Annotated in this window: 48 protein-coding genes (1 of these 48 cut by a window edge); 35 read left to right on the top strand and 13 right to left on the bottom strand. The window is 66.8% G+C overall.

Translation table 11 applies throughout. The features are described from left to right. From LZ005_RS12270 to tatC, 18 genes are all read left to right on the top strand, one after another. Positions 1–862: the 3' portion of an ABC transporter ATP-binding protein gene (locus LZ005_RS12270; RefSeq protein ID WP_237808366.1), read on the top strand. 50 nt of this gene lie to the left of the window's left edge; 862 of the gene's 912 nt are visible here — the last part of the coding sequence; the start codon falls outside the window, past its left edge; its stop codon occupies positions 860–862. After that, positions 859–1,620, top strand: coding sequence for an ABC transporter permease (locus LZ005_RS12265; protein ID WP_237808365.1), 762 nt, complete (start codon positions 859–861; stop codon positions 1,618–1,620). Before LZ005_RS12270 ends, LZ005_RS12265 begins: the two co-directional genes overlap by 4 nt. A 17-nt stretch (positions 1,621–1,637) precedes the next feature. Next, entirely contained in the window at positions 1,638–1,874 is a 237-nt protein-coding gene (locus tag LZ005_RS12260; RefSeq protein ID WP_237808364.1) for a BolA family protein, read from the top strand. Positions 1,875–1,880: 6 nt separating this feature from the next. After that, complete coding sequence (murA, locus tag LZ005_RS12255) at positions 1,881–3,131, top strand: UDP-N-acetylglucosamine 1-carboxyvinyltransferase (RefSeq protein WP_237808363.1); 1,251 nt, start codon at positions 1,881–1,883, stop codon at positions 3,129–3,131. Between the two features lie 8 nt (positions 3,132–3,139). Continuing rightward, positions 3,140–3,793 carry an ATP phosphoribosyltransferase gene (gene hisG / locus LZ005_RS12250; RefSeq protein WP_237808362.1) on the top strand — a complete coding sequence of 218 codons (654 nt, stop codon included), beginning with the start codon at positions 3,140–3,142 and terminating at the stop codon, positions 3,791–3,793. A 7-nt stretch (positions 3,794–3,800) separates the two neighbouring features. Further along, positions 3,801–5,111: a histidinol dehydrogenase gene (hisD, locus tag LZ005_RS12245; protein ID WP_237808361.1), complete on the top strand. Its 1,311-nt coding sequence runs from the start codon at positions 3,801–3,803 to the stop codon at positions 5,109–5,111. Further along, positions 5,108–5,902, top strand: coding sequence for a site-specific DNA-methyltransferase (locus LZ005_RS12240; RefSeq protein ID WP_237808360.1), 795 nt, complete (start codon positions 5,108–5,110; stop codon positions 5,900–5,902). Before hisD ends, LZ005_RS12240 begins: the two co-directional genes overlap by 4 nt. Before the next feature lie 27 nt (positions 5,903–5,929). Next, entirely contained in the window at positions 5,930–7,018 is a 1,089-nt protein-coding gene (hisC, locus tag LZ005_RS12235; RefSeq protein WP_269106675.1) for a histidinol-phosphate transaminase, read from the top strand. 2 nt (positions 7,019–7,020) lie between these two features. Further along, positions 7,021–7,611 carry an imidazoleglycerol-phosphate dehydratase HisB gene (gene hisB, locus LZ005_RS12230; RefSeq protein ID WP_237808359.1) on the top strand — a complete coding sequence of 197 codons (591 nt, stop codon included), beginning with the start codon at positions 7,021–7,023 and terminating at the stop codon, positions 7,609–7,611. A gap of 27 nt (positions 7,612–7,638) precedes the next feature. Beyond that, positions 7,639–8,277, top strand: a complete 639-nt coding sequence (gene hisH, locus LZ005_RS12225) for an imidazole glycerol phosphate synthase subunit HisH (protein WP_237808358.1) — start codon at positions 7,639–7,641, stop codon at positions 8,275–8,277. 15 nt (positions 8,278–8,292) lie between these two features. Beyond that, a complete protein-coding gene (gene hisA, locus LZ005_RS12220) occupies positions 8,293–9,063 on the top strand; it encodes a 1-(5-phosphoribosyl)-5-[(5-phosphoribosylamino)methylideneamino]imidazole-4-carboxamide isomerase (protein WP_237808357.1) in 771 nt (256 codons plus the stop codon). An 8-nt stretch (positions 9,064–9,071) separates the two neighbouring features. Then, positions 9,072–9,833 (top strand): imidazole glycerol phosphate synthase subunit HisF, encoded by a 762-nt coding sequence (gene hisF, locus LZ005_RS12215; protein ID WP_237808356.1) that lies wholly within the window; start codon positions 9,072–9,074, stop codon positions 9,831–9,833. Positions 9,834–9,842: 9 nt separating this feature from the next. Then, positions 9,843–10,250 (top strand): phosphoribosyl-AMP cyclohydrolase, encoded by a 408-nt coding sequence (gene hisI / locus LZ005_RS12210; protein ID WP_237808355.1) that lies wholly within the window; start codon positions 9,843–9,845, stop codon positions 10,248–10,250. Next, positions 10,243–10,560, top strand: coding sequence for a phosphoribosyl-ATP diphosphatase (locus tag LZ005_RS12205; protein ID WP_237808354.1), 318 nt, complete (start codon positions 10,243–10,245; stop codon positions 10,558–10,560). The genes hisI and LZ005_RS12205 overlap by 8 nt, the downstream gene beginning before the upstream one ends. Before the next feature lie 9 nt (positions 10,561–10,569). Beyond that, positions 10,570–10,947, top strand: coding sequence for a histidine triad nucleotide-binding protein (locus LZ005_RS12200; protein WP_237808353.1), 378 nt, complete (start codon positions 10,570–10,572; stop codon positions 10,945–10,947). Positions 10,948–11,055: 108 nt separating this feature from the next. Beyond that, positions 11,056–11,250, top strand: coding sequence for a twin-arginine translocase TatA/TatE family subunit (locus LZ005_RS12195; RefSeq protein WP_237808352.1), 195 nt, complete (start codon positions 11,056–11,058; stop codon positions 11,248–11,250). A gap of 9 nt (positions 11,251–11,259) precedes the next feature. Then, positions 11,260–11,751: a Sec-independent protein translocase protein TatB gene (gene tatB, locus LZ005_RS12190; RefSeq protein WP_237808351.1), complete on the top strand. Its 492-nt coding sequence runs from the start codon at positions 11,260–11,262 to the stop codon at positions 11,749–11,751. Continuing rightward, positions 11,748–12,494 carry a twin-arginine translocase subunit TatC gene (gene tatC / locus LZ005_RS12185; protein ID WP_237808350.1) on the top strand — a complete coding sequence of 249 codons (747 nt, stop codon included), beginning with the start codon at positions 11,748–11,750 and terminating at the stop codon, positions 12,492–12,494. Before tatB ends, tatC begins: the two co-directional genes overlap by 4 nt. Before the next feature lie 7 nt (positions 12,495–12,501). On the opposite strand, the gene LZ005_RS12180 is transcribed toward tatC, so the two are convergent. The 3 genes from LZ005_RS12180 to LZ005_RS12170 form a co-directional block, all read right to left on the bottom strand. Then, positions 12,502–14,394, bottom strand: a complete 1,893-nt coding sequence (locus LZ005_RS12180; RefSeq protein ID WP_237808349.1) for a DUF885 domain-containing protein — start codon at positions 14,392–14,394, stop codon at positions 12,502–12,504. A gap of 104 nt (positions 14,395–14,498) precedes the next feature. Then, positions 14,499–18,608, bottom strand: a complete 4,110-nt coding sequence (locus LZ005_RS12175; protein ID WP_237808348.1) for a DEAD/DEAH box helicase — start codon at positions 18,606–18,608, stop codon at positions 14,499–14,501. Continuing rightward, positions 18,605–20,536, bottom strand: a complete 1,932-nt coding sequence (locus LZ005_RS12170) for a prolyl oligopeptidase family serine peptidase (RefSeq protein WP_237808347.1) — start codon at positions 20,534–20,536, stop codon at positions 18,605–18,607. Before LZ005_RS12170 ends, LZ005_RS12175 begins: the two co-directional genes overlap by 4 nt. Before the next feature lie 65 nt (positions 20,537–20,601). Here LZ005_RS12170 and hemE point away from each other — a divergent pair, with 65 nt between their 5' ends. Further along, positions 20,602–21,684, top strand: coding sequence for a uroporphyrinogen decarboxylase (gene hemE / locus LZ005_RS12165; RefSeq protein WP_237808346.1), 1,083 nt, complete (start codon positions 20,602–20,604; stop codon positions 21,682–21,684). Positions 21,685–22,254: 570 nt separating this feature from the next. Further along, on the top strand, positions 22,255–24,258 hold the full coding sequence (locus LZ005_RS12160) for a primosomal protein N' (RefSeq protein ID WP_237808345.1): 2,004 nt from the start codon (positions 22,255–22,257) through the stop codon (positions 24,256–24,258). 100 nt (positions 24,259–24,358) lie between these two features. On the opposite strand, the gene LZ005_RS12155 is transcribed toward LZ005_RS12160, so the two are convergent. Further along, positions 24,359–25,246: an ArgP/LysG family DNA-binding transcriptional regulator gene (locus LZ005_RS12155; protein ID WP_237808344.1), complete on the bottom strand. Its 888-nt coding sequence runs from the start codon at positions 25,244–25,246 to the stop codon at positions 24,359–24,361. Between the two features lie 396 nt (positions 25,247–25,642). On the opposite strand from LZ005_RS12155, the gene LZ005_RS12150 reads away from it, so the two are divergent. Further along, complete coding sequence (locus LZ005_RS12150; protein WP_237808343.1) at positions 25,643–26,755, top strand: HD-GYP domain-containing protein; 1,113 nt, start codon at positions 25,643–25,645, stop codon at positions 26,753–26,755. Here the strand turns inward: LZ005_RS12150 and LZ005_RS12145 are convergent, their stop codons facing one another. After that, the gene (locus LZ005_RS12145) at positions 26,756–27,241 is read right to left on the bottom strand and encodes an SRPBCC family protein (RefSeq protein ID WP_237808342.1); all 486 of its coding nucleotides are present in this window, start codon (positions 27,239–27,241) and stop codon (positions 26,756–26,758) included. It lies immediately after the preceding gene. Positions 27,242–27,393: 152 nt separating this feature from the next. On the opposite strand from LZ005_RS12145, the gene LZ005_RS12140 reads away from it, so the two are divergent. From LZ005_RS12140 to LZ005_RS12095, 10 genes are all read left to right on the top strand, one after another. Further along, the gene (locus LZ005_RS12140; RefSeq protein WP_237808341.1) at positions 27,394–28,281 is read left to right on the top strand and encodes a hypothetical protein; all 888 of its coding nucleotides are present in this window, start codon (positions 27,394–27,396) and stop codon (positions 28,279–28,281) included. Between the two features lie 41 nt (positions 28,282–28,322). Further along, on the top strand, positions 28,323–30,392 hold the full coding sequence (locus tag LZ005_RS12135) for a UvrD-helicase domain-containing protein (protein WP_237808340.1): 2,070 nt from the start codon (positions 28,323–28,325) through the stop codon (positions 30,390–30,392). A 73-nt stretch (positions 30,393–30,465) separates the two neighbouring features. Continuing rightward, positions 30,466–32,640 carry a DUF4214 domain-containing protein gene (locus tag LZ005_RS12130; protein WP_237808339.1) on the top strand — a complete coding sequence of 725 codons (2,175 nt, stop codon included), beginning with the start codon at positions 30,466–30,468 and terminating at the stop codon, positions 32,638–32,640. Positions 32,641–32,667: 27 nt separating this feature from the next. Further along, a complete protein-coding gene (locus tag LZ005_RS12125) occupies positions 32,668–32,880 on the top strand; it encodes a SlyX family protein (RefSeq protein WP_237808338.1) in 213 nt (70 codons plus the stop codon). Positions 32,881–32,893: 13 nt separating this feature from the next. Continuing rightward, positions 32,894–33,460, top strand: coding sequence for a TMEM175 family protein (locus tag LZ005_RS12120; protein WP_237808337.1), 567 nt, complete (start codon positions 32,894–32,896; stop codon positions 33,458–33,460). An 80-nt stretch (positions 33,461–33,540) separates the two neighbouring features. Further along, positions 33,541–35,643 (top strand): M3 family metallopeptidase, encoded by a 2,103-nt coding sequence (locus tag LZ005_RS12115; RefSeq protein ID WP_237808336.1) that lies wholly within the window; start codon positions 33,541–33,543, stop codon positions 35,641–35,643. A 22-nt stretch (positions 35,644–35,665) separates the two neighbouring features. After that, positions 35,666–37,780, top strand: a complete 2,115-nt coding sequence (locus LZ005_RS12110; protein WP_237808335.1) for a M3 family metallopeptidase — start codon at positions 35,666–35,668, stop codon at positions 37,778–37,780. An 88-nt stretch (positions 37,781–37,868) separates the two neighbouring features. Then, entirely contained in the window at positions 37,869–38,222 is a 354-nt protein-coding gene (locus tag LZ005_RS12105) for a hypothetical protein (protein ID WP_237808334.1), read from the top strand. Next, on the top strand, positions 38,219–38,743 hold the full coding sequence (locus tag LZ005_RS12100) for a MerR family transcriptional regulator (RefSeq protein ID WP_237808333.1): 525 nt from the start codon (positions 38,219–38,221) through the stop codon (positions 38,741–38,743). The genes LZ005_RS12105 and LZ005_RS12100 overlap by 4 nt, the downstream gene beginning before the upstream one ends. A 27-nt stretch (positions 38,744–38,770) precedes the next feature. Continuing rightward, on the top strand, positions 38,771–39,046 hold the full coding sequence (locus LZ005_RS12095; protein ID WP_237808332.1) for a DUF4404 family protein: 276 nt from the start codon (positions 38,771–38,773) through the stop codon (positions 39,044–39,046). Here the strand turns inward: LZ005_RS12095 and LZ005_RS12090 are convergent. Continuing rightward, on the bottom strand, positions 39,043–39,555 hold the full coding sequence (locus LZ005_RS12090; protein WP_237808331.1) for a DUF1269 domain-containing protein: 513 nt from the start codon (positions 39,553–39,555) through the stop codon (positions 39,043–39,045). The genes LZ005_RS12095 and LZ005_RS12090 overlap by 4 nt on opposite strands. A 232-nt stretch (positions 39,556–39,787) precedes the next feature. On the opposite strand from LZ005_RS12090, the gene LZ005_RS12085 reads away from it, so the two are divergent. Continuing rightward, complete coding sequence (locus LZ005_RS12085; RefSeq protein ID WP_237808330.1) at positions 39,788–42,055, top strand: YgiQ family radical SAM protein; 2,268 nt, start codon at positions 39,788–39,790, stop codon at positions 42,053–42,055. Here the strand turns inward: LZ005_RS12085 and LZ005_RS12080 are convergent. Then, the gene (locus LZ005_RS12080) at positions 42,052–43,323 is read right to left on the bottom strand and encodes an NRAMP family divalent metal transporter (protein WP_237808329.1); all 1,272 of its coding nucleotides are present in this window, start codon (positions 43,321–43,323) and stop codon (positions 42,052–42,054) included. The two genes, LZ005_RS12085 and LZ005_RS12080, sit on opposite strands and share 4 nt — an antisense overlap. 139 nt (positions 43,324–43,462) lie before the next feature. Between LZ005_RS12080 and LZ005_RS12075 the strand changes: the two genes are divergently transcribed. Beyond that, entirely contained in the window at positions 43,463–44,899 is a 1,437-nt protein-coding gene (locus tag LZ005_RS12075) for an Ig-like domain-containing protein (protein WP_237808328.1), read from the top strand. A gap of 158 nt (positions 44,900–45,057) precedes the next feature. Further along, positions 45,058–47,868 carry an EAL domain-containing protein gene (locus tag LZ005_RS12070; RefSeq protein ID WP_237808327.1) on the top strand — a complete coding sequence of 937 codons (2,811 nt, stop codon included), beginning with the start codon at positions 45,058–45,060 and terminating at the stop codon, positions 47,866–47,868. A gap of 51 nt (positions 47,869–47,919) precedes the next feature. Here the strand turns inward: LZ005_RS12070 and LZ005_RS12065 are convergent, their stop codons facing one another. Genes LZ005_RS12065 through LZ005_RS12040 form a run of 6 tightly spaced genes read right to left on the bottom strand, consistent with a single transcriptional unit; the run spans position 47,920 to position 51,627 of the window. Continuing rightward, positions 47,920–49,038: an AI-2E family transporter gene (locus tag LZ005_RS12065; RefSeq protein WP_237808326.1), complete on the bottom strand. Its 1,119-nt coding sequence runs from the start codon at positions 49,036–49,038 to the stop codon at positions 47,920–47,922. Further along, complete coding sequence (locus LZ005_RS12060; RefSeq protein WP_237808325.1) at positions 49,035–49,517, bottom strand: cyclic nucleotide-binding domain-containing protein; 483 nt, start codon at positions 49,515–49,517, stop codon at positions 49,035–49,037. The genes LZ005_RS12065 and LZ005_RS12060 overlap by 4 nt, the downstream gene beginning before the upstream one ends. Positions 49,518–49,522: 5 nt before the next feature. Next, positions 49,523–50,035, bottom strand: coding sequence for an N-acetyltransferase (locus LZ005_RS12055; RefSeq protein ID WP_237808324.1), 513 nt, complete (start codon positions 50,033–50,035; stop codon positions 49,523–49,525). Further along, a complete protein-coding gene (locus LZ005_RS12050) occupies positions 50,035–50,586 on the bottom strand; it encodes a phage tail protein (protein ID WP_237808323.1) in 552 nt (183 codons plus the stop codon). Before LZ005_RS12050 ends, LZ005_RS12055 begins: the two co-directional genes overlap by 1 nt. Before the next feature lie 9 nt (positions 50,587–50,595). Beyond that, positions 50,596–51,102, bottom strand: coding sequence for a phage tail protein (locus LZ005_RS12045; protein ID WP_237808322.1), 507 nt, complete (start codon positions 51,100–51,102; stop codon positions 50,596–50,598). Positions 51,103–51,123: 21 nt separating this feature from the next. Beyond that, a complete protein-coding gene (locus LZ005_RS12040; protein WP_237808321.1) occupies positions 51,124–51,627 on the bottom strand; it encodes a phage tail protein in 504 nt (167 codons plus the stop codon). A gap of 178 nt (positions 51,628–51,805) precedes the next feature. Between LZ005_RS12040 and LZ005_RS12035 the strand changes: the two genes are divergently transcribed. Continuing rightward, the coding region (locus LZ005_RS12035) for an Ig-like domain-containing protein (RefSeq protein ID WP_237808320.1) at positions 51,806–57,340 on the top strand (5,535 nt) is incomplete at its 3' end.

Below are 57,340 nucleotides of genomic sequence, written 5' to 3'. Positions count from 1 at the left end.
GGCCCTGGGCGGCGTCTCGCTCACGATTGAAGAGGGCGAGTTCTTCGGCTTGCTCGGCCCTAACGGGGCCGGCAAGACCACGCTGATTTCCTGTATCGCCGGCCTGATCCGGCCGGATGCGGGCCAGATCACCATCCACGGCCACGACGTCGTCAGCGACTACCGCCAGGCGCGCATGAAGCTCGGCGTGGTGCCGCAGGAGCTGGTGTTCGACCCCTTCTTCACGGTGCGCGAGACCCTGCGTCTGCAGTCCGGCTATTTCGGCCTGAAGAACAACGACAAGTGGATCGACGAGGTGATGGACAACCTCGACCTGAGCAACAAGGCCGACACCAATATGCGCGCCCTGTCGGGCGGCATGAAGCGGCGCGTGCTGGTGGCCCAGGCCCTGGTGCACAAGCCGCCCGTGATCGTGCTCGACGAGCCGACCGCCGGGGTCGACGTCGAACTGCGCCAGACCCTGTGGAAGTTCATCGCGCGCCTGAACAAGGAAGGCCACACCGTGGTGCTGACCACCCACTATCTGGAGGAAGCCCAGGCCATGTGCCAGCGCGTGGCCATGCTCAAGCTGGGCAAGGTGGTCGCGCTCGACACCATGTCGGCCCTGATCCGGCGCATCTCCGGTTCGACCCTGAATGTCCATCTGCGCCAGGGCAGCCTGCCCGAGAGCCTGCGCCACCTGGTCTCGCACGACGCCAGCAATGGCGGCCAGGGCTACAACCTGCGCGTCAACGAGTACGCCGAAGTCGAAGGCATCCTGGCCGCCCTGCGCGCGGCCGGCTGCGAGATCGACGAAATGCAGCTGCAGCAGGCCGACCTCGAGGACATCTTCATCCAGATCATGGAGGGCCGCCACGTATGATCACGCAAGGCTTCAAGACCCTGTTCTACAAGGAGACCCTGCGCTTCTGGAAGGTCGCCACCCAGACCATCACGGCGCCGATCCTGACCGCCCTGCTGTACCTGCTGGTGTTCGGCCATGTGCTCGAAGGCCGGGTCGAGGTCTACCCGGGCGTCAGCTACACGGCCTTCCTGATCCCCGGCCTGGTGATGATGTCGGTGCTGCAGAACGCCTTTGCCAACGCCTCGTCTTCGCTGATCCAGTCGAAGATCACCGGCAATCTGGTGTTCATCCTGCTGCCGCCGCTGTCGCACTGGGAGATCATGGGCGCCTATGTGCTGGCCTCGGTCGTGCGCGGCCTGGCCGTCGGCTGCGGCGTGTTCATCGTCACCGCCTGGTTCGCCCACCTGAGCTTCGCCGCGCCCCTGTGGATTCTGGTGTTCGCCGTGATGGGCGCGGCCATCCTCGGCACGCTCGGCGTCATCTGCGGCATCTGGGCCGAGAAGTTCGACCAGCTGGCCGCTTTCCAGAACTTCTTCATCATGCCGGCCACCTTCCTGTCCGGCGTGTTCTACTCGATTCACTCGCTGCCCGCGTTCTGGCTCGCGGTCTCGCATGCGAATCCCTTCTTCTACATGATCGACGGCTTCCGCTATGGATTCTTCGGTCATTCGGACGTGTCGCCCTGGATCAGCCTCGCGATTGTCGCGGCCTTCTTCGTGGTGCTGTCCGGCGTAACGATCAACCTGCTCAAGCGCGGCTACAAGCTGCGTCACTGAACGACAAAGGACTTCCCGTGGCGACCACTCCCGAACTGATTCACAGCTATATCTCGGCCGGCCTGACCTGCACCCACCTCGAGGTGGAAGGCGACGGCCACCACTTCTCGGCCATCATCGTTTCGCCCGCCTTCGAGGGCAAGCGCATGGTGCAGCGCCACCAGCTGGTGTACGCTGCCCTGGGCGACCGCATGCGCGAGGAGATCCACGCGCTGTCGATGAAGACCCTGACCCCGTCCGAATACCAAGGCTAAGCATCCATGGATAAACTGAAGATCGTAGGCGGCAAGCGCCTCGCTGGCGAGATCACCATCTCCGGCGCCAAGAACGCGGCCCTGCCGATTCTGTGCGCCGGCCTGCTCACCAGCGGCGACCTGGCCCTGGCCAATGTGCCGCACCTGCACGATGTGCGCACCATGCTCAAGCTGCTCCAGCAGACCGGCCTGAAGGTCAGCCAGGACGGCGAGCAGGTGACCCTCAACGGCGCCGCCATCGACAAGCTGGAAGCGCCGTATGAGCTGGTCAAGACCATGCGCGCCTCGATCCTCGTGCTCGGCCCGCTGCTGGCGCGCTTCGGCGAAGCCAAGGTCTCGCTGCCGGGCGGCTGCGCGATCGGTTCGCGTCCGGTCGACCAGCACATCAAGGGCCTGGAGGCGCTCGGCGCCGAGATCCGCCTCGAGGGCGGCTACATCTATGCGCGCGCCAAGAAGCTCAAGGGCGCGCGCGTGGTCACCGACATGATCACCGTGACCGGCACCGAGAACCTGCTGATGGCCGCCACCCTGGCCGACGGCGAAACGGTGCTGGAAAACGCCGCGCGCGAACCGGAAGTGACCGACCTGGCCAATCTGCTGGTGGCGATGGGCGCGCGCATCGAAGGCATCGGCACCGACCGCCTGGTGATCCAGGGCGTCGAGGCCCTGCACGGGGCGCGCCACGAGGTCATCTCGGACCGCATCGAGGCCGGCACCTTCCTGTGCGCGGTGGCGGCGACCGGCGGCGACATCGTGCTGAAGAACACCCGCTCGGACATCCTCGACGCCGCCCTCGACAAGCTGCGCGAGATGGGCGTGATCCTGACCACCGGCCCGGACTGGATCCGCGCCCAGATGGCCAGCCGGCCCAAGGCGGTGTCCTTCCGCACCACCGAATACCCGGGCTTCCCGACCGATATGCAGGCCCAGTTCATGGCCGTCAACTGCATCGCCAGCGGCGCCAGCAAGGTCACCGAAACCATCTTCGAAAACCGCTTCATGCACGTGCAGGAGCTCAACCGCCTGGGCGCGCGCATCACCATCGAGGGCAATACCGCCTTCATCGAAGGGGTCGAGCAGCTGGTCGGCGCGCCCGTGATGGCGACCGATCTGCGCGCCTCGGCCTCGCTGGTCATCGCCGGCATGGCCGCGCGCGGCGAGACCCTGGTCGACCGCATCTACCACCTCGACCGCGGCTACGACCAGATGGAAGTCAAGCTGTCGCAGGTGGGCGCCGACATCGTGCGCATCAAGTAAGGAAAGCGATGAACGACCACCTGATCCTGGCGCTGTCGAAGGGCCGCATTTTCGAAGACACCCTGCCGCTGCTGGCCGCGGCCGGCATCACGGTGCTCGAGAACCCGGAGACCTCGCGCAAACTGATCCTGCCGACCAGCGATCCGGCCGTGCGCGTGCTGATCGTGCGCGCCACCGACGTGCCGACCTATGTCCAGCATGGCGCCGCCGATTTCGGCGTGGCCGGCAAGGACGTGCTGCTCGAGCATGGCGGCGAAGGCCTGTACCAGCCGATCGACCTGAACATCGCGCGCTGCCGCATGTCGGTCGCCACAAAGGCCGGCTTCGACTACGAGAACGCGGTGCGCCAGGGCGCGCGCCTGCGCGTGGCCACCAAGTTCGTGCACACGGCGCGCCAGCACTTCGCCAGCAAGGGCGTGCACGTCGACCTGATCAAGCTGTACGGCTCGATGGAGCTGGCCCCGCTGGTCGGCCTGTCGGACGCCATCGTCGACCTGGTCTCGACCGGCTCGACGCTGCGCGCGAATAATCTGGTCGAAGTCGAACAGATCATGGAAATCTCCTCGCGCCTGGTGGTCAACCAGGCCGCGCTGAAACTCAAACGGGCGCGCCTGCAGCCCATCCTCGACGCCTTCGAACGGGCGTCCGCACAAGGAAAGTAATCGCATCATGTCGCTCGCCATCCGCCACCTCGATTCCAGCGCACCGGACTTCAGCCAGCAGCTGCACGCCCTGCTGGCCTTTGAAGCGGCCACCGACGCCGCCATCGAGCAGGCCGTGGCCGCCATCCTGGCCGACGTGAAGGCGCGCGGCGACGCCGCCGTGCTCGAATACACCAACAAGTTCGACCGCATGCAGGCGGCCAGCATCGGCGCCCTCGAGATCGGCCAGGCCGAACTCGAGGCCGCCCTGGCCAGCCTGGCGCCGGCGCGCCGCGCCGCGCTCGAAACGGCGGCCGCGCGCATCCGTGTGTTCCACGCGCGCCAGAAGGAAGAACTGCGCGGCTTCAGCTATACCGAGGCCGATGGCACCCTGCTCGGCCAGCGCGTCACCCCGCTCGACCGCGTCGGCATCTATGTCCCCGGCGGCAAGGCGGCCTACCCGTCCTCGGTGCTGATGAACGCCGTGCCGGCCCAGGTGGCCGGGGTGCAGGACATCGTGATGGTGGTGCCGACCCCGGACGGGGTGAAGAACCCGATGGTGCTGGCCGCCGCCGCCATTGCCGGCGTCACGCGCGTGATCGGCATCGGCGGCGCCCAGGCCGTGGCGGCGCTCGCCTACGGCACCGCGACCATCCCCGCGGTCGACAAGATCGTCGGCCCCGGCAATGCCTATGTGGCCGCGGCCAAGCGCCGTGTATTCGGCACGGTCGGCATCGACATGATCGCCGGCCCCTCCGAAATCCTGGTCCTGTGCGACGGCACGACCGATCCCGACTGGGTGGCGATGGACCTGTTCTCCCAGGCCGAGCACGACGAGCTGGCCCAGTCGATCCTGCTGTGCCCGGACGCCGACTACATCGCGCGCGTCCACGCCAGCATCGACAAGCTGCTGCCGACCATGCCGCGCGCGGCCACGATCCGCACCTCGCTGAGCGAGCGCGGCGCCCTGATCAAGGTGCGCGACATGGCCGAAGCCTGCGCCATCGCGAATGCCATCGCGGCCGAGCACCTGGAAATCAGCGCCGAAGACCCGCTCCACTGGGCCGAGCAGATCCGCCATGCGGGCGCCCTGTTCCTCGGCCGCTTCTCGTCCGAGTCGCTGGGCGACTACTGCTGCGGCCCGAACCACGTGCTGCCGACCAGCCGCACGGCGCGCTTCTCCTCGCCGCTGGGCGTGTACGACTTCCAGAAACGCTCGTCGCTGCTGATGGTCAGCGAGGCCGGCGCCCAGACCCTGGGCAAGGTGGCGGCCGAACTGGCCTATGGCGAGGGCCTGCCGGCCCACGCGCGCAGCGCCGAGCTGCGTCTCAAGCCATGAGCTGGCGCGACCAGATTTTTTGCGAAGACGCCCTGACGGGCCTGGCCCGCGTGCCGGACGGGTCGGTCGACCTCATCCTGACCGATCCGCCCTATAACCTGGGCAAGGACTACGGCAATGGCTCCGACCAGCAGAGCGTGGATGACTACCTGGCCTGGACCGAGCAGTGGATCGACGCCGCCCTGCCCAAGCTCAAGGACAACGGCAGCCTTTACATCTTTCTGACCTGGCGCTTCTCGCCCGAGATCTTCGTCATGCTCAAGCGGCGCATGCTGCACATCAACGAGATCATCTGGGACCGGCGCGTGCCCTCGATGGGCGGCAGCACCCGCAGCTTCAGCTCGGTGCACGACACGATCGGCTTCTTCGCCAAGCGCAAGGACTATTATTTCGACCTCGACGCCGTGCGTATCCCCTACGACGCCGAGACCAAGAAGGCCAGGTCGCGCGCCCTGTTTGCCGGCGCCAAATGGCTGGAAGTGGGCTACAACCCCAAAGATCTGTGGAGCGTATCGCGCCTGCATCGCGAGCATCCGGAGCGGGCCGACCACCCGACCCAGAAGCCGCTGGAAATCATCAGCCGCATGCTGAAGGCCTCGTGCCCGCCCGGCGGCGTGGTGCTCGACCCCTTCATGGGCAGCGGCACCACGGCCGTGGCGGCGCGCCTGCATGGCCGACATTACGTGGGCTTCGAGCTCAATCCCGCGTATTGCGAGATCATCGCCCGGCGCCTGGCCGAGCCCGAAGTCCCGACCAAAAAACAGCGCAAGATCACCGCCGAACAATGTTAATCGCCGGCTCAGCCCGGCCCCACGATCATGGCTCTCGATACTCTGATTGCAAACACGATCCGCGCCGATGTGCGTGCGATCGCCTCCTACCACGTGCCCGACGCGTCCGGCTACATCAAGCTCGACGCGATGGAAAACCCGTATGCCCTGCCGGACGCCCTGCGCGCCGAACTCGGCCAGCGCCTGGCCGCGGCCGTCCTGAACCGCTACCCGGTGCCCAGCTACGCCAGCCTCAAGCAGCGCATCGTCGCCCGCCTCGGGGTGCCGGCCGGCTATGACGTCCTGCTCGGCAACGGCTCGGACGAGATCATCTCGCTGCTGTGCATGGCCACGGCGCGCCAGGACCGGCGCGCCACCGTGCTGGCCCCGGTGCCGACCTTCGTGATGTTCCAGCGCTCGGCCACGATGGCCGGCCAGGACTTCGTCGGCGTGCCGCTGCGCGCCGACTTCTCGCTCGACATGCCGGCCATGCTGGCGGCCATCGCCGCGCACCGGCCGGCGCTGGTCTTCCTCGCCTACCCGAACAACCCGACCGGCAATCTGCACAGCGCGGCGGATGTGGCCGCCCTGGCGGCTGCTCTGGGCGAGCACGGCATTCTGGTGGTCGACGAGGCCTATGAGCCCTTCGCCCGCACCAGCTTCATGGGTGAGCTGCCGGCCTACCCGAACATGGTCGTGATGCGCACCCTGTCCAAGCTCGGGCTGGCCGGCATCCGCCTCGGCTATATGTCGGCGGCGCCCGCTTTGTTGGCCGAAATCGAAAAAGTGCGGCCTCCTTACAACATCAATGTGCTGACCCAGGTGGCTGCCGAATTCGCGCTCGACCACCTCGAGGTGCTCGACGCCCAGGCCGCCCTGCTCAATGCCGAACGCCCGCGCCTGGCCGCTGCCCTGGCCGCTTTGCCCGGGGTCACGGTGTTCCCCTCGGCCGCCAATTTCCTGCTGTTCCGCGTGCCCGATGCCGACGCCGTCCAGGCCAAACTCGTCGCGGACAAGGTCCTGGCCAAAAATATGAGTAAAATGCATGCATTGCTGGCCAATTGCCTGCGCGTGACTGTCAGCACGCCAGACGAGAACGCGGCCTTCCTGCAGGCCCTTACCGCCGCACTCAAGTGATCATGAACCGCACCGCAGACATTACGCGCAACACCAGCGAGACCCAGGTCCGCGTCGCCCTCAACCTCGATGGCAGCGGCGTCCAGAAACTCAATACGGGCGTGTCCTTCCTCGACCACATGCTCGACCAGATCGCCCGCCATGGCCTGGTCGACCTCGAGGTCGTCGCCAGCGGCGACCTGCACATCGACGCCCACCACACGGTCGAGGACGTCGGCATCACGCTCGGCATGGCCGTGGCCAAGGCCATCGGCGACAAGAAAGGCATCCGCCGCTACGGCCACGCCTATGTGCCGCTCGACGAAGCCCTGTCGCGCGTGGTGATCGACTTTTCCGGCCGTCCCGGCCTCGAATGGCATGTGCCGTTTACCCGCGCGACCATCGGCAGCTTCGACGTCGACCTGACCATCGAATTCTTCCGCGGCTTCGTCAACCATGCGGGCGTCACCCTGCATGTCGACAATCTGCGCGGGGTCAACGCCCACCACCAGTGCGAAACCGTGTTCAAGGCTTTCGGCCGCGCCCTGCGCATGGCCAGCGAGCTGGACGCGCGTGCCGCCGGCACCATCCCTTCGACCAAAGGCAGCCTCTGACCTGACACGCACGCTGCGAGTACAACCATGAACAAAATAGTAGTGGTCGACTACGGCATGGGGAACCTGCGCTCGGTAGCGCAGGCCCTGCGTGCCGTAGCGCCCGAGGCCGATGTCCGCATTTCCGGCGAGGTCCCCGAGATCCTGGCCGCCGACCGCCTGGTCCTGCCGGGCCAGGGCGCCATGCGCGACTGTATGAAATCCCTGCGCGAATCCGGCGTCGAGGACGCCCTGCGCAGCGTGGCCGCCAGCCGCCCCGTGCTCGGGGTCTGCGTCGGCGAGCAGATGCTGTTCTCCCATAGCGAGGAAGGCGATACGCCGGGCCTGGGCCTGTTGCCCGGCAATGTCGTGCGCTTCCAGCTCGAGGGCCGCCTGCAGGCCGACGGCTCGCGCTTCAAGGTCCCGCAGATGGGCTGGAACCGGGTGCGCCAGACGCGCCCGCATCCGCTCTGGCAGGGCATCGAGGACGCGGCCTGGTTCTACTTCGTGCACAGCTTCTATGCCGTGCCCGAGGACGAGACGGACACGATCGGCACCACCGACTACGGCGCCCCCTTCTGTTGCGCCGTTGCGCGCGGCAATGTCGTGGCAACGCAATTCCACCCGGAAAAGAGCGGCGCCGCCGGCTTGCAGCTGTACCATAACTTCACCACCTGGAACCCCTGACTCCCACACGCCATCATGTTGCTCATTCCTGCTATCGACCTCAAGGACGGTCACTGCGTTCGCCTCAAGCAAGGCGATATGGAACTCGCCACCGTGTTCTCCGAAGATCCGGCCGAGATGGCCCTGCACTGGCTCAAGCAGGGGGCGCGCCGCCTGCACCTGGTGGACCTGAACGGCGCCTTCGCCGGCAAGCCGAAGAACGAAGCGGCCGTCAAGTCCATCCTCCAGGTCGTGCAGGACTTTGCCGAGGACAACGGGATCGATGAGATCCCCGTCCAGCTCGGCGGCGGCATCCGCGACCTCGACACCATCGAGCGCTATCTCGACGACGGCATCAGCTACATCATCATCGGCACCGCCGCCGTGAAGAGCCCCGGCTTCCTGCACGATGCCTGCGGCGCCTTCCCCGGCCACATCATCGTCGGCCTCGACGCCAAGGACGGCAAGGTCGCCACCGACGGCTGGTCCAAGCTGTCCGGCCACGAGGTGATCGACCTGGCCCAGAAGTTCGAGCAGTACGGCGTCGAATCGATCATCTACACCGACATCGGCCGCGACGGCATGATGGGCGGCGTGAACATCGAGGCGACCGTCAAGCTGGCCCAGGCCGTGCGCGTGCCGATCATCGCGTCGGGCGGCGTGCACAACATCCGCGACGTGGAACAACTGTGCGCCGTGCAGGACGAAGGCATTGAAGGCGTCATCTGCGGCCGCTCGATCTATGAAGGCACGCTCAACCTGGCCGAAGCCCAGGCGCGTGCCGATGCACTGACGGAAGGCGACTAAGCCGCACCATGCTAGCCAAACGCATCATCCCCTGCCTCGACGTGACCAATGGGCGCGTGGTCAAGGGCGTCAATTTCGTCGCCCTGCGCGACGCCGGCGATCCGGTCGAGATCGCGCGCCGCTACTATGAGCAGGGCGCCGACGAACTGACCTTCCTCGACATCACGGCCTCGTCCGACGGGCGCGACCTGATCCTGCACATCATCGAGGACGTCGCCTCCCAGGTCTTCATTCCGCTGACCGTCGGCGGCGGCGTGCGCCAGGTGGCCGATGTGCGCCGCCTGCTCAATGCCGGCGCCGACAAGGTATCGATGAACACCTCGGCCGTGCAGAACCCGCAGCTGGTGTTCGAGGCTTCGCAGAAGCACGGCGCCCAGTGCATCGTGGTGGCGATCGACGCCAAGCAGGTGGCCCCGGGCCGCTGGGAAGTGTTCACCCACGGCGGGCGTACCCCGACCGGGCTGGACGCCGTGGCCTGGGCCAAGCAGGTCGAAAGCCTGGGCGCCGGCGAAATCCTGCTGACCAGCATGGACCGCGACGGCACCAAGGTCGGCTTCGACCTCGGTCTGACGCGCGCCGTCTCGGACGCCGTGCACATTCCGGTGATCGCCTCGGGCGGCGTGGGCGGCCTGCAGGACCTGGCCGACGGCATCAAGCAGGGCCACGCTGACGCCGTGCTGGCGGCCAGCATCTTTCACTACGGCCAGCACACGGTGCACGAAGCCAAGGCCTTCATGGCGGCGCAGGGCATCCCGATGCGCCTGGACTGAGAGGAGCGCATGAGCCCGACCGTACCGAAATGGCTGAAGAAGGTGAAATGGGACGAGCACGGCCTGGTGCCGGTGATCGCCCAGGAAGCCGCCAGCGGCGACATCCTGATGTTCGCCTGGATGAACCGCGACGCCCTGGCCCGCACGGTCGAGCTGGGCGAAGCCGTCTACTGGAGCCGCTCGCGCAAGAAGCTGTGGCACAAGGGCGAGGAGAGCGGCCACACCCAGAAGGTGCTCGAAATCCGCCTCGACTGCGACGAGGACGTGGTGCTGCTCAAGGTCGAGCAGGCCGGCGGCATCGCCTGCCACACGGGGCGGCACAGCTGCTTCTTCCAGAAATACGACAATGGCGACTGGCACGACAGCGAACCCGTGCTGAAGGACCCGTCTGCCATCTACAAGGCCCAACATGAGTGAGATTCTGCAGCGCGTGGCGGCCACGATCGAGAGCCGCAAGGGCGCCGACCCGGCCAGTTCCTACGTGGCCAAGCTGTTCAGCAAAGGCAATGACGCCATCCTGAAAAAAATCGGCGAGGAAGCGACCGAGCTGGTCATGGCCGCCAAGGATGGCGAGGCCGACAAGGTGCGCTATGAATGCGCCGACCTGTGGTTCCACAGCATGGTGCTGCTGGCCCAGTTCGGCCTGACGCCGGACGACATCATCGCCGAGCTGGGGCGCCGCGAAGGCGTGTCCGGCCTGGTCGAAAAAGCCGCGCGCACGGAGTAAGGAGAGGACGTGGACAACTGCATTTTCTGCAAAATCGCTGCCAAGCAAATTCCCGCAAGCACCGTCTATGAAGACGAGGAGATGCTGGTCTTCAAGGACATCCAGCCGCATGCGCCCGTGCATCTGCTGGTCATTCCCAAGGCCCACATCGGCACCCTGAGCGACACCACGCCGGCGCAGGCCGGCCTGCTGGGCCGCATGCTGGCGCTGGCCCCGCGCCTGGCGGCCGAGCAAGGCATCGCCCCGCACTACGACGCGGCCGGCAAGGCCGTCGGCGGCGGCTACAAGACCCTGATCAACACCGGCCCCGACGGCGGCCAGGAGGTCTACCACCTGCACCTGCATCTGATCGGCGGCCCGCACCCGTGGCGCCACGAGCGCAACTGAGTGCAGCCCAGAAAAATGGGGTCAGACCCCATTTTTCCATGCAGATGCAGTCGTCACCGTGAAGTCATGGCGATGGCGTATACTTGGCGTTTTTAGGAGGGTTTGTGTATGGGTTCGATGAGTATTTGGCACTGGCTGATTGTGCTGGTCGTGATCGTGCTGCTGTTCGGTAAAAAACTGCCGGACCTGGGCGGCGACCTGGCCAAGTCGATCAAGGGCTTCAAGGAAGGCATGAAGACCGACGACGAGAAAGCCGCCGAGACCAAGAAGGCAATCGACGTCGACGCCAAAGAGAAGCACTAAGCCCGCGCCATGATCGACCTGGGTTTGACCAAGCTCGCCGTCATCGGCGTGGTGGCGCTGGTGGTGATCGGGCCGGAGAAGCTGCCCAAGGTGGCGCGCATGGCCGGCACCCTGTATGGCCGCGCCCAGCGCTATCTGTCCCAGGTGAAGTCGGAAGTGTCGCGCGAAATCGAGCTCGAGGAGCTGCGCAATCTGCACAAGGAAATGCAGGATGCGGCCAGCTCGGTGCAGAGCGGCGTCCAGCAGACGATTGCCCAGCATGTCGATGATGTCGAGGCGGCCTGGAAAGACCATCCGGCCCTCGACAGCCTGAGTGCGCCGCCGTCGCTCAGCGAGCTCGAACGCAAGGCGCGCGATTTCCGCCGCAAGAAAGTCCAGCGTAACGCCGCCGTGCCCGGCTGGTACAAGCAGCGCCATGGCGGGCGCACCCACATCATCTCGGCCGCCGCCCGCGTCAAGAAATTCCGCCCGGGCAGCACCCGTTCCCCGTTCTTCCAATGACCGACACCACTGCGGGCGAAGAGACCTTTATCTCTCACCTGATCGAACTGCGCGACCGCATCATCAAGGCCGTGTACGGCATCCTGGCCGCCTGCGCCGTCCTGCTGGCCTGGCCCGGTCCCTCGCGCATCTATGATTTTATTGCCGCACCGATGATCGCCGCCTTGCCGGCCGGGGCCAAGATGATCGCCACCGGCGTGATCGCGCCCTTCCTGGTGCCGATGAAGCTGACCCTGATGCTGGCCATCATCGTCTCCCTGCCCTGGGTGTTCTACCAGCTGTGGGCTTTCGTCGCGCCCGGCCTGTACGACAACGAGAAGCGCCTCGTGCTGCCGCTCGTGATGTCGTCCTCGCTGCTGTTCGTGCTCGGCGTGGCCTTCTGCTATTTCTTCGTGTTCGGGCGCGTGTTCCACTTCATCGGCGACTTTTCGCCGAAGTCGATCGCTGTGGCGCCCGATATCGAAAACTACCTCGACTTCGTGATGTCGATGTGTCTGGCCTTCGGCGCCACCTTCGAGGTGCCCGTGGTGGTCGTGATCCTGGTGCGCCTGGGCATCGTCAGCATCGAGAAATTCAAGGAGATCCGCCGCTACGCGATCGTCGGCTCCTTCATCATCTCGGCCATCGTGACGCCGCCGGACGCGGTGTCGATGCTGGCCCTGGCCGTGCCGATGTGCCTGCTGTACGAGCTGGGCATCCTGCTGGCCCCCCTGTTCGTGAAGGCCACCAGCGCGCGCGACTGAGGCCCGCTCAGGGCATCAGCTCGCGGATCATCTTCACCGGGGCGCTGCCGAAACTGAGGAACTTCTCGTGGAAGTCCTTCAGATTGAAGGCCGCGCCCAGCTGCTTCTTCTTGGCCTCGCGCAGTTCCATGATCTCGCTGTAGCCGCTGAAATAGGCGCACAGCTGCACCGAGCTGACCTGCACGCGGTGCCACTTCTCGCGCGCTTCGGCCTCGGTCTGGAAGGACTGGCGCATCAGCAGGTCGAGCGCGGCCGCCTGGTCCATGCCGAGCACGTGCACGCTGTAGTCGAGGATGGTGTTGGTCACCACGCGCAGATGCCATTTGGCGTACATCAGCTGCATTTCGGGCGTGTTGTCGCCATAGCCGGCTTCCATCATCATGCGCTCGGCATACACGGCCCAGCCCTCGATCATCGCCGCATTGCCAAACAGGCTCTTGACCAGCGAGGGCGAGCGGTTCGCATACACGAGCTGGGCATAGTGGCCCGGCACCGCCTCGTGAATATTCAGAATCTGCAGGATCCAGCGGTTGTATTCGCGCAGGCTGGATTCGGCTTCCTGCGCGCTCAGGCCGTCGAGCGGGGTGACGTTGTACCAGGTGCGGTCCTGCGGGCGGTAGGGCCCGGGCGCGTCGATCGAGGCGCCGGCCACGCCGCGCTGGTACAGCGGCGTCGGGCGCACCTCGAGCGGCTTGCTGGGGTCGAGGGTGAGCAGCTTGCGCTGACCGACCCAGTCCTGCAGGGCCGCCACCTGGCGCCGGATCTCGGGCAGGAAGTCCTCGCGGCTGACGTGCTGGTCGGACAGCTTGTCGATCACCATGCCGATCTTGCGCAGCCGGTCCTCGGGACGCGGCAGATCGCCCATGGTGCGCGCCCACAGTTCGTCGGCCAGGCCGTTCATGCGCGTCAGCAGTTCCTCGCGCGCGGCCTGGGCCTTCTGGAAGGTCTGTTCGGCCGTGCTGGCCGCCTGGATCTCGTGGGCGAACTTGGCCTCGTACAGCTCCTTGCCCAGGCGGAAAGGACGCGGGCTGGCATTGACCGTGTCGAGCGCCTTCAGATAGGTGACATAGCCGTCCACGGCACGCCGCGCGGCCGTCAGGCGCGTCGCGTACAGCTCCTTTTCGGCCGGCGTCAGGATCGAGGCCTTGACCGCCTTCTCGAGCGCGTCCAGCACGATCAGATTGCCGGGCGCCTGGGCGATCGCCAGCTGGGTGTGTTCGTGGGTCGGCGTGGTCAGGCTGTTCTGGGCAGCCTGGAAGTAGGCCGGCACATTCGCCAGGCGCTTGAGCAGGGTGCGCAGGCGCTGCTCGTTGGACGCGTACTCGGTGTGCAGCACCAGGTCGATCGGCTCGGCGATGTTGTACAGGGCCGGGTTCCATTCGTGCTCGCGCAGGGTCTGCAGGCGCCAGCGGTCGCCGTTGAGCTTGGCGATCAAGAGGGCCAGATCGCTCTTCTGCTTGCTGCCGAGCTGACGCGTGTCGACCGCACTGAATTTCTCCAGCCACTCGTCGATGAAGGCCAGTTCGCGCTGGCGCCCGGCGTTATCGGGAATCGAGAGCATGGCCGCGGTGTCGTATTTGCCGACGCTGATGGCCAGCTCCGGCTCGATGCGCCACAGCTCATTCAGGAACTGGGTGGCCAGATTGTCGAACACGCGGTCGCGCCAGCTGAGCGGGGCCAGCGGCACGGCCGGTTTCAGGACGGGTTTGGCGCTGCTTTTGGCGCCGGCTTTCGCGCCCTTGTCGGTCTTGGCGCTTTTGGCCGCGCTCTTGCCGCCCTTGGCGGCTGCGCCCTTCTTGACGCTGGCGGCGGCTTTCTTCTTCGGTGCGGCGGCCTGCGCGGGCTGGCAGGCGAGGGCGCCGGCCAGCAGGGCCAGCGCGAGCTGGGTTCGTGTTTTCATGCTGTCTTACTTCGGTGGACACGGCGCCGCTGCAGCGGCGAGCGCGTCAGATTACCATCATTCCCCGCGGGCGAGCGGGTCTGTTACAAACGGAAGCAGGCGCCTCAGCGCACGCGCCCGGCCAGGCCTTCCTGCAGCATGCGCAGCATGTCGGCCGCCGTCATGCGGGCGGCGCGGTCGCTCTCGGCCAGCAGGCTGTCGGCCAGGTCGCGCTTGTGCTTGTGCAGCTCGACGATGCCCTCCTCGATCGTATTGCGCGCCACCAGGCGGTAGATCGTCACCGGGCGCTGCTGGCCCATGCGGTGGGCGCGGTCCGAGGCCTGGTCCTCGACGGCCGGATTCCACCACGGGTCCATGTGGATCACGTAGTCGGCCGCCGTCAGATTGATGCCGACCCCGCCCGCCTTCAGGCTGATCAGGAACACATCGCCATCGCCAGCCTGGAAGGCGTCGACGCGCGCCTTGCGCTCCTTCATCGGGGTGGCGCCGTCGAGGTACTGGTAGCGCAGGCCGCGCGCGTCGAGGCGCGCGCGCAGCAGGGCCAGGTGGTCGACGAACTGGCTGAACACCAGCACCTTGTGGCGGTTCTCGAGCAGTTCCTCGAGCAGGCGCTCGAACACCATCATCTTGCTGCTGGCCAGCTGCAGCTCGGGCGCGACCAGGGCCGGATTGCAGCAGGCGCGGCGCAGCTTCATCATCTCGGCCAGAATCGCGATCGACTTCTGGCTCTCCGGCCCTTCGAGCGTGGCCAGCTTTTCCAGGGCGGCGCGGCGCAGGCCTTCGTAGAGGGCCGCTTCGTCCGCGGTCTGCTCGACCGGCAGCAGGATCTCGGTGCGCGCCGGCAGCTCGGCCAGCACCTGGGCCTTGGTCCGGCGCAGCACGAAGGGCTGGATCAGCTTGCGCAGGCGCGCGCGCGCCCCGGCTGCGGCCTTCTGGTCCTGGGCCTTTTCGATCGGCACCGCATAGCGCACATGGAACTGGTCCTGGGAGCCGAGCAGGCCCGGATTGATGAAGCGGAACAGGTTCCACAATTCGCCCAGATGGTTTTCCAGCGGGGTGCCGGTGCAGGCCATGCGGAACTCGCCGTGCAGGCCCATCACGGCCTGCGAGCGCTTGGTGGCGGTGTTCTTGATGGCCTGGGCCTCGTCGAGCACGATGGTGTGCCAGCCGCGCCGCGCGAACAGGGCCGCCTCCTGCTGCAGCAGGCCATAGCTGGTGATGATCAGGTCGAAGGGGCCGGCGCCGTCCACCATCGCGGCCCGGTCGCCGTCGCCGAATAGCTGCACGTTCAGGGTCGGGGCGAAGCGGCGCGCCTCCGCCTGCCAGTTCGGGCAGACCGAGGTCGGCGCCACCACCAGGGTCGGGCCCTGCGGCGCGCGGGTCAGGATCAGGGCCAGGGCCTGCACGGTTTTGCCCAGGCCCATATCGTCGGCCAGGCAGGCGCCCACGCCCCAGTGGGCCAGGCGCGCCAGCCAGTCGAAGCCTTCGCGCTGGTAGTCGCGCAGCTCGGCCTGCAGGGTCGAGGGCAGCTGCGGCACGAAGCGCGCCTGCGCCTCGATGCGCTGCAGGTGGGCGCGCCAGGCCTTGTCGCTCTTGGCGCCGCCGGCCGCGTTGGCGATGTCCTCGAGCGCGAAGCTGGCCAGCGGATGCACGCGCAGGCGGCTGCCGTCGTCTTCGCTGAAATCGGCCAGGTCTTCCAGGCGCCGGTGCAGTTCCTCGGTCAGTTCGAGGAAGTGCTGGTCGCCGAGGGCGATGAAGCGGCTCTGGCTGCCGCGCAGCATGGCCAGCAGGGTGCGCAGGTCGAGGATCTTGTCTTCGCTGATCTGCAGCTCGCCGCTGACAGCGAACCAGTCCTTGTCGCGCTCGATCGCCAGGCGCAGGCTGTTGCTGTCGGTGCGCCGGCTCAGGCGGAAGGACTCGCCCTCGGGCCAGGCCAGCAGCACCTGCTGCGGGTCCTGGCGCTGCAGCTGGGCCACCAGTTCGAGGCAGGCGGCCGGGTGGGCCAGCAGCCATTCGCCGTGCGCGCATTCGGCCGCGTCGAGCGCATGGCAGGCCGCCACCAGGCGCCGTTCGGCGTCGCGCTCGGCGTTCAGGTCGCGCCGCGCCTCGGTGCGCACGCCGTGGATTTCGGCGATCACCGATTCGGCCCCGCTGCCGGGCGCGTACCAGGCGCCGGCGTCGCGGAAGGGGCGCACCAGGATCTGCATTTTCAGGCCGGTCTGGTAGGGCAGCAGGTGCACGTGCAGGCGGCGGTCGGCCTCCACCTGGACCAGGTCGGCCGCGCTGGCGCCGATGTCGGAATGGACGGTGACCAGGGCGGACACGGCGCCGATGGCTTTCAGCACGCGCTGTTCGGCATGCAGCGGCACCAGCAGGCCCTCGCCGACGATGGCGGCAACGCGCCGGTGCTCGTCCTTCACCTCGAGCACGCGCAGGCGGTTCGGGGTTTCGGCGATGACGACCACGTCTTCGCTCAGGCGCGGCAGCGGCGGCTGCATGCTGATCGTGACCTGGCCGGCCTTGGCCTTGACCAGCAGCTCGGGCGCGCCGGGCAGCAGCTCGACCCGGGTGCCGGGCGCGTCGGCCCAGAACAGCAGTGGGTGGCCGACCAGGGCCGCGGTGGCCTTGTCGAGATCGAGCTCGTAGCGCGCGCCGCTGTAGTAGCCGCGCACGCTGCCGATGGCGGCCAGCACCTGCAGGTCCTGGGCGCTCAGGTAGTCGAGCTGGGCGCCCTCGTCGGCCAGGCGCTTGAGGCCCACGGCGCGGCCCTTGCTCCAGCCGCCCTTGTCGTCGCGCTTCTGCTCGCGCGGCTCGATCTCCTGGATGCCGTAGTGCGGATCGTAGCGCAGCAGCCAGACCAGGCGCGTCTCGCGCACGGCGCTCTGGTTGAGGGCCGGCTGCAGATTGATCAGGGCATTGAGCTGGCGCTCCCAGGCTTCCTCGCGCGTGAACCAGCTGCACAGATCGGCGAAGCGGTGCGCGCGCCGCAGTTCGGCCGCCTGCAGCCCATGCTGCGCGCTGCCCAGGTGCCCGAGGATGGCCGCCAATTGGGCGGCGATCCAGTCGTAGCCGGCCGTGGTGGCCAGTGCGCACATCTCGGCCAGCTGGGCGCGCTTTGCCTCAAGCTGGGGCAGGCCGAGCCAGTAGTGGATCAGGGCGCGGAACAGGAAGGGCTGGAGCAGGGTCTCCCAGCTGCGCGAGCCGAACACCGCCATGTCGGCCAGGCCGGCGCGGATCTGCTGCAGCATGTGCAGCTGCTGGTAGACGGCGGTGTCGGGGCCGGCGCTGGCCTTGAGGGCCGTCTCGAGCAGGGTCTCGGCCAGTGTCAGCGCGGCTGGCTGGCCATCGCGCAGCAGGGCCAGCACATGCAGGTGGGCGCCGATGCCGGCAAACGCCGCCTTGCGTTTGCCGCTCGCTTTGCGCAGGGCCTTGAGGGCGGCCGCCTGGCCGGCCAGACCGGCTTCCTGCTGGTCGCGCAGCAGGGCCACGCTGGCGGCCAGGTGCTGGGCGGCCGGGGTGTCGGGCGGCACCAGGGCCAGGGCCTCGTCGAAGCGGCCGCGCAGCAGCGCATGCTGGGCCAGGGCCTCGCGCAGGGCCGGCGGCGGGTTCGGATAGCGCTCGGCCTCGGCGCGCACGGCGGGCGCGGCCTGCACTTCGCGCTGCACCTGCTCGAGCAGCACGGCCAGCACCTCGGCGCGCAGCAGCGGATGGATGCGCGCGATCAGGCCGGGGTCGAACGGGCGCGCGCAGGTCTCCACCAGCGGGTGCAGATAGCTGGCCTCGTGGCAGGCCAGGCAGGCCTGCAGGATCGGCTGCACCTGCTCCGGCCCGTCGCCGTCGATCAGGGCCATGCGCAGCAGGGCCACGCCCTGGCGGTAGGAGCGCAGCAGCACCTGGCCTTCCCAGCCCAGGCGCAGCGGCAGCACGGTCAGATAGGCCTTGCGCAGCGGCCCCAGCTGGCGCGCCTCGAGCGCGGCGCGCATCGCCGGCCAGGCCGCCTCGGGCGCATGCACGAAGCCGCGCCCCGTCACATCGCGCACCAGGCCGTGTTCGAGCAGTTCGACCAGGGCCTGGCCGACCTCCTCCACCTTCAGGCCCTGGCCGGCCTTGGCCAGCAGCTCGGCGATGCGGCTGCGGCCGACCGGCTCGCCCAGCAGGGCGAGGGCGGCCAGCACCAGGCGCGCACCGCTGGTCAGGCTGTCGATAGTGATCATGCGAGGTTGTCGATGGCCACCGGCGGCGCGCCGGGCGGCAGCGGCAGAGCGAGCACGCGCTGGTAGAAGTACAGCTCGGCCTCGAGCGTACGCACGATGCTCTCGGCCTTGCGGAAGCCGTGGCCTTCGCCTTCCAGTGCGACATAGGCGACCGGCAGGCCGCGCGCGCGCAGGGCCGCGGCCATGGCCTCGGACTGCTGGGGCGGCACCACCTTGTCGTCCAGGCCCTGGAAGAAGATCATCGGGCGCGCCAGCAGTTCGGTGTGGTGGATCGGCGAGCGCAGGCGGTACAGGCCGGCCGCTTCGGGCGGCGGCGCGATCAGGTAGGCGTTGTAGTGCGATTCGAATTTGTGCGAGTCGTCGTCCAGGCCCTGCAGGTCGGACACGCCGTAGTAGCTGGCGCCGGCCTTGAACACGTCGTGGAAGGTGAGCGCGCACAGGGTCGTCAGGCCGCCCGCGCTGGAGCCGCGGATGATCAGGCGCTCGGGGTCGGCCAGACCGCGCGTGGCCAGGTAGCGCGCGCCGGCCACGCAGTCCTCGACGTCGACCACGCCCCACTGGCCGCGCAGCAGGTCGCGGTAGGCGCGTCCGAAACCGGTGCTGCCGCCGTAGTTCACGTCGAGCACGGCGAAGCCGCGGTTGGTCCAGTACTGGGTGGCCAGCTTCAGGGTGCTGGTGGCCATGCCGGTCGGGCCGCCGTGGCCGATCACGATCAGTGGCGGCTTGCTGCCCGGCGCGGCGCAGTAGCGCGCATTGGCCGGCGGGTAGTAGAAGGCATGCGCGATGCGGCCGTTCACGCTTGGGTAGCTGAGCGGCTCGGGCACCGACAGGTCGGCCAGATCGGGCAGGGCGCTGATCGAGCGCACCAGCACCTGGGCGGCCGGCGCGGCGGCGGCCAGATCGAGCGTGGCCAGTTCGGCCGCGATGGTCGGCGCGCCGGCCAGCAGCACGGCCTGGTCGCCGTGCACGCGCAGCTCGCGGATCTCCTGATACGGATTGGCGAGCGCGCGCAGCTGGCCGTCGCGCAGGGCGGCCAGGCGGCTCACGCCCTTTTCGATGTAGGTGCAGACGATCTCGCCGTTGGCGCGAAAGCCGTACATGCTGTTGCCGAAGGTCCAGTGCGGCGTGGCGAATTCCGCCGTGCGCGGGCAGACGGGCTCGCACTGGCCGCCGTGCAGGCGGTACAGATTCCACCAGCCGCTGCGGTCCGAGACGAAGTGCAGCACCCCGGCCGGCGACCATTCGGGCTGGCAGATCGACTCCTGGCCGGCCCCGGCCACCAGGCGCGGCGCGCCCAGGCTGCCGTCCGGCTTGACCTCGGCCAGCCACAGTTCGCTGCCTTCCCAGGGCATGCGCGGGTGGTCCCAGGACAGCCAGGCCAGCTGGCGCCCGTCGGGCGACAGGCGCGCCGAGGAGAAGAAGTCATGGCCCTCGACCAGGGTGGTTTCGCGCCCGTCGTCGCCGATGGCCACGATGCGGTTCTGGCAGGGGCCGGGCGCGCCGTGGTCTTCGCAGATGGCGATCAGGCGGCTGCGTTGCGCGTCGCGCACCAGGTCGGCGAAGCGGCGCGCGCTGTCCGGCGCGCTCACGGGGCGCGGCGCGGCGCCCGGCTCGATCAGGTACAGACGGTTGTCGGCGCCGTGCGAGAACCACACGCGCCCGCCCTGGGCCACATAGGCGCCGCCGCCATACTCGTGCACGCGCGAGCGCACATTGAACGGGGCCGGTGTCAGTTCCTCGGTGTGGCCTGCGCGGCGGCGCAGCAGGGTAGTGCGCCCGCCTTCCTGGGCGCGCCCTTCGAGCCAGAGCAGGTCGGCGCCATCGAGGCTGGCGGCCGACAGCGGAATGGCGCCGGCGGCCACCATGGCGGCGGAGATCGCGGCCGGCCAGGCGCCGCACACGGCGCCGGTTTTGCTTGCGGTAGTCATCCCGCGATGATAGCGGATCGGCCCATGCGATAATAGCGCCTTTGGACTCCACGCATCCGGCTCCCATGTCCCAATTTGCCCCGCTCCAGAACGATACCTTCCTGCGCGCCCTGCTGCGCCAGCCGACCGAGTACACGCCCGTCTGGCTGATGCGCCAGGCCGGCCGCTACCTGCCCGAATACCGCGCCACGCGCGCCAAGGCCGGTTCCTTCATGGGCCTGGCCACCAATCCGGACTACGCGACCGAGGTCACGCTGCAGCCGATCGACCGCTATGCGCTCGACGCCGCCATCCTGTTCTCGGACATCCTGACGGTGCCCGACGCGATGGGCCTGGGCCTGAAATTCCTCGAAGGCGAGGGCCCGGTGTTCGACAAGGCGATCCGCAGCGAAGCCGACGTGGCGGCCCTGGCCGTGCCCGACATGGCCAAGCTCGACTACGTGTTCCAGGCCGTGACCAGCATCCGCAAGGCGCTCAACGGGCGCGTGCCGCTGATTGGCTTTTCCGGCAGCCCCTGGACCCTGGCCTGCTACATGGTCGAGGGCGGCGGCTCCAAGGAATTCCACACGATCAAGGCCATGCTCTACAAGCGGCCCGACCTGATGCACCGCATCCTGGAGATCAATGCCCAGTCGGTGGCGGCCTATCTGAACCGCCAGATCGAGGCCGGCGCCCAGGCCGTGATGGTGTTCGACAGCTGGGGCGGGGCCCTGGCCGACGGCGCCTACCAGGCCTTCTCGCTCAAGTACATGAGCGAGGTCGTGCGCCAGCTGAAGAAGGAACACGATGGCCAGCGCATTCCGGCCATTGTGTTCACCAAGGGCGGCGGCCTGTGGATCGAGGAAATCGCCAACAGCGGCGCCGACGCGATCGGCCTCGACTGGACCATCAACCTCGGCAAGGCGCGCGCCGCCGTCGGCGACAAGGTGGCCCTGCAGGGCAATCTCGACCCGGCCATCCTGTTCGCCGAGCCGGCGCAGATCCGCGCCGAAGTCGAGCGCTCGCTGACGGCCTATGGCAAGCCCGCGGCCGGCCACGGCCATGTATTCAACCTCGGCCACGGCATCTCGCAGTTCACGCCGCCCGAGTCGGTGACGGCCATGGTCGAGGCCGTGCACAGCTTCAGCCGGGCCCAGCGCGCAGCCTGACTTATTCACAAAAAATCAAGGGCGGCCCCATCTGGGGCCGTTTTTTTTGCCCTCTGGGAGGGCCTGCGCAAGTCCTTGATTTTTAATATGAAAAAAAATTCTATCCACAGATCATTTTTGCAACGCCGCACAAGACTGGTGCAGCGGCCCGCACTTCTCCCTGGCTTTGTTCACAAAGTTATCCACAGAAAATGTGAATAATCGGAAAAAGGCCTTGTGGAACGGAGGCTTAGCGGATTTTCTCAAGTTTTACATGAGGTGTGTGCTGCGCTGCACGATGCCATTTCCGCTCGGGTTTTGCTGCCGGCGGCAGGACTTATGCACAAATGGCATCGGAGCATGATAAAAATGCTCTTATCCGGGAAATTTTGGCTAAGTCATTGAAAGTCAAGAGGAAAAATCAGACATCTTGAATGGCGGATATGCAGGTATTGTTTAAAAGAAAATTTTTTGATCCATACGGCAAGACCTTGTCAACAAAGTTATCCACAGCCGTATCGCGCTTGTGGAAAGCCCGGGAAACCGCTACTGTCACGCCTCGCCCCGCTTACTGAGCCGTCTTTTTTCCCCATGTCCGTCTGCTACCTGCGCATTGCCCTCGACACGCCGCTCGACGCCGTGTTCGATTACCGCTGGCAGGGCGAACGGCCGGCGGTCGGCCAGCTGGCGCTGGTGCCCTTCGGCACGCGCGAAGTGGTCGGCCTGATCCTTGCCGTGGCCGAGAGCAGCGCGGTGGCGCCCGACAAGCTCAAGGACGCGCTGGCCGTGCGCAGCCAGCTGGCGCCGCTTTCGGACGAATGGCTGGCCCTGGTCGGTTTCGCGGCCGACTACTACCAGCGCCCGCTGGGCGAAGTGGCCCTGCCCGGGCTGCCGCGCAATCTGCGCCTGGCCAGCACCGTCGCGCTCGATCGCGGCCTGAAGAAGCTGGCCGCCGCCGCCGTCGCACAGGACCCGCGCCCGGCCGCCATGCCGCAGCTGAATCCGGCCCAGCAGGAGGCGGCCGACGCCATCGGCCAGGCCAGCGGTTTCAGCCCGATGCTGCTGTTCGGCGTGACCGGCAGCGGCAAGACCGAGGTCTATCTGCAGGCCTGCGCCCAGCTGCTGGCGCGCGAGCCCGATGCCCAGATCCTGATCCTGGTGCCGGAGATCAATCTCACGCCCCAGCTCGAAGGCAATATCCGCACCCGTTTCCCCGGCCTGCAGCTGGCCACCCTGCACAGCAGCCTGGCCGAGGGCGAGCGCCTGCGCAACTGGCTGGCCGTGCACAGCGGCGCCGCCCGCATCGTGCTCGGCACCCGCCTGGCCGTGCTGGCCTCGCTGCCGCGCCTGCGCCTGATCGTCATCGACGAAGAGCACGACCCGTCCTACAAGCAGCAGGAAGGCCTGCGCTATTCGGCGCGCGATCTGGCCGTGTGGCGCGCGCGCCAGCTCGGCATACCGATCGTGCTCGGCTCGGCCACGCCGGCGCTCGAGAGCTGGCAGCACGCCCATGCCGGCCGCTACCGCAAGCTGGTGCTGCGCGAGCGCGCCGTCAAGGACGCCGTGCTGCCCAAGGTCAAGCTGATCGACATGGAGCGCGAGCGCCCGCGCGACGGCCTGACCGCGCCCCTGCTCGAGGCGATCCGGGCGCGCCTGGCGCGCGGCGAGCAGTCGCTGCTGTTCCTGAACCGGCGCGGCTATGCGCCCGTGATCTGCTGCGAGTCCTGCGGCTGGATTTCCAACTGCAGCCGCTGCACCGCCTACATGGTGCTGCACAAGTCCGAGCACCGGCTGCGCTGCCACCACTGCAGCCTCGAGATGCGCATCCCGCGCCACTGCCCGACCTGCGGCAATGTCGATCTGCAGCCGCTCGGGCGCGGCACCCAGCGCGTCGAGGAGCATCTGGCGGCCCTGTTTCCGCAGGCGCGGATCCTGCGCATCGACGCCGATTCCACGCGCCGCAAGGGCAGCGCCCAGGCCGCGTTCGACAGCGTGCACCGGGGCGAGGTCGACATCCTGATCGGCACCCAGATGGTGGCCAAGGGGCACGACTTCAAAAACCTCACCCTGGTCGGGATTCTGAACCCCGACACCGCCCTGTTCTCCCAGGACTACCGCGCCAGCGAGCGCCTGTTCGCCCAGCTGATGCAGGTGGCCGGGCGGGCCGGGCGCGCGGGCGGCGACGTGCCGGCCGAGGTGCTGATCCAGACGCGCTATGTGCAGCATCCCCTGTATGCGGCCGTGCTGCGCCACGACTACGAGCGTTTTGCCGCCGTCATCCTGACCGAGCGCCGCCAGGCCGGGCTGCCGCCCTTCATCTACCAGGCCCTGCTGCGGGCCGAAGCGCGCGCGGTCGAGGATGCGATCGCGTTTCTCGAGGCCGCGCGTGACGGCATGGAGCATGCGGGCATCACGATCAACGATCCGATCCCGATGACGATGACGCGGGTGGCGAACGTCGAGCGGGCGCAGCTGCTGGTGGAATCGGCCTCGCGGCCCCAGCTGCAGGCCTGGCTCAAGGCCTGGGTCGCCTACCTGCGCAGCCTGAAGACCCGCGTCAAATGGTCGCTCGAAGTCGACCCGATCGATATCTGATTCTGAACGGTGTCAGGTCCGGCAATCGGACATGGGGGAACTTTTCGCGCGGCGAAAAGTTCCCCCATGTCCGATTGCCGGACCTGACACCGTTTGGTTTCTAGGTGATTGGGCGCAGGTAGCGGGCGGCGGTGTCGAGGACTTGCTCGCTCAGGCTGCGTGTGAACGGGGTGTCGATGTTCCAGGCGTGCCAGCTCAGCGCGACGTCGACCCAGCGGCCGGGCGTCAGGTCGACCAGCTGGCCCGCTTCGATCGCGGGGAAGGCCACCATCTCGGCCACCAGGCCGTAGGCGCTGCCGCGCGCGATCGCGCCATCGAGACTCTCGGGCAGGGGCAGCACGTGCAGCGGCAAGTCGGCCCGCAGTCCGTACTCGCGCGCGAGGAACTGGGCCAGCAGGCCCTGCGGTCCGTCGACGCCGGGCGCCAGCCGGATCGCTTCGGCCTGCATGCCGTCGCCGAACCAGTGGCCGGCAAAGGCGGGCGTGGCCACGCACAGATAGCGCAGTACGCCCAGCGGCAGCACGCTGGTGCCCTGGGCCGGGGTGTCGCTGGCCGCCACCGCGGCGAACACGGCGCCTTCGCGCACCAGGGCCAGGGCCTGGGCGGTATCGGCCAGCTGCAGATCGAGTCGCGCTCGTGGCGGACTGAGCAAAGGGGGCAGGGCCTGGCCGAACCAGGTCGACAGGCTGTCGGCGTCGACCGCCACGGCCACGGCCGGATACACGGCGGGCCGCCCGAGGTCGATATCCAGGGCCTGCTCCATCAGCTTGACGTGGCGGAAATGGGTGACCAGGCGCTGGCCGAGGCCGGTCGGAACCGAGGGCAGGCCGCGCACGATCAGCAGCCGCCCGCAGGCGTCTTCGAGCGCCTTGATGCGCTGGGACACGGCCGACTGGCTGATCCCCAGATGCAGGGCGGCCTTGTCGAAGCTGCCCGTCTCCACCACCGCATCGAGCACGCTCAGGGCTTTGTAGTCGAGGTTGGCCATAAGTTTCTCTAATAAGAGGAGCCTGTTATCAGCCATCCTAATGCAAAAATTCTAACGGTGCAACTTTACATCTTGATAACGGAACCGGTTTAACAAAACTGCGAAAAAACTCTCCAAAACTCACGCAAAATGCGTGACACGGTGCATCGCGTGTGTAGAATACCCCTTCACTTTTCACCTATCTGCGGTTATCCACCCATAAACGCATGGTATGGACTGGGCGGTAGCGGTGAGATTCTCACCCGGCCGCGCGCGGATGGGACCAGAGGCATCTTAATGCCCGGCAATCGTAGTTGATTTACAACAATAATTCGCCCTTACATCGGGCGCAGAATCAAGGGAAAGCGCCCGGGCCAGAAGCCGGGGCGGTGCTGTGTGGAGGGAAGCGTAGTGGATATGCGTGCAATAGCGCCCGGCGAGCTGGCCGTCGGCCAGGCCCTGCCCTGGGATGTGTATGGCGATGGCGGCAATCTTCTGGCCCGCAAGGGCTACCATATTTCGAATGACGCCCAGATCGAGGTCCTGCTCAAGCGCGGCCGCGTGCCCGCCGTCGAGCAGGCCCGGGCGTCGGAGGAGCCGCCTTCGGTGCTGCGCATGATCAATGCGGTGAACCGGCGCCTGGCCCTGATCCTCGCTGAAATCGCCCTCGGCCGCTGCGCCGACGCCGAAACCAAACTGGCCGAGACCGGCCGCTACCTGATCTCGGCCATCGACCTGCATCCGGATGTGGCCCTGGCCTGCATCATGCACAACCAGGACGCCGGCCCGTATGCGATCCGCCACAGCATCGACACGGCCATTCTCTCGCTGCTGGTGGCGCGCGCGCTCAAGAAGTCGGACGCCGAGCAGCTGTGCATCGTGGTCGGCGCGCTGTGCATGAATGTCGGCATGCTCGAACATCAGGAACGCATGCAGTACACGCAGGAGCCGCTCGACGCGCGCGACCGCGCCCTGATCAAGGAGCATCCCGAGGCCGGCGCCTTCCTGCTGCGCAAGGCCGGTATCCAGAACGAAGACTGGCTCGAGTGCGTGCTGTATCACCACGAGAACGAGAACGGCAGCGGCTATCCGTTCGGCCGCCTCGGCCACCAGCTGCCGCTGTCGGCCAAGATCGTCTCGCTGGCCGACCGCTACTGCGCCCGTGTGTCTTCGCGCGCCTACCGCAAGTCGATGCTGCCGAACGCGGCCCTGCGCGACATCCTGCTCGAAGGGAAGTCCACCATCGATCCCCAGCTCGCGGCCGTGTTCATCCGTGAACTCGGGATCTACCCGGTCGGCACCTATGTGCGTCTGATCAATGGCGAAATCGGGGTCGTCACGCGCAAGGGCGTGAACACGGCCACGCCGATCGTCGACGCCCTGGTCGGCCCGCGCGGCGCCCCGCTCGACCATGCGATCAAGCGCGACACCAAGAACGAGCTGCATGCGATCCGCGAAGTGCTGCACGCGGCCCAGGCGGCCATCGGCTTCAATCTCGACCAGCTGTGGGGCCGCGTCGCCGCGGTCTGATCAGTTGAGGGTGTCGCCGTCCAGCTTGCCCGCGGCGGCCAGCTCGCGCAGGATGCGGATGGTGTCGATGTCGGCCTCCTGATAGGCCGAGCGCTTGAAATCCTCGTACATGGCGGTGGCGCCGTCGGCCGCCGCCGCCTGCCCATCGTCATAGCGGAAGCGCACGAACAGGCGGCCCGCGGCCGGCATTTCGATCGCCATCGTCATGTGCGAGGCCGGAATCTCGCCCTGGGCCGGCACTTCGTAGCGCACTTCCTCGAGCGGGCGCAGATAGACGGTGTCTTCGATCACCAGCTCGCCGAAATGCAGGCGGCGCCCGAAGCTGCCCTCGGCGCGCGCGCCGATCTCGCAGCGGTCCAGGTGCGGCATGAACAGGGTCGGCTGGTCGGCGCGCAGCACCAGGCCGCGCCACAGCTGCTCGCGCGTGATGGTGTCCATCAGGGGATTGAGCGGGTCGTTGATTTCAATCAGGTGTTCAAACTTCATTATTTCTGCTCATTCGGGGGCTAAGCTGCATGGTAGCGCAGGCCCGCCCCCCCTGCCAGCACGCGACGGATACAAGTGCTTACAAGGATGAAGCAATTTGCCACACGTCAAGCTATTACAATACAGAATTATTGCAAAAATTGTAAATACTTATGTTGACCCAGCGCACCACCAGCCTTCTGCGCGCCGTCTCCGACGTGCGCGACTGGGTGGTGGCGAGCCTGCCCATGACATCCAGCATGGTCGGCTACGATTTGTTTCTCAAGCTGGGTGAAGCCTTCCTGGCCGGCCGCGCCGTCGCGCTGCCCGGCCTGTACGCGTCCTTGCGCTATTCGCCCAAGACGATCCGCCGCCAGCTCGACAAATTCGCCGCTGCGGAGCTGGTCAGTTTCGACTGGCCGGCCGGCCTGCACCACCCGCGCGCCGTCCAGCCGACGCCGCGCTTTCAGGTGCTGCTGGACGAATACCGGCGCAAATTCGACAGCCTGTTCATCGTCCGCGCCCCGCTGCGCCAGCAGCAGTTCGGTGTGGCCGTCGACGACCCGGCGCTCGGCCAGCTGGCCGCCGACCTGTACGACCATTTTTATGACCTCGGCTGGCTGTACGCCGACACCTACGGCAGCATGTGCTTCCTGATCAGCATGCTGGCCGAGCGCGCCGCCCAGGCGCACGGCCATGCGGCCCGCCTGCTGTCCTGCTATGTCGACATCAACGCGGCCGGCCGCCGCTTCCTGCTCGGCGGCCAGGGCTTCGCCGCGCCGGGCCAGATCGAGGGCCATGCCGTCTGTCTGGTCGATGAGCACATGCTGCTCGACTTTGGCCTCGGCAATGCGCGGCGCGGCTACCGGCGCGACTTCCCCTGGGCCCTGGCGGCCCACTACCAGCCGGCCGGCAGCGTGGCCGGCGGGGTCACGCTGCGCGAGGACGAGACCGTGATCTGGCGCACCGACTGGCAGGCGCCCAACACGGACGAGGAAATCCAGCGCCTGAGCCCGGTCGCCGAGCGCCTGTTCGCCCAGTACCGCCAGCGCTACCTGTAAGCGCGGTACAATGGCCGGCTCTGCCGCAGCCACCGCCGTCCATGTCCTCCCCCAATGCCTATGGCCTGAACAAGCCGCAAAGCGAAGCCGTCCTGTATCTGGACGGCCCCTGCCTCGTGCTGGCCGGGGCCGGCTCGGGCAAGACGCGCGTGATCACCCAGAAGATCGTGCACCTGATCGAGGAATGCGGCTACGACCCGCGCACGATCGCCGCCGTCACCTTCACCAACAAGGCGGCGCTCGAAATGCAGGAGCGCGTGGCCAAGCTGCTCAAGCAGCCGCGCCAGGCCAAGCAGCTGACGGTCTGCACCTTCCACTCGCTCGGCGTGCGCATCCTGCGCCAGGAAGCCAATGCGCTCGGCCTCAAGGACCGCTTTTCGATCATGGACGCGGACGACTGCTATTCGCTGATCCAGGAACTGGCGATCACGACCGACAAGCAGGTGATCCGCGATATCCAGACCCGCATCTCGCTGTGGAAGAACGGCATGGTCGACCCCGAGCTGGCCATCCGCGACGCGCGCGACGAGGACGAGGCCCAGGCCGGCCGCATCTACCGCAGCTATGTGGCCACGCTGCAGGCCTACCAGGCCGTCGATTTCGACGACCTGATCCGCCTGCCGGTCGAGCTGTTCCGCAACCACGAGTCGGTGCGCGACCGCTGGCAGCGCCGCCTGCGCTATCTGCTCGTCGACGAATACCAGGACACCAATACCTGCCAGTACGAGCTGGTCAAGCTGATGGTCTCGGGCCTGGGCAAATACCCGATGTTCACCGCCGTCGGCGACGACGACCAGGCCATCTATGCCTGGCGCGGCGCCACCATCGACAATCTGAAGGACCTGCAGGTCGACTTCCCGAATCTGCGTGTCATCAAGCTCGAGCAGAACTACCGCTCGACCACGCGCATCCTGCAGGCGGCCAATGCTGTCATCGGGAATAACCCGAAATTGTTCGAAAAATCCCTGTGGTCGGAACACGGCCTGGGTGAGCCGATCAAGGTCTGGGCCATGCCGAACGAGGAGGCCGAGGCCGAGCAGGTGGCGATCATGATCTCGGCCGACCATTTCGAGCGCAAGAACAAGTGGTCGGACTACGCGATCCTCTACCGCGGCAACCACCAGGCGCGCATCATCGAGCAGGCCCTGCGCCAGCAGCGCATTCCCTACACGATGTCGGGCGGCCAGAGCTTCTTCGATAAGGCCGAGATCAAGGACATCATCGCCTACCTGCGCCTGATCGCCAATCAGGACGACGACCCGGCCTTCATCCGCGCCGTCACCACGCCGCGGCGCGGCATCGGCCAGTCGACCCTGGAAGTGCTGGGCGCCTTCTCGGGCCAGTGGCAGTGCTCGCTGTTCGAGGCCGTCTACAAGGGCGGCATCGAGGCCAAGCTGCAGGAGCGCCAGCTGGGGCCGCTGCGCAAGTTCTGCGACTTCATCCATGGGCTGGAAGCGCGCGCCAGCCGTCCCGGCCCCTCGGGCAGCGGCCAGAATGCCGCCGCCGTGCTCGACGACATGATGGAAGCCATCAATTACGAGAGCTACCTGTACGACACCTACGAGGAAAGGGCGGCCCAGGCCAAGTGGCAGAACGTGCTCGAATTCACCAACTGGCTGAAGGAGCGCGGCTGCGGCGGCAAGGACGGCAGCGGCGAGGAGAAGAATCTACTCGAGCTGACCCAGATGGTCGCCCTGATGTCCATGCTGGAAGGCAAAGACGAAGACCCGGACGCGGTGCGCATGTCGACCCTGCATGCGTCCAAGGGCCTCGAATACCCGCATGTGTTTCTGGTCGGCTGCGAGGAAGGCATCCTGCCCCACAAGGGCGATCCCGACGCGCCGATCGAGACGGTGGCCGCGCGCATCGAGGAAGAACGGCGCCTGATGTACGTGGGCATCACGCGCGCCCAGCGCACGCTCCAGCTGACCTGGTGCAAGAAGCGCAAGCGCGCCGGCGAACAGGTCAGCTGCGACATCTCGCGCTTTGTGGCGGAAATGCAGCTCGAAACGGGCCCGGCCGCGCCGCAGGAGGACGAGGTGCTGAGCCCGCGCGACCGCCTGGCCAAAATGAAGGCCCTGCTGAATACGCCGAAGCCGCCTGTGGCTTGAAGAAAATCTGATTGACAGGGGCTGGCCGGCGGGCAAATACTTGCTGAGACCCCAACTTGCGCTGAGCTCCGCCATGGCTACCGTCTCCGACATCAGCAAGGTTCCCCTGTCCGGCTACAACTGGATCGACGCCCTGCTCGACAATGGTCCGCACTGGAATTTCCTGACGCCGGACTTCAACACGATCTACTACACGTTCTCGGTCGCCAGCAACAACGAAGCGAACAACAGCGACATCAATCCGGCCACGCGCGCGGCCTTCAGCGCTACCCAGCAGGCCAATGCGCGCCTGGCGATGGCCTATCTGACGGCGGTGACGGGCATCCAGTTCGTCGAGACGACGGACGCGGCCAAGGCCCAGGTCCACCTGTGCGATGTCGACATCACGACCAATGCCTCGACCTCGGGCCTGTGCAGCTGGACCTACAACTACAACTACGACACCAGCACCAATGTGCTGACCTCCTACTCGGCCACGGCCTACGTCTACATTGACAACAAGGAGTGGGCGAGCCAGAACGGCACCCTGGCCCAGGGCAGCTATGGCTACGAGACCCTGCTGCATGAACTGGGCCACATGCTGGGCCTGAAGCACCCGTTCGAAGGCACGACCGGCAATAGCGCCGTGCTGCCGGCCGCCACCGACAGCACGGCCTACACGCTGATGGCCTACAACGAGTCGGGCGGCCCCTACACGAGCTTTCGCGCCTACGACCTGGCGGCCCTGAACTGGCTGTACGGCGGGGATGGCCTGGCAGGCAAACGTGGTGTGGGCGCCCAGATCACCGCCTACTATCTGACCGGCACGAGCGGCAATGACATGCTGACCGGCAGCAGTGGCGACGACCTGCTCGAACCACTGACCGGCAGCGACACCATCGACGGCGGCGACGGCACCGATACCCTGATCCTCAGCGGCGTGCGCGCCAGTTATGTGGTCAAGGCCGGCAGCAATGGCAGCGTGCTGCTGACGGGCACGAATACCAATGACGTGCTGCGCAATATCGAGAACATCAAATTCGCCGACATGATGCTGTCGGTGCAGTCGCTGCTGGCCGCCGACACCACGCCGCCCGATGCGCCGACCATCAGCGCCAATCTGAACGCGGCCGGCTACCTGCGCGGCGGCAGCCAGAGCGCGACCGTCAGCGGCAAGGCCGAGGCCGGTTCGACCGTGCAGGTCTACCAGGGCGCGATCAGCGTTGGCAGCACCACGGCCAGCGCCAGCGGCGACTGGAGCCTGACCACGCTGAACCTGGGCGAAGGCAGCTTCACCCTGGCCGCGCGCGCCACCGATGCGGCCGGCAACAGCTCGGCCTTCAGCGCGCCCCTGAGCTTCAAGATCGATGTGACCCCGCCCTCGGTGCCGACGCTCAGCGTGGCCAAGGATGCGAGCGGCGTGGTCAGCACCAATCTGCCTGTGTTCAGCGGCAAGGGCGAGATCAATACGAGCGTGCAGCTGATCAAGGACGGCGTCGTGGTCGGCACCGCCGCCATCGGTGCCGATAACAGCTGGAGCGCGGCCAGCACCCTGCCCCTGGCCAATGGCAGCTACAGCCTGACGGTGCGCGGCATCGACGCGGCCGAGAACCTGTCGGCCGTCTCGAGCGCGCTGACGTTCAGCATCAACAGCAGCGCCAACAAGACCTATTCGGCCGGCGCCGACAGCATTGCGCTGCCGGCCGCCAGCGGCGTGCTCGACGGCGGCGCCGGCCTCGATACCCTGCTCGTCAACAGCGCCTTCAGCGCCTACAGCCTGAAGGCCAATGGCAGCGGCTTCGTACTCAGCGGCGCCGGTCTGACCGATGTGCTCGCCAACATCGAGCGCATCAATTTCAGCGACAAGGCGATCGCGCTCGACATCAACGGCACCGGCGGCCAGGCCTTCCGCATCTATCAGGCGGCCTTCAACCGCGTGCCCGATCTGGGCGGGCTCGGCTATTGGATGAAGATCATGGACAATGGCGCCTCGCTCAAGCAGGTGGCCGGTGGCTTTATCAGCAGTCAGGAGTTTGCCAGCGTGTATGGCGGCGCCAATCCGAGCGACAGCGTGTTCGTCACCAAGCTGTACAACAACGTCCTGCACCGCGATCCCGACAGCGGCGGCTACAACTTCTGGATGGCCCAGCTGGCCAATGGCGGTTCGCGCGCCGAGGTGCTGGCCGCCTTCAGCGAATCGCCTGAGAACCAGAGCAATGTGATCGGCCTGATCGGGAATGGCTTCGAGTACACGCCCTACCTCGGCTAAACTGGCGCTTTTGCCCGACACCACAGCATGCAAGCAGAACACGAAAGCCGCCTGGTCGATATCGAACTCAAGCTGGTCGCGATGGAAGACCTGGTCGACACCCTGAACCAGACCGTGTACGCGCAGTCGCGCCGGATCGAGGACCTCGAAGCCCTGGTCGCCGGCCTGGCCGAGCACGTGCGCAATCTGGCCCAGAACGGCGCCCAGGTCCCGCTCAACGAGCGGCCGCCGCATTACTGAACAAGGACGAGGCATGGGCAAGGGCCGCTTGGAAGCCTTCAGCGATGGCGTCATCGCCATCATCATCACCATCATGGTGCTCGAGATGAAGGTGCCGCATGGCGAGGACCTGACGGCCCTGCTGCCGCTGGCGCCGGTGTTCCTCAGTTATGTGCTGAGCTTCATCTACGTCGGCATCTACTGGAGCAACCACCACCATCTGCTGCATGCGGTCACGCATGTGAATGGCGCGGTGCTGTGGGCCAATCTGCACCTGCTGTTCTGGCTGTCGCTGCTGCCCTTCGTCTCGGGCTGGATGGGCGAGAACCATTTTGCCGCGCTGCCGATGGCCGCTTACGGCGTCGTGCTGCTGATGTGCGCGATTGCCTACACGATCCTGACCTGGACCCTGGCCGCCCACAATGCCACGCTGCGCGCGGCCCTGGGCAGCGACAGCAAGGGCAAGCTGTCGCTGGCGCTGTATGTCGTCGGGGTGCTGGTGGCCTGGCAGGCGCCCTGGATCGGCTTCGGGATTTATTCGCTCGTGGCCCTGATCTGGCTGGTGCCGGACCGCCGCATCGAAAAACAACTTCACCCCTGATACATACCGGGTTTTCGCTGACTGCCCAGGGGCATCCTGCTACACTCGTGCGCTTCAGAAATGCCTCGAGGATGCCCACGATGAAACACCCCCGCCTGCTCGTTCTGGCCGCCGCCCTCGCTTTCGGTGGCCTGCTGCACGCCGCGCCGCTCGACCCCGCCAATCCCTTTGCCAAGCCGAGCAGCCTGCCCTTCCAGTACCCGGCTTTCGACAAGATCAAAAACGAACATTTCCGTCCGGCCTATGAGGCAGGCATGGCCGCCCAGCTGGAGGAAATCGCCGCCATCGCCAACAACCCCAAGGCGCCGACCTTCGACAACACCATCGTGGCGATGGAAAAGTCGGGCCAGCTGCTCAACCGCGTGGCCGTGGCCTTCTCCAATCTGTCGAGCGCCAACACGAATGACGAGATGGACGCGATCGAGCGCGACATGGCCCCGCGCCTGTCGGCCCACGGCGACGCCATCTACCTGAACGACAAGCTGTGGCAGCGCGTGCAGACCCTGTACGCCCAGCGCGCCAAGCTCAAGCTCGATGCCGAAGCGCGCCATCTGCTCGAGCGCTACTACCTCGACTTCGTGCGTTCGGGCGCCAAACTGAGCGCGGCCGACAAGGACAAGCTCAAGGCCCTGAACGCCGAGAACGCCACGCTGCAGACCCAGTTCAGCCAGAACGTGCTGAAGGAGAAGAACGCCGCCGCCGTCGTGTACGACACGCGCGAAGAACTGGCCGGCATGAGCGAGGCGGCCATCAGCGCCGCCGCCGAGCTGGCCAAGAAGATGGGCAAGGACGGCAAGTTCGCCATCGCCATCGTCAACACCAGCGGCCAGCCGCCGCTGGCCGTGATGAGCAACCGCGCCGCGCGCGAGAAGCTGATGGCCGCCTCGCTCAAGCGCGGCAGCAGCGGCGGCGAGTTCGACAACCGCGCCGTCGTGCTGAAGCTGGCGAAGGTGCGCGCCGAACGTGCGGCCCTGCTCGGCTATCCGAACTACGCCGCCTATGCGCTCGAGGACCAGACCGCCAAGACCACGGCGGCCGTCAACAGCATGCTGGCCGAGCTGGCCAAGCCGGCCGTGGCGAATGCGCGCAAGGAAGCGGCCGAGCTGTCGAAGATGGCCGGCTATGCGGTCGGCGCGGCCGACTGGGCTTACTACACGGAGAAGCTGCGCGCCGAGAAGTTCTCGCTCGACGAGAATCTGCTCAAGCCCTACTTCGAGCTCGACAATGTGCTGACGCGCGGCGTGTTCTTCGCCGCCAACAAGCTGTACGGCATCAGCTTCAAGGAGCGCAAGGACCTGCCGGTCTATGATCCCGATGTGCGCGTGTTCGACGTGTTCGACAAGAACGGTAAGCAGCTGGCCATCTTCATCGCCGACATGTACGCGCGCGGCAACAAGCAGGGCGGGGCCTGGATGAACGAATACGTGTCCCAGTCCAAGCTGATGCACACGATGCCGGTCGTCGCCAATCACCTGAATATTCCCAAGCCGCCCCAGGGCGAGCCGACCCTGCTGACCTATGACGAGGTGCGCACGGCCTTCCACGAGTTCGGCCATGCGCTGCACGGCATGTTCTCGAATGTCACCTATCCGCGCCTGGCCGGCACCAATGTGCCGCGCGACTTTGTCGAGTATCCGTCCCAGGTCAATGAGATGTGGGCCGTCTGGCCCGAGGTGCTGAAGAACTACGCCAAGCACTACAAGACCGGCGCGCCGATTCCGCAGGACCTGCTCGACAAGGTGGCCGCCGCCAAGAAGTTCAACCAGGGCTTCCTGACGACCGAAAACGTGACGGCCTCGATTCTCGACCAGCGCTGGCACCAGCTGGCCCCGAACGCGATCCCGACCGATGCGCTGGCCTTCGAAGACCAGGTGCGCAAGGAGGCTGGGGCCGACTTCGCGCCGGTGCCGCCGCGCTACCGCAGCACCTATTTCTCGCACGCCTTCGCCGGCGGCTATTCGGCTGGCTACTACTCGTATCTGTGGAGCGAGCGCCTGGACGCCGACACCGTCGACTGGTTCAAGGAGCACGGCGGCCTGCTGCGCAAGAACGGCGACTGGTTCCGCCAGAGCCTGCTCTCGCGCGGCGGCACCGAGGATGCGATGCAATTGTTTAAAACCTTCCGTGGCCGTGATCCGCGCATCGAACCGCTGCTCGAGCGTCGTGGCCTGAGCGTGAAGTAAACCCAAGAGGAGAAAAACGAGCATGAAAAAACTGATGATGGCCGCTGCGGTGGCCTTCGCCTTCCTGGGCGGCGCGGCCCACGCGGCCCTCGACCCGGCCAACCCGTTTGCCAAGCCGAGCACCCTGCCGCTCGGCTACCCGGCCTTCGACAAAATCAAGAACGAGCACTTCATGCCGGCCTATGTGGAAGGCATGGCCGAGCAGGTCAAGGAAGTCGAAGCGATCGCCAACAATCCGGCCAAGCCGACTTTCCAGAACACCATCGTGGCGCTGGAAAAATCGGGCCAGCTGCTGAGCCGCGTGGCGACCACCTTCTCGAATCTGAACGGCACCGTCACCAATGACGCGATGCAGGCGATCGACCGTGAACTGGCGCCCAAGCTGTCGGCCCATAGCGACTTCATCCGCCTGAACGACAAGCTGTGGCAGCGCGTCAACTACCTGTACGAGCGCAAGAACCAGCTCGGCCTCGACGCCGAAGCCAAGTATCTGCTCGAGCGCTACCACACCGACTTCGTGCGCGCCGGCGCCCAGCTGTCGGCGGCCGACAAGGAGAAGCTCAAGGCCTACAACAGCAAGCTGGCCGAGCTGCAGACCAAGTTCGCTCAGAACGTGCTGAAGGAAGCGAACGCCTCGGCCATGATCGTCGACACCAAGGAAGAGCTGGACGGCATGAGCGAGGCCGCCATCAAGGCCGCCGCCGACCTGGCCAAGAAGATGGGCAAGGATGGCAAGTTTGCGATCGCCATCGTCAACACCAGCGGCCAGCCGCCGCTGGCCGTGCTGAAGAACCGCGCCGTGCGCGAGCGCCTGATGGGCATTTCGATGGCGCGCGGCATCAAGGGCGGCGAGTATGACAACCGCGAGGTGGTGCTGCAGATCGTCAAGCTGCGCGCCGAACGCGCCAAGCTGCTCGGCTACAAGACCTATGCCGATTTCGCCCTCGAAGACCAGACCGCCCATTCGGCCACGGCCGTCAACAGCCTGCTGAGCGAACTGGCCAAGCCGGCCGTCGCCAATGCCAAGAAGGAAGCGGCCGAACTGCAGAAGCTGATCGACGCCGAAAACGGCGGCTTCCAGCTGGCCGCCTGGGACTGGGACTACTATGCCGACAAGCTGCGCGCCCAGAAGTACAGCTTCGACGCCAAGCAGCTCAAGCCCTATTTCGAGATGAACTCGGTGATGGTCAATGGCGTGTTCTACGCGGCCAACAAGGTGTACGGCATCAGCTTCAAGGAACGCAAGGACCTGCCGGTCTACACCGACGACGTCAAGGTGTTCGACGTATTCGACCGCGACGGCAAGCAACTGGCCATCTTCATCGCCGACATGTATGCGCGCCCGAGCAAGCGCGGCGGCGCGTGGATGAATGCCTATGTCAGCCAGTCCAAGCTGATGGGCACCAAGCCGGTCGTGGCCAACCACCTCAACATCCCCAAGCCGCCGGCCGGCGAGCCGACCCTGTTGACCTATGATGAAGTGCGCACCATGTTCCACGAGTTCGGCCACGCCCTGCATGGCATGTTCTCGAACGTGACCTATCCGCGCTTCTCGGGCACGCGGGTGCCGCGCGACTTCGTCGAGTTCCCGTCCCAGGTGAACGAGATGTGGATGACCTGGCCCGAAATCCTGAAGAACTACGCGCGCCACTACCAGACCGGCGCGCCGATGCCGACCGAACTGCTGGACAAGGTGCAGGCCTCGGCCCGCTTCAATGAAGGCTACCGCACCACCGAGTATCTGGCCGCCTCGATCCTCGACCAGCGCTGGCACCAGCTGACGCCGGAGCAGATGCCGACCGACGTCGTGGCCTTCGAAGCCCAGGCCCTGAAAGAGGCCGGCGTCGACTTCGCTCCGGTGCCGACCCGCTACCGCACCGCCTACTTCTCGCACACCTTCGCGGGCGGCTATTCGGCCGGCTACTACGGCTATGTCTGGGCCGAGCGCCTCGATGCCGACACCGTCGAATGGTTCAAGGAGCACGGCGGCCTGCAGCGCAAGAACGGCGACCTGTTCCGCGAGAAGCTGCTGTCGCGTGGCGGCACGATGGATGCGATGCAGATGTTCAAGAACGTGCGCGGGCGTGAGCCGAACATCAAGCCCCTGCTCGAGCGGCGCGGCCTGACGGCGCAGTAAGCGCGGCCAGAAAAACGGCGGGGCGGTCCCGCCGTTTTTTTTCGTCCACGCTTGACCTGTCTAGCGTAGACAGCTGCAGACTGGCGCCATGAACGATGACCTCTTCCTCCAGCAAATCAGCGACGGCAGCCTGGCGCCGTCCCACTTCAACCATGCCGGCCATATCCGCCTGGCGCGGATCCTCGTGCAGCGCTACCCGCTCGACGACGCGGTCGCACGCTGCTGCACGCTGATCGCGGCCTATGCGCGCGGCCTGGGCGCGCACGACAAATTCCACTGGACCGTGACCGAGGCCCTGGTGCGCCTGCTGCATGCGCATGGTCCGGCCGCCCTCGAGGATGCACGCGGCCTGCTGGCGCGCCACTACAGCGCGGCGCGCCTGGCCGATGCGGCTGGCCGCACGCGCTTTCTGGCGCCGGACCTGCTACCCTTGCCTGCATGACAGAACGCTATACGATCGGCCAGCTCGCGCGCGCCAGCGGGCTCTCGCGCACCAGCCTGCTGTACTACGAGGCCCAGGGCCTGCTGCGACCGGCGCGGCGCACGGCGGCCGGCTACCGCGAGTACGGCGCGGCCGAGCTGGCGCGCCTGCAGCAGATCCGCGCCTGGCGCGCGGCCGGGCTGGGCTTGCCGACGATCGCCAGCCTGCTCAGCGGCAGCGCCCCGCGCGACGCCATCGACGCGCGCCTGGCCAGCATCCAGCAGGAGATGGCGGCCCTGCGCGAACAGCAGGCCGTGCTGCTGCGCCTGCGCGACGGGCGCCGTGCCGGCCGCCGCATGGACAAGGCCGCCTGGGTGGGTCTGCTGCGCGCGGCCGGCCTCGATGATGCGGCGATGGCGCGCTGGCACGCGCTGTTCGAGCGCCAGGCGCCGGGCGAGCACGAAAGCTTTCTGCGCGGCCTGGGACTGGATGCACAGGAAGTGACGCGCATCCGTAGCTGGGCGCGCCGATTGGGTGTATAACAGGGCTATCGCAACCGAGGAGGAACTATGCCGCACCAAGCCCTGAAAAGCGCGCTGAAAAACCTGCATGGCGAACTGACGCATGCCGGCCCGATGGATGAAGAACTGCGCGCCCTGTTGGTCCAGCTCGATGGTGACATCCAGCGTGTGCTCGAGAGCACCGAGGAAGCCGCGCCGGCGAGCAATACCTACGGCCTGGCCGAGCGTGCGCAGGAAATCGGCGCGCGTTTTGCCGCCCGCCACCCCAAGCTGGAACCGGCGCTGCGCGAGCTGGGCGACGCCCTGTCGCGCATCGGCATCTAAGGAAAGGCCGGGACATGGGCATCCTGGCCGCCGAACGCGGCTTCAGGATGCTGTTCCGCCAGCATCGCTTCGAGCTGGGCCACGCGCCCATGCGGCACATCGAGAATCAGCAGCACCTGGCCCTGTTCGATGCGTTCGCGGAAGGGTTCGAGGCGCGAATTCGGCGCCGCCGCCGCCGTCATGCCCGAGGCCCAGGCGCCGAACGCGGCACCGCCCACGCCCGTGGCCAGCACGGCCATCGTCTGCAGGCTGATGCCCTCGGGCGGGAAGGCCACCATCAGGGCGCCGGCCAGCAGGCCCGCGCCGCCGCCGATCAGGGTGCCGAGCTGGGCGCCGTGCACGATATCGGTTTTGTCGAAGATCGTCCCATCGGGCATATCGGCCGGCAGGCTGCCGTCCTGGGCGATGAAGTGCATATGCCTTTCCTCGATCCGGGCCAGCAGCAGGGCGTCGAGCATGGCGCGCGCGCTGGGGATATCGGGCAGCATGTAATAGAGTCGGCGACGCATGGCGAGCTCCCGTCAAAAGTGCATGCTTCGTTATAGACCACGCGACAAGCTTAATCAAAGCATAAGATGCTGAACATCGCCCGCACTTTCCCACAGGAGAAATCGGGGTCAGACCCCATTTTTCCGGGGGGATAAATGGGGTCTGACCCCATTTTGTCGGTGGGGAATAAGTCTTTGAAATATAAGGGCTTCTGTGCGGGGCGGGCCTTCTTTGGGGTACAATGCTGCCCCTATGAATGCTCCCGCGAATCTGTTTGCCGGCGTCGCCAAGCGCTCGGCCCGTGCCCCTGCCGCCCCTTTCCTGCCGATGTCGCGCGCGGAAATGGACGCGCTCGGCTGGGACCAGTGCGACATCATCCTCGTCACCGGTGACGCCTATATCGATCACCCGAGTTTCGGCATGGCCCTGGTCGGCCGCCTGCTCGAGGCGATCGGCTATCGCGTGGGCATCATCAGCCAGCCGGACTGGCATTCGGCCGAGCCCTTCCGCGCGCTCGGCAAGCCGCGCCTCTACTTCGGGGTCACGGCCGGGAATATGGATTCGATGGTCAACCGCTATACGGCCGACCGCAAGATCCGCTCGGACGATGCCTATACGCCCAATGGCGAGCCGAACAAGCGGCCCGACCGTTCGGTCACCGTCTACGCCCAGCGCGCGCGCGAAGCCTTCCCCGAGGTGCCGATCGTGATCGGCTCGATCGAGGCCTCGCTGCGCCGCATCGCCCATTACGATTACTGGTCGGACAAGGTGCGCCGCTCGGTCCTGCTCGATTCGAAGGCCGATATTCTGCTGTTCGGTAATGCCGAGCGCGCGCTGGTGGAACTCACGCGCCGTCTCGACGCCGGTGAATCGGTCAAGGACATCCGCGATCTGCGCGGCACCGCCTTCGTGGTCCCGGCCGGCTGGAAGCCCGATGCCGAGTGGACCGAAACCGGCTCGACCCGCGTCGATGTGCCGGGCAAGGTGGACGCCCTGATCAGTCCGTATCAGATGATCCCGGAGGACAAGAGCTGCGCCAAGGAGACGCCGCCGGCCGAGGTCCAGCCGATCCGGATCCTGTCGCGCGAGGAGCGCCTGGCCGCGGCCCGCGCCAAGAGCGCGAAAACGGTGGTGCGCCTGCCCGACTACGATGTCGTCAAGGACGATCCGGTGATGTACGCGCACGCCTCGCGCGTGCTGCATCTGGAATCGAACCCCGGCAATGCGCGCGCCCTCGTGCAGGCCCATGGCGAACGCGATGTCTGGCTGAATCCGCCGCCGATCCCGCTCGCGATGGATGAGATGGACGGCGTCTACGATCTGCCCTATGCGCGCGCGCCCCACCCCAGCTATGGCAAGGCGCGCATCCCGGCCTGGGAGATGATCCGCTTCTCGGTCAACATCATGCGCGGCTGCTTCGGCGGCTGCACGTTCTGCTCGATCACCGAGCACGAAGGGCGCATCATCCAGAGCCGTTCGGAACCCTCGATCCTGCGCGAAATCGAACACATCCGCGACAAGACCAAGGGCTTCACCGGCACCATCTCGGACCTCGGCGGCCCGACCGCGAACATGTACCGGCTGGCCTGCAAGGACAAGAAGATCGAGGAATCCTGCCGCCGCCTGTCCTGCGTGTATCCGAGCATCTGCGTGAATCTGAATACCGATCACAGCAAGCTGATCCAGCTGTACCGCAAGGCGCGCGCGATCCCGGGCGTGAAGAAAATCCTGATCGGCTCGGGCCTGCGCTACGACCTGGCCGTGCGCTCGCCCGAATACGTGAAGGAACTGGTGACCCACCACGTCGGCGGCCTGCTGAAGATCGCGCCCGAGCACACCGAGGAAGGCGTGCTCAGCAAGATGATGAAGCCCGGCATCGGCACCTATGACGCCTTCAAGACCCTGTTCGACCAGTTCTCGGCGGAAGCGGGCAAGAAGCAGTATCTGATTCCCTACTTCATCGCCGCCCACCCGGGCACGAGCGATGAGGACATGCTCAATCTGTCGCTCTGGCTCAAGCGCAATAACTTCAAGCTCGACCAGGTGCAGACCTTCATGCCGACGCCGATGGCCATGGCCACCACCATGTACCACACGCGCAAGAATCCGCTGCACAAGGTCGATGCCGCGTCCGAAGTCGTCGAGACCCCGCGCAGCGGCAAGCAGCGCAAGGCGCACAAGGCCTTCCTGCGCTATTACGATCCGGAGAACTGGCCGATTCTGCGCGAGACCCTGCGCAAGATGGGCCGTGGCGATCTGATCGGCAATGGCCCGCAGCATCTGGTGCCGTCCAGCGGCGGCGGCGAGGAGCCGCTGCCCGAAGTCAAACCGGCCAAGGCGCCGCCCCAGGGCCGGCCGGGCCGCGCGCGCGTGCTCGTGCAGTCGGCCCAGGCGCCCAGCCATTTCAAGGCGCCCGAGGCGAGCGTGCGTCCGTCGATTCTAGACACCATCAAGATCAAGCCGAAGGCCAAGGCCGCCGCGCCGGCCAAGGCGGCCAAGGCAGCCAAGCCCAAGCGCTAAGCCAGCAGCGCCATGGCGAACACGGCGCTGGCCATGGCCAGGGTCGCCGTCCAGCCGAGCCAGCGCAGCCAGGACGGAATCGCAAAGCGCCCCATGACCGCCTTGTTACTGGCCATCAGCATCATGATGGCCATGACGGGCACGGCGATCACCCCATTGAGCACGGCCGACCAGTACAGGGCCTGGATCGGGTCGAGCGGCAGAAAGCCGATGGCGATGCCGCCCAGGGTCGCCAGGCTGATGATGGCGTAGAAGCCCTTGGCCTCGGCCGGGCGGCGCTCCAGGCCCTCGCGCCAGCGGAAGGTGTCGGCCATTGCATACGCGGCCGAGCCGGCCAGCACGGGCAGGCCCAGCATGCCGGTGCCGATAATCCCCATCGCAAACAGGAAGAAGGCGAAGTCGCCGGCCACCGGGCGCAGCGCGCTGGCGGCCTGGGCCGAGGTCTGGATCTCGGTCACGCCATGCGCGTGCAGGGTGATGGCCGTGGTCAGCATGATGCACAGGGCCACGATGTTGGAGAAGGCCATGCCGGTCCAGGTGTCAAACTGGATGCGCGCGAAGCTGGCGCGCGCCTGGCGCGGCGAAAAGCGCAGCGGCCGCGCATGCTCGCTGGCATTGAGTTCCTCGACTTCCTGCGAGGCCTGCCAGAAGAACAGATAGGGGCTGATGGTCGTGCCGAACACGGCCACCAGGGTCGTCATGCTGGCCTTGTTCCAGGGCAGGTCGGGCCAGACGAAGGCGCGCAGCACCTCGCCCCAGGGAATGCGCACGGTCAGCACGGTGGCCACATAGGCGAGCAGGGCCAGGGTCAGCCATTTGAGGATGCGCACGTAACGCGTGTAGGGAATGAACACCTGCAGCAGCAGCGAGACGAGGCCGAAGCCGGCCGCGTACCAGCGCGGATTGCCGTCCACGATCAGGTGCATGGCCTCGCCCATGGCGGCGACGTCGGCCGCGATATTGATGGTGTTGGCCATCATCAGCAGGATCACCATCAGATACAGCATGGGGCGCGAGTAATGGGCGCGGATATTGCCCGCCAGCCCCAGCCCGGTGACGCGGCCGATGCGCGCGCTGATCACCTGCACCCCGGCCATCAGGGGATAGGTGAAGCCCATGGTCCACAGCATGTTCGGGCCGAACTGGGCCCCGGCCTGGGAATAGGTGGCGATGCCGCTCGGGTCGTCGTCGGCGGCGCCCGTGATCAGGCCCGGCCCGAGCGACTGCAGCCAGGAAGGAAGTTTGCGCGGAGACGGTTCACGGGCCATGGTGGGCTATTCTAGGGCCTGGCGCGCGAATAGGGCGGACTTTTGGCGTTTCTTTTCCGCTTTACCAATTGAACAGCGCGGCTACACTGCTCGCAGGATGCCGTCCTTCCCGGCGGCGCAAGACTTACAAGTGGCCACTATGAAACGATTCTTTCAGCGCCTGGTGTTTCCCCTCCTGCTGACCGCCCTGGCGGCCTGCGGCGGCGGTAGCGCGTCCTCGTCCAGCACCAGCACGAGCACGGGCGGCACCACCACGACTCCCACCCCGACCCTGGTCTCGATCGAGGTCACCCCGGCCAATGCCGTGATCGCGGTGGGCACGAGCAAACAATTCACCGCCACCGGCACCTATTCGGATGGCAAGACCTCGGCCCTGAGCTCGGGTGTCACCTGGTCGGCCGGCAATGGCAGCTCGAGCACGGTGTCGATCGTGTTCACCTCGGGCCTGGTGACCGGCAAGGCGCCGGGCACGGAAACCATCGTCGCCAGCGTCGGCTCGATTTCGGGCAAGACCTCGGTCACGGTCAAGGCGCCGTGGGTGGCGATTGCCGCCGGCGGCTCCCATTCGTTGGGCCGCAAAGCCGATGGCACGCTGTGGTCGTGGGGCTGGAACCGCTCGGGCCAGCTGGGCGATGAATCGACGGTCGACAAGACCGCGCCGGTGCTGGTGGCCGGCCAGGTCACCACCTGGACCCAGGTCGCGGCCGGCGAATTCCACACCCTGGCGCTGCGCAGCGACGGCACCCTGTGGGCCTGGGGCTTCAACCAGAACGGCCAGCTGGGCGACGGCACCACGGTCAACCGCGCCACCCCGGTGAAGATCGGTACGGCCACCAACTGGACCGCGGTCGCGGCCGGCAAATCGCATTCGATCGCCCTGCGCGCCGATGGCACGATCTGGGCCTGGGGCCGCAACTTCAACGGCCAGCTGGGCGACGGCACCACCACCGACAAACTGATTCCGACCAAGATCGGCCTGGTCACCACCTGGACCGCCATCTCGGCCGGCGACACCCACACCCTGGGCCGCCGCAGCGACGGCACCATCTGGGCCTGGGGCGGCAATGCCAATGGCCAGCTCGGCATCGGCAGCACCACCGACACCCCGACCCCGACCCAGATCGGCACGCTGAAAACCTGGCTGACCGTGGCCGCCGGCGGCCGCCACTCGCTGGCCGTGCGCTCGGACGGCGCCCTGTTCTCCTGGGGTGCGAACGACAAGGGTCAGGCCGGCAATGACATTCCGGACGACAGCACGGCGCCGGTCCAGGTCGGCACGGACACGAACTGGGCTGTGGTCGCGGCCGGCTACCAGCACACGTTCGCGATCAAGGCCTCGGGCACGCTGTGGGCCTGGGGCGCGAATGCCGACGGCCAGCTGGGCGACGGCACCACTTTCGACAACTCCTCGCCCAAGCAGATCGGCAAGGACGCGACCTGGGTCACGCTCTCGCTGGGCAAGGCGCACACCTTGGCCGTCAAGGCCGATGGCAGCCTGTGGGGCTGGGGCCGCAATGTCGAAGGCCAGCTCGGCAACGGCACCACGACAAGCGTCAATACACCGACCGCCCTGTAAGCCGCCGGTCTTGCCCCGCAAACAAATCGGGGTCAGACCCCATTTATCCGCAAGGAAAAATGGGGTCTGACCCCATTTTTTCTGATTGGCCAGCCGGCCAATATCCGCGCCCGCTCGAAGCCGGTACAATCGGTTTGAACGATGACCGAGCTTGGACCATGCCCGTGCGCCCACACCGCCTGACTCTGCTGCTGCCCCGCCTGCTGACCTTTGTGTGCGCGGTGCTGCTGCTGGCCGCCAGTCCGGCTCGCGCGCTCGAGACAGTCACGCTGCAGCTCAAACACACCCACCAGTTCCAGTTCGCCGGCTATTACGCGGCCGTGGCCAAGGGCTATTACAAGGAGGCCGGGCTCGATGTGAAACTGGTCGAGGCCCTGAACGGCAATGAACCCGAACGCGCAGTGCTGGCCGGGCGCGCCGAATACGGGGTCGGCTCGTCCAGCCTGCTGTTGGCGCGCATGGCCGGCAAGCCGCTGGTCGTGCTCGGCGTGATCTTCCAGCATTCGCCCTATGTGCTGCTGGTGCGCCAGCATGGCAGCGAGCCGAATCTGAAGTCGATCATCGGCCAGAAGGTGATGATCGGCTCGCTCACCGATGAACTGACCCAGGCCGACGAACTGGTCGCCTTCCTGCGCAAGGAGGGCATCGACATCGCCAGCCTGGTGCGCGTGGAACACACCTACAACCCGGACGATTTCATCAATGGCCGCGTCGAGGCGGTCTCGGCCTTCTCGACCAATGAGCCCGACTACCTCGACCGCATCGGCTTCATGTACGACCTGTACAGCCCGCGCGCGGCCGGCATCGATTTCTACGGCGACAATCTGTTCACGAGCGAGAAGGAATTGCGCGAGCATCCGGCCCGCGTGCGCGCCTTCCGCGAAGCCTCGATGAAGGGCTGGCAGTATGCGATGACCCACCCGGACGAGATCGTCGACCTGATCCTCGCCAAGTACACGCGCCGCCACGACCGCCAGCACCTGCTGTATGAAGCGCGCCAGATGGTGCCGCTGGTCCAGCCTGTGCTGGTCGAGATCGGCTACATGAATCCGCAGCGCTGGCGCCATATCGCCGATGTGTATGCCGATGTCGGCATGCTGCCGAAGAACGTCAATTTCGACGGCTTCCTCTACAACCCGGACGAACACGGCAGCCTGGGCGGCGGCGGCACCCGCGTCGCCCTGTGGATCGGCGCCGGCGTGCTGGCGCTGGTGCTGGTCTATGTGGCCCTGCTGGTGCGCGAGCGGCGCCGCGCGCGCGCCACCATCCGCCAGGGCGAGCAGCGCTTTCGCACGATGTTCGAGCAGGCCCCGATGGGGATCGCCCTGATCGACGCGGCCTCGGGCGCCTGCCGCGACGTCAATCCGCGCTTTGCCGACATCGCCGGCCGTCCCGCCGCCGAGCTGCGCCAGACCCCGTTCATCGACCTGCTGCATCCGGACGACGCCGCCGCCGAGGAAGCCGTCATGGCCCGCCTCGACCAGGCCGAACTGGCCAACCACAAGAGCGCGCGCCGCCTGGTGCGGCCGGACGGCAGCGTGGTCTGGATCGCCCTGTCGATCGGCGGCTTCGAGCACGACGGCGTGGCGGCCCAGCGCCTGTGCATGATCGAGGACATCACGGACAAGAAGCAGTCCGAGGCCGTGATCTGGCAGCAGGCCAATTTCGATACCCTGACCCAGCTGCCCAACCGGCGCATGTTCCATGACCGGCTCGAGCATGACATCCTCAAGTGCCGGCGCGACAATCTGCGCATCGCCGTGCTGTTCATCGACCTCGACCACTTCAAGGAAGTCAATGACACGCTCGGCCACCATCAGGGCGATGTGCTGCTGATCGAAGCGGCGCGCCGCATCAAGGGCTGTGTGCGCGCGGCCGATACCGTGGCGCGCCTGGGCGGCGACGAGTTCACCGTGATCCTGTCCGAGCTCGACGATGTCAGCCGCGTCGATGCGATCGCCGAGCATGTGCTGACCGTGCTGCAGGCCCCGTATGCGCTCGGGCATGAGCAGGCCTTCGTGTCGGCCTCGATCGGCATCACCCTGTATCCGGACGATGCCAAGGACGCTGACGAGCTGATCAAGCACGCCGACCAGGCCATGTATGCGGCCAAGGGCGCCGGGCGCAACCGCTATGCCTATTTCACCCCGGCCCTGCAGGTGGCTGCGCAGAACCGCATGCGCATGACCAATGATCTGCGTGGGGCGCTCAAGGCCGGGCAGTTCGAGATCCATTTCCAGCCGATCGTCTCGCTGCGTACCGGCCGCATCCACAAGGCTGAGGCCCTGCTGCGCTGGCGCCATCCGCAGCGCGGCCTGGTCAGCCCGCTCGAATTCATTCCGCTGGCCGAGGCCACCGGCCTGATCGTCGACATCGGCGACTGGGTGTTCCACGAGGCGGCCCAGTGGGTGGCGCACTGGCGCCGCACCCACCGGCCCGATTTCCAGGTGACCGTCAACCAGTCGCCGCTCGAGGTGGCGCGCGAGGGCGGCGGCTATGCCGGCTGGATTGCGGATCTGGCGGCGCTCGGGGTCGAGGGCGATGCGCTGACGGTCGAGATCACCGAAGGCCTGCTGCTCGACGCCAGCAAGACCGTGACCGAGCGCCTGCTGCAGCTGCGCGACGCCGGCATCCAGGTGGCGCTGGACGACTTCGGCACCGGCTATTCCTCGCTCTCGTATCTGAAGAAATTCGACATCGACTATCTGAAGATCGACCGCAGCTTCACGCGCAATCTGGCGCCGCAGTCGAGCGACATGGCCCTGTCCGAGGCAATCATCGTGATGGCGCACAAGCTCGGCCTGTCGGTGATTGCCGAAGGGGTCGAAACCGAAGCCCAGCGCGCGCTGCTGATCGCGGCCGGCTGCGACTACGGCCAGGGCTATCTGTTCTCGCGCCCCTTGCCGGCCGAAGCTTTCGACGCCCTGCTGCGCGCCGAGCCACGGGCCGCCGTCGGCGGCCGCCGCTAAAAGTGCCCGCCAGATAAATGGGGTCTGACCCCGATTTGTTTGGGGGGAAACTTAGAGGTTGAGGTCGAGCGAGGCTTGCTTGCGGCGCAGGGCCTGGGCATGCCGGTGGCGCGCCTGCAGGCGCGGGTCGGTGACGATCCGGGTCGCCGTCTCGCCCACCACCATCGCGACCCCGAGCACGGGCAGCACCAGCATCAGCCCGGCCACGCCGGCCAGCGCGCCGCCCACGAAAATCATCAGCACCGTCACCAGCGGATGCATGCGCAGGCTGCGCCCGAGCGTCATCGGCATGTAGACGAAATCGTCGAGCAGGCGCGCCAGAATGAAGACCCCGACCGAACTGTAGGCCATCATGGCGTCGTTCGGCATGTCGGTCGAGGCCACCACCACCACCAGGATGCAGCCGGCAATCGAGCCGACATACGGCACCCAGGCCAGCAGGGCGGCGATGAAGCCGAGCAGCAGCGGCGAGGGCGCGCCCACCACCCATAGTCCGAACGCCAGGGTGGCCGTGTCGAGCACGGTCAGCTTGGCCATGCCTTCGAAGTAGCGGCGCGCGGTCTGGTCGACCTCGTGCAGCAGGTACAGGGTCTTCTCGAAGAAGGCGTTCGGCACGGCGCGTGCGAGGAAGGTCTTGAAGCGGCGCCCGTCGCGCAGGAAGAAGAAGGTCAGGAAGGGGGCCAGCAGCAGCGAGGGCAGCCAACCGGCCACCGACACCAGGATCTCGCCCAGGTGGTTGCGCACGAAGGCATTGACCTGGCGCGTCAGGCCCTTGCCGACCAGGCTGCGCAGCTGCAGCTGCTGCAGCAGCGGGAACGCGTCCTCGAGCGCGATCACGCTGCGCCGCAGGAAGGCCAGGCCGCCGTCGACATAGCGGGCGAACAGGGCCTGCCAGGAATCGACCGGGGCCGACAGCCAGGCGGCGCTGGCGCCAAACACCAGGGTCAGGCCGAGGAAGAACACCGAGCCGACCGTCAGCGCGGCCAGATTGCGTCCCCAGCCCAGGCGCAGCAGGCGCTGCATCGGCGCCAGCAGGATGTAGTACAGGCAGATCGCCAGCACGAAGGGGATGGCCAGAAACAGGGTCTGCTGGACCAGCAGCAGCAGCAGGCCGGTGGCGGCCAGGATGCCGAGCCAGGTCAGCGGGCCGGCCTGCGCACGGCCGTTCATAGGGCCTCGTACTGGGCCACGCCGGCCATCCAGTCGCGCAGGCGCTGGCCGATGTGGCGCGCAAGCGCGAGCGAAATCTTGTAGCCGATCACGGCGTCGGTCTGCATCAGGCCGAGAAAGTCGTCGCGGAAGAACACCGCCAGCTCGCAGCCGTCGAGGGCGCGCGCCTGGGCATTGCGCGGCGCGTTGTCGAGCAGGGCGAGGTCGCCGAAGAAGCTGCCGGGGCCGAGCTCGGTCACCACTTCGCGCTGGCCGCCATGGGCGCGCGAAATCGACACGCGCCCGCTCTGGATCAGGTACAGGGCCTGGCCTTCCTCGCCTTCGTCGAAAATGATCTCCTCGGCCAGATAGCGGCGCTCGTGCAGCAGATCGCCGACAATGCGCAGTTCGAGCGGCGACAGATTGCCGAACAGGCTGGTCTGTTTGAGCGCCTGCAGGCGCGGCGGCAAGGGGGCGGGGCGCAGGAAACCGAGCAACACGGGATTCAGGACGAAAGTGACTGGAATCCCGGATTATGCGGCAAGCCCGGCGCCGTGTGTGTTGTAAATCCGGTCCAGACGAGTTCGGCACGAACGGGGTCGCGCCCCACTTCGCGAAAGCCAAGGCTGGCGTACAGGCGCTGCGCCGCCAGATTCTCGTGCACGACGGCCAGGCGCACCGGCTGCTGGCCGGCCGCCCGCAGCACGTCCAGCATGGCCTGGCGGGCCAGCCCGCGCCGGCGCCAGTCGGGCAGGATGGCCAGATCGACCACGCGCCAGCCGTCCGCCTGGCGCGCCAGCCACAGGCGGCCGACGGCGACGCCGCCCGCCTGCAGAATCCGGTGTTCGGCATCCGGAAAGCGGCGCGCCCAGTCCTGCCCCTGGGCCGATTGTTGCTGGGCCAGCAGGGGGGCGGACAGGGCGGGCGGCAGCAGGGCCAGTTCCGGCCGGGTGCTGGCGAACAGCGCCGCCAGGAAGGCGGCGTCGTCGCCAGTGGCCAGGCGCCAGGTGAGTTCCATCAGTTCGGCGGCACTGGGAACTCGGCACCGTTCAGGCAGATGATGTAATTAATTGCCTGGAAAGGTTGCATATTATTGTGAGGCTGGGGCGTCATGCTGCCGCCGCCTACGCTCAGCATCGAGGGCGCCATCGTGGTCGTCGGCGAGCCGCTCGCATAGTCGTTGGCAATCGTCGGCGACCGTCCGCCGCTCGAGTACTGGGCCAGCACATTATTGGCCGGCACGGTGCTGTTGCCATTGGCGGCCACGCCGTTGAGCGTGTGCGTGTGCGGCCCCATCTGGCCGCCCGACAGCGGCACGGTCTGCTCGCCGCCGGTCTGGCCCAGCTGGTAGGCCGAGGTGCCCGGACCCTGGCCGAGGCCGATCGCGACCATACCCTGGAAATTGGGTACGGCAAAGGTGGTGCGGCCATCGCCGCCGTAGCGGTTGCCGATCAGGGCGTGCAGTGCGGGATACATCGCGATGCTCAGCAGGGTACCGTTACAGTAAGCCCAGCCATCGGGCGCGTAGGTGCCGCAGAACAGGCGGATTTCACCGGTATAGGCGTCCATGTTTGCTCCTTAAGGGCGAGGGGGGAAGACACCGGCGGTGGCGATGCAGTACACCAGCGGCAGGAAGGGTTGCATATTATTGTGGGCCTGTCCGCCCACGGTCGACACGGCCGCCGCCGCCATATTGGCGTTGCTGCTGGTGCTGTAGGCAGGGGCCGCAGTGGCCGCCGGCAGATTGCCGGCAATCGTCGCCAGCGTGCCCGTGGTGTTGATCGCGTTGACGTAGTGGGTGTGGGCCGGCACTTCGGCCGCCGTCAGCATGTGGGTCTCCTCGCCACCGGTCTTGCCTTGAACAAAGGCCGGCACGCGCGGGTTGGCGCACAGGGCCACGTTGCCCTGCAGATTGGGGACGCCAAACGTGGTCTTGCCGTCGCCGCCAAACTGGGTCTGCAGCAGCGAGTACAGCGCCACATTCTGGTTAATCGGCAACAGCTGGCCGTTGCAGGGGACCCAGCCGCGCGGGATCCGGTTCGAGTAGGTGAACAGGCGAATTTCGCCAATAAAATTATCAGCCATGGTGAGCTCCTTTCAGCGCAATCAGGCGGGGTCCGGATACAGGCCGTTCGTGGCGATCACGTAATTGAGCACGCCAAACGGCATCAGATTCGTGTGCGCCTGGCCGCCCCCGATGGTCTGGGTGACATACGGCGAGGTCGAGGTATTCGGCGCCACGTTCGTGAACACCGCATTGCTATTGGTCGCGAAGAAGGCACCGGCTGGGCTGACTGTTGTAGCCGCGCCATTCGAACAGGCCGCCGTGTGGGTGTGGGCCGGCCAGTTGGCGGCCGTCAGTGATACCGTTTCGCTGCCGCCCGCCTTGCCCAGCAGATGGGTGGCGCTGATGCCGATCGGCACGCGGCCGCGCAGATCGGGCAGGCAGAAGTAGGTGGTGCCGTCGCCGCCATAGGTGCTGCCGATCAGGCTGAACAATGCCTCGTTACCGGCGATCGGCATTCGGCGCCCATCGCAGGGCAGGAAGTTGGGGCTGGGCGCATACGCTATGGGCATCAAGCGGATTTCGCCGATGTACGGTTCTGCCATCGTGCTCTCCTTGTCACATCGTTCAAAATAAAACCACTTGAATTGTGAACCAGTTAAGGGTTGCCAAATCTAGCAAATTGTAATTTGTACCAGTGTTACTTTTTGTGTGTATCAGAGGAAGCTTTTTAGGCATACTAGGGAACATTTTTTGTTTCTATGCGTTAATACCGAGGTAGCCATGAGTCAGACATCGCCGCGTCCCATTGTTTTCATCCTGAGTAATGTCGGTGCCGCTGATGCGATGGCGGCCCGCCTGGCGTCTGACTATGAAGTCCATCTGATCCCTGCCGGGACCGACAGTCTGGCGCGCATGGCGGCAATTCTCGATGGCCGCCACGATGTGCCGGCCATCCACCTGCTGGCCCACGGCAGCGCCGGTCAGCTCGATCTGGGCGGCGGCCTGTTCGACGCCGCTGCCATCGACAGCCATGCCGATCTGCTGGCCAGCATCGGCGGCAGCCTGGCCGCCGGCGGCGACCTGCTGTTGTATGGCTGCGACGTTGCGGCCGGCGCCAGCGGGGTGCAATTCGTCAGCCGCATCGCTCAGGCCACCGGTCACGACGTGGCTGCTTCGACCGATGCGACCGGTAGCGCCAGCTTGGGCGGCAACTGGACGCTCGAGTACGCGCAGGGCACGATCGAGGCCAGCAGTGTCGGCAGCCACCTCGGCGATGTGCCGGTGCTGCTGGCCATCAGCGCCGGCCTCAAAGACGTGACCAACAGCATGTCGACCAGCAGTTTCGTGACGGGCTTCACGCTGACGGCCTCGGATGCGCTCGGGACCGATGATCCGAATGGCCTCTACCTGAACATCGCCGACGACAACATCACCACGGGCTCGATGACGATCAGCGTCGATACCTCGCAACTGACGGCCTTCGACCTGACTGGGCTGAACTTCACGAAGTTCGATACCAACGGCAGTTTCACGTTCACCGTGGTCGCTAACAAGTTGGCCGGCGGCACGGTCAGTACCAGTTTCACCACCAGCAATGGCAGCACCAGCTACAGCGCCGGCACCTACACCAACTTCACGGCGATCACCAGCTTCACGATCACCATCACGCACAGCGCCGCCACCCCCAGCATCGACCAGAACACGCTCGACTACTTCGTCATCGCCAACCCGATCAGCGCCAACACCACGCCCTCGTTCACGGCCGCCAGCAGCACCCTGAGCCTGGTGCAGAACGCCAGCGCGACCAGCTTCAAGACCCTGATGACGGTCAGCGATAGCGACAGCGGCCAGACCCTGACCTGGACCCAGAGCACGGCGCCGAGCCACGGCACCCTGACCATCACCAGCGCCACTGCCAGCAGCGGCGGCAGCAGTATTTCGCCGGGCGGCACGCTCAGCTACACGCCGGCCTCGGGCTATGCCGGCACCGACACCTTCACGATCCAGATCAGCGACGGCACCAGCACCTCGACGCGCACGATCAGCGTCAACGTCACGCCGGCCACGCCGGGCACGCCGGACCTGAGCGCGGGCAGCGATAGCGGCGCGAGCAACACGGACAACCTCACCAATGCCAGCAGCCTGAGCTTCAGCGGCACCAGCGCGGCCAGCGATTCGTCCAGCACGGTGCGCGTCTTCCTCGACAAGAACGCCAATGGCGTGTACGACGCCGGCACCGATGTGACCGGGACGGCGACGGTGAATAATGGCAGCTGGACCGTCAGCGGCCTGTCGACCAGCGGCCTGAGCGACGGCAGCTACAACGTCTACGCCGTCGTGACCAGCAGTTCGGGCGGACTGACGAGTTCCCTGTCCTCGGCGCTGGCGGTGACCATCGATAAAACCGCGCCCGGCGCGCCGAGCACCGCCCTGGATCTGGCCAGCGGCTCGGACTCGGGATCGTCGAACTCGGACAACCTCACCAAGACCACCAACCCGACCATCCGCATGAGCCTGGCGGGGACGAGTGCCGCGGCCGGCGACGTTGCCGAGCTCCTGCTGGGCGGCTCCGCCCTGGCCCATGCCGTCTCGGCCACCCTCAGCAGCACCGACATCACCAATGGCTACATCGACCTGAGCGTCACCGCTGGCGACCTCGGCAGCGATGGCAGCAAGGTCCTCACCGGCCGCGTGACCGACGCAGCCGGCAATGTCGGCACGGCCGGCGGCAGCCTGACCGTCACGCTCGACACCACCGCGCCCGGCACCCCGAGCAGCGCGATCGCGCTGACCACGGCCTCCGATACCGGCAGCTCGAGCAGCGACGGCCTGACCAATGCGGCCGCGCCGACCCTGCGTGTCAGCCTGGCCGGCACCAATGCCGCGGCCGGTGACGTGGTCGAACTGCTGCTCGGCGGTTCCTCCCTGGCCCACCCGGTCACGGCGACCCTGAGCGCCAGCGACATCATCACTGGCTACATCGATCTGTCTGTCACCAGCGGCGACCTCGGCAGTGACGGCACGAAGACCGTGACCGCGCGTGTGACCGACGTGGCCGGCAATATCGGCACGGCCGGCGGCTCCTACGGCTTCACGCTCGATACCAGCGGACCGAACGCGCCCTCGAACACGGTCGTCCTGGCCGCCGCCTCGGACTCGGGCTACTCGAATACCGACGGCGTCACCAATGTCGGCAATCCGACCTTCCGCATCAGCCTGGCCGGCACCAATGTGGTGGCGGGCGAGTCGATCGAACTGCTGCTCAGCGGCAGCCCGCTGGGCCATGTGACCAAGGCCACCCTGACCAGCACCGACATCAGCAACGGCTACGTCGATCTGACCGTGACCTCAGGCGACCTCGGCGCCAACGGCACCAAGACCTTTTCGGCGCGCGCGATTGATCTGGCCGGCAACGCGGGCCTGGCCGGCGGCGCGCTGACGATCACGTACGACACGGTCGCCCCGGGCCAGCCCATGGGCGCGATCGACCTGCTGGCCAGTTCGGACAGCGGCCGTTCGAACACCGATAACCTCACCAATGTGACGGGGCCGACCATTCGCTTGTCCTTGACCAGTACGAACGCCGTCGCCGGCGATGTCGCCGAATTGGTCTTGAACAATGTCTCGCTGGCCCACCCGGCCACGGCCATCCTGACCAGCACCGACATCACGAATGGTTATGTGGACGTGACGGTCACCAGTGGCGACCTCGGCAGTGATGGCACCAAGTCCCTCGGCACGCGCATCACTGACCGGGCCGGCAACGTGGGCGCCTGGGGCGGGCGCGTCACCGTGACGCTGGACACCACGCCGCCGACGGCGCCGACGGCGGCGATCACGCTGACGACCGCGTCCGACTCGGGCGCCTCCTCGAGCGACCGCCTGACCAAGACGCTGGCGCCGACCCTGCGCGTGCCCTTGTCGGGCTCGAACGTGACCTCGGGCGACCTGGTCGAAGTGCTGCTGGGCGGCTCCTCGCTGGCCCACGCGGTGACGGGCACGGTGAACAGCGCCTACATCCTGCTTGGCTATATGGATCTGACGGTCACCAGTGGCGACCTCGGCGCCGACGGGGTCAAGACCGTGACCACGCGCGTGACCGACCGGGCGGGCAATTCGACCACGGGCACCGCCTCGATGAGCTTCACGCTCGACACCACAGGGCCGTCCGCGCCGACCAATGCGCTGACCCTGGCCAGTGCCTCGGACTCGGGCAGCTCGAACAGCGACGGCATCACCAGCACCACCAATCCGACCGTGCGCGTCAGCCTGGCCGGGACCAGTGCCGTGGCCGGCGAGTCGATCGAGCTGCTGCTCGGCGGCAGTCCGCTGACCAATGTGACGAAGACGGTTCTGACCAGCACCGACATTAGCAATGGCTACGTCGACATGACGGTCACCGCCGGTGACCTGGGCAGCGACGGCAGCAAGACCCTGAACGCGCGCGCGATCGACCTGGCCGGCAATAATGGCAGCGTCGGCGGCAACCTGACCTTCACCCTCGATACCACCGCGCCCTCCGCGCCGAGCACGGCCATCGGCCTGACCAGCGCCTCCGATTCCGGCTTGTCGAACGCGGACGGCATCACGAACGTGCTGGCCCCGACCTTGCGCATCAGCCTGGCCGGCACGAATGCGGCGGCCGGCGATGTGGCCGAGCTTCTGCTCGGCGGTTCGGCCCTGACGCACGCCGTCTCGGCCACGCTGAGCAGCACCGACATCAGCAATGGCTATGTCGATGTCAGCGTCACCAACGGCGACCTCGGCAGCGACGGCAACAAGGTCTTCACGGTGCGCCTGACGGACGTGGCCGGCAATGTCGGCACCGCGGGCGGCGGCTTCACGCTGACGCTCGACACCAGCGCGCCCTCGGCCCCGAGTGCCGCCATTGCACTGACCAGCGCCTCGGACACCGGCGCCTCGAACAGCGACAATCTGACCAAGGCCACCGCGCCCACCCTGCGTGTGAGCCTGGCCGGCACCAATGCCGTGGCCGGCGATTTGGCGGAGCTGCTGCTGGGCGGCTCCGCGCTGGCCCATGCCGTCACGGGGACGCTGAGCAGCACCGACATCAGCAATGGCTATATCGACCTGACCGTCACCAGCGGCGACCTCGGCAGCGACGGCACGAAGACCGTCACCGCCCGGATCACCGACGCGGCCGGCAATGTGGGCACGGCCGGCGGCGCCTACAGCTTCACGCTCGACACCACCGGCCCGTCGGCCCCGAGCGCGACCATCGATCTGGCCAGCGGTTCGGACAGCGGCCTGTCGAACACGGACAACATCACCAGCACCCTGGCCCCGAGCGTGCGCGTCAGCCTGGCCGGCACCAGCGCCGTGGCGGGCGAAATCGTCGAACTGCTGCTGGGCGGTGCCTCGCTGGCCACAGCCGTGACGGCGACGCTCAGCAGCACCGACATCAGCAATGGCTACGTCGACCTGACGGTCACCAGCGGCGACCTGGGCAGTGACGGCAGCAAAGTCCTGACCGCACGCGTGACCGACCTGGCGGGCAACCCCGGTACGGCGGGTGGCGCACTGACGGTCACGCTCGACACCACGGGCCAGCCGGCGCCGAGCACGGCCATCGATCTGGTCGCTGCCTCCGACAGTGGCCTGTCGAACGCGGACAACATCACCAAGACCCTGGCGCCGACCGTGCGCATCAGCCTGGCCGGCACGAATGCCGTGGCCGGCGATGTGGCCGAGCTGCTGCTCGGCGGTTCGGCCCTGGCCCACGCGGTGTCGGCCACGCTCAGCAGCACCGACATCAGCAATGGCTATGTCGATGTCAGCGTCACCAGCGGCGACCTTGGCAGCGATGGCAATAAAGTCTTCACGGCACGCATCAATGACCTCGCCGGCAACGTCGGCACGGCCGGCGGTGCGCTGACCATCACCCTCGATACGAGCGCACCCTCGGCGCCGAGTGCTGCGGTTGCGCTGAGCAGCGCCTCGGATTCGGGCAGCTCGAACAGCGACAATCTGACCAATGCACTGGCCCCGACCGTGCGCGTCAGCCTGGCCGGCACCAATGCCGTGGCCGGCGATCTGGCCGAACTGTTGCTGGGTGGTTCCGCGCTGGCCCATGCCGTCACCGCGACGCTGAGCAGCACCGACATCAGCAATGGCTACGTCGATCTGACCGTCACCAGTGGCGACCTCGGCAGCGATGGTACGAAGGCCCTGACGGCCCGCGTCACCGACAAGGCCGGCAACGTCGGCACGGCGGGCGGCGCCTTCAGCTTCACGCTCGACACCACCGGCCCGTCGGCCCCGAGCACGGCTGTCGATCTGGCCAGCGGTTCGGAC

Origin of the sequence: Massilia sp. TS11 (genome assembly GCF_022012445.1) — a bacterium.
GTDB lineage: Bacteria > Pseudomonadota > Gammaproteobacteria > Burkholderiales > Burkholderiaceae_D > Telluria.
This window is presented reverse-complemented; position numbering and strand designations above follow the sequence as displayed.

What these genes read in the sequence shown, in the direction of transcription:
- LZ005_RS12265 (WP_237808365.1), top strand. Translation starts at nt 859, where the DNA reads ATGATCACGCAAGGCTTCAAGACCCTGTTCTACAAGGAGACCCTGCGC.
- murA (WP_237808363.1), top strand. Translation starts at nt 1,881, where the DNA reads ATGGATAAACTGAAGATCGTAGGCGGCAAGCGCCTCGCTGGCGAGATC.
- hisG (WP_237808362.1), top strand. Translation starts at nt 3,140, where the DNA reads ATGAACGACCACCTGATCCTGGCGCTGTCGAAGGGCCGCATTTTCGAA.
- hisD (WP_237808361.1), top strand. Translation starts at nt 3,801, where the DNA reads ATGTCGCTCGCCATCCGCCACCTCGATTCCAGCGCACCGGACTTCAGC.
- LZ005_RS12240 (WP_237808360.1), top strand. Translation starts at nt 5,108, where the DNA reads ATGAGCTGGCGCGACCAGATTTTTTGCGAAGACGCCCTGACGGGCCTG.
- hisC (WP_269106675.1), top strand. Translation starts at nt 5,930, where the DNA reads ATGGCTCTCGATACTCTGATTGCAAACACGATCCGCGCCGATGTGCGT.
- hisB (WP_237808359.1), top strand. Translation starts at nt 7,021, where the DNA reads ATGAACCGCACCGCAGACATTACGCGCAACACCAGCGAGACCCAGGTC.
- hisH (WP_237808358.1), top strand. Translation starts at nt 7,639, where the DNA reads ATGAACAAAATAGTAGTGGTCGACTACGGCATGGGGAACCTGCGCTCG.
- hisA (WP_237808357.1), top strand. Translation starts at nt 8,293, where the DNA reads ATGTTGCTCATTCCTGCTATCGACCTCAAGGACGGTCACTGCGTTCGC.
- hisF (WP_237808356.1), top strand. Translation starts at nt 9,072, where the DNA reads ATGCTAGCCAAACGCATCATCCCCTGCCTCGACGTGACCAATGGGCGC.
- hisI (WP_237808355.1), top strand. Translation starts at nt 9,843, where the DNA reads ATGAGCCCGACCGTACCGAAATGGCTGAAGAAGGTGAAATGGGACGAG.
- LZ005_RS12205 (WP_237808354.1), top strand. Translation starts at nt 10,243, where the DNA reads ATGAGTGAGATTCTGCAGCGCGTGGCGGCCACGATCGAGAGCCGCAAG.
- LZ005_RS12195 (WP_237808352.1), top strand. Translation starts at nt 11,056, where the DNA reads ATGGGTTCGATGAGTATTTGGCACTGGCTGATTGTGCTGGTCGTGATC.
- tatB (WP_237808351.1), top strand. Translation starts at nt 11,260, where the DNA reads ATGATCGACCTGGGTTTGACCAAGCTCGCCGTCATCGGCGTGGTGGCG.
- tatC (WP_237808350.1), top strand. Translation starts at nt 11,748, where the DNA reads ATGACCGACACCACTGCGGGCGAAGAGACCTTTATCTCTCACCTGATC.
- LZ005_RS12180 (WP_237808349.1), bottom strand. Translation starts at nt 14,394, where the DNA reads ATGAAAACACGAACCCAGCTCGCGCTGGCCCTGCTGGCCGGCGCCCTC.
- LZ005_RS12175 (WP_237808348.1), bottom strand. Translation starts at nt 18,608, where the DNA reads ATGATCACTATCGACAGCCTGACCAGCGGTGCGCGCCTGGTGCTGGCC.
- LZ005_RS12170 (WP_237808347.1), bottom strand. Translation starts at nt 20,536, where the DNA reads ATGACTACCGCAAGCAAAACCGGCGCCGTGTGCGGCGCCTGGCCGGCC.
- hemE (WP_237808346.1), top strand. Translation starts at nt 20,602, where the DNA reads ATGTCCCAATTTGCCCCGCTCCAGAACGATACCTTCCTGCGCGCCCTG.
- LZ005_RS12160 (WP_237808345.1), top strand. Translation starts at nt 22,255, where the DNA reads ATGTCCGTCTGCTACCTGCGCATTGCCCTCGACACGCCGCTCGACGCC.
- LZ005_RS12155 (WP_237808344.1), bottom strand. Translation starts at nt 25,246, where the DNA reads ATGGCCAACCTCGACTACAAAGCCCTGAGCGTGCTCGATGCGGTGGTG.
- LZ005_RS12150 (WP_237808343.1), top strand. Translation starts at nt 25,643, where the DNA reads ATGCGTGCAATAGCGCCCGGCGAGCTGGCCGTCGGCCAGGCCCTGCCC.
- LZ005_RS12145 (WP_237808342.1), bottom strand. Translation starts at nt 27,241, where the DNA reads ATGAAGTTTGAACACCTGATTGAAATCAACGACCCGCTCAATCCCCTG.
- LZ005_RS12140 (WP_237808341.1), top strand. Translation starts at nt 27,394, where the DNA reads ATGTTGACCCAGCGCACCACCAGCCTTCTGCGCGCCGTCTCCGACGTG.
- LZ005_RS12135 (WP_237808340.1), top strand. Translation starts at nt 28,323, where the DNA reads ATGTCCTCCCCCAATGCCTATGGCCTGAACAAGCCGCAAAGCGAAGCC.
- LZ005_RS12130 (WP_237808339.1), top strand. Translation starts at nt 30,466, where the DNA reads ATGGCTACCGTCTCCGACATCAGCAAGGTTCCCCTGTCCGGCTACAAC.
- LZ005_RS12125 (WP_237808338.1), top strand. Translation starts at nt 32,668, where the DNA reads ATGCAAGCAGAACACGAAAGCCGCCTGGTCGATATCGAACTCAAGCTG.
- LZ005_RS12120 (WP_237808337.1), top strand. Translation starts at nt 32,894, where the DNA reads ATGGGCAAGGGCCGCTTGGAAGCCTTCAGCGATGGCGTCATCGCCATC.
- LZ005_RS12115 (WP_237808336.1), top strand. Translation starts at nt 33,541, where the DNA reads ATGAAACACCCCCGCCTGCTCGTTCTGGCCGCCGCCCTCGCTTTCGGT.
- LZ005_RS12110 (WP_237808335.1), top strand. Translation starts at nt 35,666, where the DNA reads ATGAAAAAACTGATGATGGCCGCTGCGGTGGCCTTCGCCTTCCTGGGC.
- LZ005_RS12105 (WP_237808334.1), top strand. Translation starts at nt 37,869, where the DNA reads ATGAACGATGACCTCTTCCTCCAGCAAATCAGCGACGGCAGCCTGGCG.
- LZ005_RS12100 (WP_237808333.1), top strand. Translation starts at nt 38,219, where the DNA reads ATGACAGAACGCTATACGATCGGCCAGCTCGCGCGCGCCAGCGGGCTC.
- LZ005_RS12095 (WP_237808332.1), top strand. Translation starts at nt 38,771, where the DNA reads ATGCCGCACCAAGCCCTGAAAAGCGCGCTGAAAAACCTGCATGGCGAA.
- LZ005_RS12090 (WP_237808331.1), bottom strand. Translation starts at nt 39,555, where the DNA reads ATGCGTCGCCGACTCTATTACATGCTGCCCGATATCCCCAGCGCGCGC.
- LZ005_RS12085 (WP_237808330.1), top strand. Translation starts at nt 39,788, where the DNA reads ATGAATGCTCCCGCGAATCTGTTTGCCGGCGTCGCCAAGCGCTCGGCC.
- LZ005_RS12080 (WP_237808329.1), bottom strand. Translation starts at nt 43,323, where the DNA reads ATGGCCCGTGAACCGTCTCCGCGCAAACTTCCTTCCTGGCTGCAGTCG.
- LZ005_RS12075 (WP_237808328.1), top strand. Translation starts at nt 43,463, where the DNA reads ATGAAACGATTCTTTCAGCGCCTGGTGTTTCCCCTCCTGCTGACCGCC.
- LZ005_RS12070 (WP_237808327.1), top strand. Translation starts at nt 45,058, where the DNA reads ATGCCCGTGCGCCCACACCGCCTGACTCTGCTGCTGCCCCGCCTGCTG.
- LZ005_RS12065 (WP_237808326.1), bottom strand. Translation starts at nt 49,038, where the DNA reads ATGAACGGCCGTGCGCAGGCCGGCCCGCTGACCTGGCTCGGCATCCTG.
- LZ005_RS12055 (WP_237808324.1), bottom strand. Translation starts at nt 50,035, where the DNA reads ATGGAACTCACCTGGCGCCTGGCCACTGGCGACGACGCCGCCTTCCTG.
- LZ005_RS12050 (WP_237808323.1), bottom strand. Translation starts at nt 50,586, where the DNA reads ATGGACGCCTATACCGGTGAAATCCGCCTGTTCTGCGGCACCTACGCG.
- LZ005_RS12045 (WP_237808322.1), bottom strand. Translation starts at nt 51,102, where the DNA reads ATGGCTGATAATTTTATTGGCGAAATTCGCCTGTTCACCTACTCGAAC.
- LZ005_RS12040 (WP_237808321.1), bottom strand. Translation starts at nt 51,627, where the DNA reads ATGGCAGAACCGTACATCGGCGAAATCCGCTTGATGCCCATAGCGTAT.